This window comes from Hyphococcus lacteus, assembly GCF_041058985.1.
In the GTDB taxonomy this organism is placed as follows: domain Bacteria; phylum Pseudomonadota; class Alphaproteobacteria; order Caulobacterales; family Parvularculaceae; genus Hyphococcus; species Hyphococcus lacteus.
In genome coordinates, this window is the sequence record NZ_JBEHZE010000001.1 from 401,062 (window position 1) to 458,732 (window position 57,671).

The window sequence follows — 57,671 nt, forward strand, 5'->3', positions numbered from 1 at the left end:
GGTTCGAGATCCGGATTACCACCGATCAATGTATTGAACTGACCTGCTGGGTTGTCCTGGATATTACCATACTGAGCCGCAGTTACACCTGTGTTCATGCACTGCTCTAATGTCGCAAATGGAGTTGCGCCTGAACAAGGGTCAAATTTGCCGTTTGGCAATTCTGTCAGGTCTACCTCAAAGCGCTGCTGCGAAGAGAACAACTCAATTACGTTCGGTGCACGAACCGCACGCTGGTAGCTACCACGGAAGCGAACATCACTGACCGGTGCCCAGTTGGCACCCACTTTGTATGTGTGTGTTGTTTGACCGGTGCTGTAGTCAGAGAAACGATAAGCAGATTCGATCGACAGAAGGTCAAAGAATGGCTGACCATCGACGATTGGAATGTTCAACTCACCAAAGAATTCTTTGACATTGACTTCACCGCTGATTGGCAGTTCTGGCGTTACAGCAGACTGATAAATTTCATCAGGCACGTATGACAATGTGTTTCTGCGGTATTCACCACCAACAGCTACAGCAACACCATCAGAGGCCCATGGCATCTGAATACCATATTCGCCAAGGTTACCATTGATCGCAAAGATGATGTTCGTCAGCGATGTGTCACCCGTGATGCCTTTGTCTTCGAGGACATAAGACGTTGCTTCTGCACTTGCGCCATTTGGACCGAAGTAATCAAGCGGCAAGCAGCTTTCGTCGTCATTTGATGCATCTGCATCTGCATTAATTGCACAGACAGCTTGACCGAATGTCGCCGAACCAGGGCGTTGATCAACCACAGCGTTCAATGCATTACCAAGACGAACGCGATTTGCATCACCAGTGAACCGGCTGCGGTATGTCACTTTCGCATATGAAGCAGAGAAATCATATTCGAACGGACCAGCAAGCAGACCGTTCATACCTGCAACCATACGGTAGCTAGTGTGGTTTAGGTCATCTTGGCGTGGACCACCTTCGATATTACGACGACGAACAAGAACGCCGTTTGCGACATCATCAGGTCCAACATAATTACCATCGACGTCATAGGTGCTGCCGGTCGAGAGGCCATTTGATCCGCAAAGGTAATCAGCCTGCTGTGCGCTGAACAACGCGTTGTCGCAGTTCAAGCCACCGGTGGAACCATTGATGCCGCCCGACACCGTACCCGGCGCGATTTGTGCAACAGACCGGTCATCCATGAAGTTCAGCTCAAGGTAAGGACGGAAGTGATCGTTGATGTCGTAATGTGCATATGCACCTAGCGTATAACGCTCATCAGGACGCTGATAATAGTTATAAGGTGCGTAGTTGAATACGCCACTTCCATCAACGAACTCGCCATTGTCAACGCGGAATCCATTTGCAAGGCCAGGAATATTGAGCGAGTTAGATAGATTGGCCGGAAAAGCAAAGCCCGAACCGCCACATTTATACTCGCTACCATTTGGCCCCGCAGTACCAAGCGCACACGAACTATAGTCGCGCTCGCTTTGAACTACCGGGTTAACTTTACGGTATGTCGCATAAGCGGTTACGTTACCGCGGCCATCTTCGGTATTGGTACCGATGATCGCTGAATATTCTTGCGTAAAACCATCGACAACATTGCTTGATGGCTTTTCATATGCCCCAGGCGTAGCCGCATTGTTGAGGTCCAATAGATCCTGAAGCTCATCATTAGAATTGTTATGCTGAGACGCACCGATATTTGCGCTGACACGAAGACCTTCAAAGTCATCGATCATTTTAAAGTTCACAACGCCTGCGATCGCATCAGAGCCATAAACGGCAGATGCGCCACCAGTAAGAACCTCAACGCCGCCAATCAACGCTGTGGGGATTTGGTTAAGGTCAGATGGAACAGATTTTGGTGAGCCATAAGGAAGGCGACGCCCATTGACCAGAACCAGTGTGCGCGATGGATCCAAACCACGAAGGTCGACCTGCGCGGTCCCCGTGGCTTCATTTGATGCCGCAGCACCTTGAGCCGCAAAAACTTGCGGAAGTGCGTTGACGAGGTCTTCAGCACGAACTGTGCCGCGAAGTTCGAATTCAGCCGCATCAACTGAAGTGATTGGGCTTACGCTTTCAGCGTTCGCAGAACGCAAGCGCGTACCCGTCACCACAATTTGATCTGTTCCCGCATCAGCTGCTGCGGATTGCGCGAGCGCGGCCCCCGAGACCCCGACACCGGTTAAAAAAGTTGTTGTTGCCAACATTAGACGTATGGGTAAATTTTTCACAATACTATCCTCTCGTTGCTTTGAAGCAATTCCCCTAGGCGCTAGTTGTAGAGTCTAAGCGGTTCTTTTTATTTATATTTCCAGCTTGTCAGATCCGCGCCTTTTGGTGCCGCAGCATCAATCCGCTTAAGGATCTTTGGCACATAAAAGGTGTTGTATCTCAGCCGAGAAACCGCGTTCGGATTTTGGTGATCACCGTTCCAGCAATGCTCTGCGCGATCACCGTAGTCGACCTCCCCTTGATAAGGCGGATTTGCCTTTTCAAGAAAATCTTCTGTCAAATAGACGGCATTGTTTAGGTAGTAATTATCCATATCGCCTGTGTAGATATGAATTTTTCCCTGAAGCTTCGGACCGATTTCTTTCCAATCCCGCTCCATAATATAACGAAGATCGAAATTCTGGCGCCAATATTCAGCAACCTCCTTGTCGATCACACCGGTCTCTTTATCCCAGATGCGTTTCGGATACCCGTCCTCACCATTCGGCGAGAAAACAGCCTCCCAAACATCCCACTGGGCACCCGAGCGCGTCTTATCACCCAGAACAAGCTCCCAACGGTTTTCGCCTTCCATTGTCCTCGAAATATGACCGAGGTAATTACGGTGCGCTGGACGATCAATCTTGGTGAATGGTCCTTCGCGGTAATAGGCATTTTCATCTTCGTAGAGATTAACAGTCATGAATTGGCGGAAATCGATTGGATCAGGACACGCGGCAAATGCACCATTATACTCATCAGGATATTTAACCTGAACGCCCAAAGCTTCCCAACCACCGGTTGAACCACCATAAAGAAACCGCGACCAACCTTCGCCAATTCCGCGAAGCTCTTTTTCAATCGCCGGGATCAATTCATAAGTAATTGCATCGCCATACGGCCCGATATTCTCAGAGTTCACTGCGTAGCTATCGTCATAATACGGGTTGCTGTGGTCGATTTCCGCGATAAGCATCCGAGGCATATCCTCTGAAATCCACTGCTTATAGAAATCATACGCCTCTTGTTGCTCAACGTGATTATAGCAATCTAAGTCAAAGCGCGCGCTATACACACATTCCGCATCGGGATCAGGTGGCGTCGTTCTGAAACCACCAAAGTCCGCAGGGAAGTGACCATGGAAAATTGCCAACGGAAATTTAGCTTCCGGATGCTCGTCAAAATCTTTTGGCACCAGTACATGCGCACGAAGGAAAACATCCGTACCCCAAAACTCTGATAGCATCTCACTGCGAATTTTGATGTGCCGAATAAATTCTGTGTTTTCGGGCTCATCAATCTCGGGGTTAACCTGATCAAGAGAAACATTAATCCGGCCACGTTTGTTCGGATCAAAGGATACCTTGCGCGGCTCGCTAACAAGGTTGCCCGGCTCTAAACGCCAGTTCTGTCCTGCGCCACGTGCCGCAGGCAACTTCACCGTCTTGCCATTTGAAAGGTTAAACGTGTCGTATTTATGCAAAATGGCCTGAACAAAATACTCGCCCGCCGGGACTTCTTTGAGATCTTTGGCTGGGAAGCCGAGAACATCCGTACCAATATCAGCATATTGCCCGGGCTTTAGACCGTCGACAGTGACACCAAAAACCTGCGCTGCATCAAAATTCGCACTCACTTGATAGCGCGGTTCTTTTTCGCCATCGGGCGTTAGAATCAGAATTATTCGCCCATCATATGCGGCCTCTGGGGCGGAGTTTGGAAGCTTGACTCGAAAACTCTCGGCAGATGCCGCCGCCGAACCTAAAAGCGCGATGCCCCCGATAACGGACCCTAATTTCAAAACTTGTTTTAACGTCATAGCCCCTCTCAACATTCAAACTTCCGCAAAACTAGACACAACCCTGCCGCTCTCGGAAAAGACCCAAGATGCATGACCCAATTGAAAAAATTTCTGCAACCCTCAAAGCCGCCAAGACGGCGACCATGACCTCACCCGTACTATGTACGCATAGGATTGTAAAGTGCGTTATGTAAACTTAATTTACTTTGAACGATTCTGCTAGTATCGCGCGGATGGCCCCATTACACGCCCTCTATACCCTATCGAGCCACTTTTGTAATAGTACCCATGTGTATAATTGTGCGATATGCGCGCATTTGCCTCGACCTCGGCCAAAACACAACCTGACGAGTAAGAACAAGCAGATGTTAGTTCATTGGATGTAGATTATGGGTGCGAATTATTTTTCGTGAGGCGAGAAGAAAGTGGAGTTGCTGAAATTCCATGCGCAAAGATACTCATGATTACCGTCAGCACGACACAGGCGAGCATTTCATCCGCGCCAGGAACCGGGTAATTCTCTACGATGAGAAGCGCAAATAATATTGATGCCAGCCCGCGCGGACCGAACCACCCCAGAAATGCTTTCTCTTCAAAGTTAAGGCCTGCCCCGGTTAAGGATATCCATATAGGGACCATACGGACGATCGTGAGGAACGCGACCGAAAGTACAAATGTTTTCCAAGTTGCATGAGAAAGACCAATCGGAACCATAACTGCCCCGAATATAAGAAAAGTAAGCATCGTCAAAATCTGCCCCTCACTCTCCATAAATTCGGTTATAAATTGCCGCGAGCATTTTAGCGTTGCCCCAAAAACAAGACCGCCGATGAACGCCGCAATCAAACTATTGCCGCCTATCATATTGGCAAAAACGGCGCACAGAAATGCTGCGCACAGGAAGTATATCCCTTGATAGGCTGTTGTTGCAAAACCGTTTGATACCGCAACATCCAACAACCGTGCTGTCACATACCCCACGAACAGCCCGGCAATCGGCCCAAGAACAACCTGCATCAGCGCAAACATCGCGAGATTATCTGGCGCGCCCTCTATCGACTTTCCAGCCAACTGAACAACAGCAATCGCCGCCACCATGACAACAGGTAGCGCCAACCCGTCATTTAAACCACTTTCAACATTGATGCCTTCGCGCAATCGCTCTGGCACACGCTGATTGTTGACCACCGCCTGACCAAGCGCCGCATCCGTCGGCGTTAAAATCGCCGCTACGAGCAACGCAAAAGCCCAGGGCTGATCAGGCGAGACCCAATAGGCGACTATTGTTCCGAACCCAATAGTAAGCGGCATACCGATCAATAACATTCGAATCGGAATGGTGAAGTTCTGTTCTAGGAATTTGAAATTGACCCGGGATGCATCTGAAAACAAAACAAGCGCCAATGTGACCTCTGCGATCACATGGATAATCTCGCGTTCCGCGCCCATGGGCACAAGTTCAATTCCGCTCAGGCCGATCAGCCAACCAAATGTCACAAAGACCATAGGCATGGTGATCACGGACGCTTCGAGACGTCGCGAGAAAGCCGCGAAGACCAAAACAGCAATCAAAATTAGACCAAGATCTATTGGCTGAAGCATGTCACAGACTATAGAGCTGCGCCGTTTATCTTGCGACCCCAATGCGCACAAATATCATGACATCTTTAATCAGTAGCGCGGGGTAATTTCCATTCGGGGCGTGGAAAGTGACACGTATATCCGTTCGGATAGCGTTCAAGATAATCCTGATGCTCTGGCTCGGCTTCCCAGAACTCATCCACCGGCGAGACTTTTGTGACAACTGTATCGGGCCATAGACCGGAAGCGTTCACATCGTGAATCGTATCTAAAGCCTCTTTTTTCTGCTCGTCGCTGACGTAGAAAATTTCCGACCGGTACGATGTGCCCACATCGTTACCTTGGCGGTTCAAGGTCGAGGGATCATGAATCTGAAAAAAGAACTCAAGAAGGTCCCGATAAGTTGTCAACGCTGGGTCAAAAACAATTTCAATCGCCTCGGCGTGGCCTTCGTGGTTGCGGTAAGTCGCATTTTTCACCGAACCACCAGTATAGCCAACCCGTGTTTCCAGAATGCCCGGACGCGCACGAATAAGGTCTTGCATTCCCCAGAAACACCCACCTGCAAGGACAGCACGTTCATTTTTTTCAGGCATAGTTGAATTCCTTATAGACACTAAGTCAGCAATATTTCCGCGTGCCGTTACCTTGGCCGTTACCTTAACTGAGTGCGCCAACCATTGATGCCGCAACCGGATCATGAATGTATGGGAATGATGAGCCCACTATTGAAGTCACCCTTACCTCACATTTAGGCGAGGACATCCCCTTAACGGCAATAATGAACAGACGCTAGCCTAGCCATGTGGCTATGCGCGCGCCTATTAGCGTACCTTAAAGAGTGTCCTCGGTTATTGTGCTGTCGTCGGCTCGGTGATCTTGATGATTTCTAGGGTTCGAACGCGCTTATCCGTCCCGAGCCATTCAAACCGACTTCCCTCAGTAAGGCCGATCAACGAAGCCCCCACCGGAGTTAAAACGGATATACGCGCCATCGCAATATCGGCATCCTGCGGTAAGACCAATTGAATCTTCTTCTGCTGCCCACCTGAAAGATCTGTATACTCCACAACTGAACCGATTTGAACAAAGATATTCTCTGCGCATTGTTCTGCGCGGATCGCGCGATCAATCTCATCACCCAGCAGGGCGACGGTTGGTACGCTGTCATCTCTCGAGTCCACTAGCGCTGACAGCGTTTTGTAATCGGCCTCGGTGATATAGATTTCCGGTTTAACGAAAGTTTGGTTGTTTAAGTTTGACATTTGTCACTCCGTAGCCTGTCTTTTTAAGTGAACGCGCCTATCAAGCGTGCTGTTTTTTACTTGTGAAATCACTTTGGATTGAGCTGCCGACCAATGGCGACAGCCATAAAAAAGCTCTCGGCATTCAAATTGTTATGGTTATTTACCCCCGAACCCTTCCTAAAAAAGGGCGCGGGGCTACAGGCCTGCGATGATGCGGCCTACCAAAAAATCACCTGCGGCAATCCCGCGGCGGACAAATTTTGGTGCTATGAACATAGGAACTAAATTTGGGTCGGCTCGGTCGAAAGTCAACCGCTAACTTTAGGAACCGCTTTGGACGGCGCTGCCGACATGCTCACCCGCCCTCAAACTAACCCGATATACCCCTCATATGCTTCTGCAAATTTTCACATATTGGCTAAAATCCGCTTCCTCGCCCTTGTTTCTATAGAGGCTTCGTCTATTGATTTGTTGCCGGTTTTGAGGCGGGACCGCTTCGCCTTCCCGGTGTTCTAAGTCCTAATTTCTATTACTTTTTTCAACTCCATGACCTCACACCGAGGTAAAACGGCCCATACACAACGGCCATACCACGCTAATATAAAGGAGCGCCCTCAATGTTCGCCGACGCCAAGCCTGTGCCACCTGACGCTATTCTTGGATTGTCCATCGCCTATGCTGCCGACACAAGAAGCGATAAAATTGACCTTGGCGTAGGGGTATATCGAACGATTGAGGGCCAAACGCCCGTGATGGCCGCCGTCAAAAAGGCGGAAGGTTTTGTTCTCGAGAACCAAGATAGCAAACGCTATACCCCTCCCGAAGGGGCTCCCGGATTTACCGACCGCATCTTAAAACTGGTTTTTGACGAAAACAGCCCGACTATTCAAATGGGTCGGGCCGCCGCGGTTCAAGCCCCTGGCGGATGCGGCGCGCTGCGCCTTGCCGCTGACCTTCTTAAACGCTTTGGCGCAAAGACAATTTCGACGGGCGCACCGACCTGGGCGAACCACAAACCGCTGATGGGTGCCGCTGGCTATGAAATTAAGATGCTGCCATATTATGATGCCGCATCATCGTCGATCGATTTTGATGCCTATGTATCAGCAGTCAAAAAACTCGGTCCGGATGATGTGCTGCTAATCCACAATTGCTGCCACAATCCGACGGGCGCTGACCTGACCGAGGCGCAAATCGATATTCTTGCTGATATGGCAAAGGAACAGAAATTCTTTCCTTTGATAGATGCTGCCTATCATGGTTTTGCTAAAAACCTCGATGCAGACGCATACATGATCCGTAAATTTGCTGAGACAGTTCCCGAAACGCTCATCACATACTCTTGTTCAAAGAATTTCGGTCTATACCGCGAACGTGTGGGCGCTTTGATTGTTGTTTCTGAAAATGCAGAGCGAGCAACGGCTATTAAATCTCACGCGTTAAACATTGCACGTGCGAACTATTCCATGCCTCCCGCTCATGGTGGTGCAATCGTATCTGAAATTTTAGGGTCCGACGACCTTACAAAAATGTGGCGCGAAGAACTCGATGCAATGGCGTCTGAAGTTCGCGGCAATCGAAAATTGCTCGTCGCTGAAGCAGAAAAAGCCGGCCTTGGTAACCGTCTTTCCTACATTGCTGATCAGCACGGCATGTTCTCACTGCTTCCGCTGTCTGACGAAGAAGTGCTAAAAATTCGCGTCGATCACGGTGTCTATATTGTCGGCGGAGGTCGCATCAATATGTGCGGCGTCAATCACACCAATGTTGAGCGCCTAGTCGCGGCGTTCAAGGCAGTTTCGCAAGGGTAAATTCTACGCATTCAGGTAGAATTACATCGCCAGCAATAGAATAAAAAAGGGCTCGCTCATTAATGAGCGAGCCCTAATTGTATTAGCTAAGAGACCTTAGAACTTGACGGTCAATCCCGCAGATAAAGATCGCCCACGATCATAAGTCAAAAACTCCGTTCTACCTTCAGGGGTCGCATCGCTTAGCTGAAACTCTTCATGGCGGGTCGCAAGAAGGTTGCGGCCGCTAATACTGATTGAAGCATCAGTCCCGAAGAGCACGATGTCTACACCGTAGACGGCATCCAACTGGATACCAGGCGTTTCAAAGACTGTTGGAATGCCGCCAGCCGGGCTACCGCGTTGAAGTATGCGTTCGTCAACCCAGCCAAGAAGTACAGTAAACCGATCACTTTCGCCCTCCCAACCAAATTGAGAGTTAACGATGTGTTTCGGCGTTCCCTGAAGAGGTTGCCCTTTAAGACCGAACAAAGATGCATCTTCCGCAAAACCAGAAAGCGGATTGATAACAACATCCCCAGCCGCAACTTTAATCTCGGATTCTGTAAACGTATAGTTTACCGAGAAAATCCATTCACGACGTTCGAACCAATCATTCCAGAGAAGATCGAATCGTGTCCGGTACTCGGCCTCCCCCCCAAAAAGCTGTGCTTCTGGCGAGTTGATAAAGGTAGTATCGAAGCTGTCACCAGTTGTCGTGAAGAGGATTTCTTCAATCGGGTTTTCAATCGTTTTATAAAAACCACCGAGAGTGATGAATTGGTTCCGACCAAGGTAGTATTCAAATCGCGCGTCAAAGTTTTTGAATTGGCTATCAACCAGATACCTGTTGCCACGGTAAGATCGGTTGGTTTCTGGATCAAAGAACAAAGATTGCGCAAGTTCACGAAACTGTGGGCGTGCAATCGTTTGCGAATAGCCGCCCCGGATTTGCATGTTATCTGCAAAATTCCAAGTAACCGTCGCTGTCGGAAGCCAATAATCGTTATCCAGCGTAGTCGTTGAACCAATATTGCCGAAGCGATCAGACGTTTCAACAATTTGCTCAGCTGTTTCGTAACGCACACCAACATTGGCGGTCACTGTTGGGATAAGCTCAAAATCTGTCTTCACATACCCTGCATGCGTCGTCATCGTTGCATCGTAAAGATCAGGCGTGAAAGATGCATCCGAAAGGAAGAATCTTGCTGGATCTATATTGTCAGGTGAGAATAGAAAATCAGGTCGCGCACCCTGTACGTCTTCTGGAATTGAGTTACCGCCAGCAAAGCGGAACGAATAAATATCATAGTCCCGTTCATTGTCAGAATGCTCATACCCAACAGAAATGCTAGCAGTGCGTGGTCCTGCAAATGGAATCTCGTAACTAATATCAACGCCGCCGCTAAATACGTCGTCAGTTAGATACGAAAACTTCGTGCTCTGCTTGTTCGCGAATGAATAGAGCGCTGGAGAATCCGGCGTATCGCGAAAGCGCATCAAGTTCCACTCATAGGGGGAATCGCGCGTGGAACGAGCAAACGCGGTACGCCATGTGATATCGATATTTTCTCCAACACGCTGATCACCAGAAAGCTGCGCCATCGAGAGTTGGCGCTGAAGAAAAGTGTTCGATTCAATACTGACAAGCTGAGAACCTGGTTGCGAACGATCAATACCTTCGTCGATCTGCGATTCTTTCAATGTCGAATGGATATAAAGCCCCGTAGCAGAGATCGCGCCCGTATCCCATTCCAGCGTCGCAGCACCAAGGCCGTTTACAGTCGCGTCCATGCTTGTTGATTGTGTCTCAAAATCTGTAAGCAGCGTACCGAGAATAGACTGTCGAAGACCGTTGCGATTCGTCCATTCCTGATCGTAGCCAACGACCCCCACTAAACCGAGGCGAAGTCCGTCGTTTAGATCAATCGTCGTACCAGCATTAATGGAAGCATCGAAATTAGGGCCAAGCGTTCCATTCTGAATTACAGTTAGCGGAGAGTTCACAAGGCTTTCGCCAACTTGCTCGACTTCACTAGAGGTAAGAGAAGAAAGCGGTGTCCCGGCATCAATCACCGCCGCAAGCGGTTCAGGAATGCTCCTTAGACCATCGTCATACCCCAAGAAATCAAGATCACTCCCGTTTACGAAGATCCCGCTTTTACCTGTGGTGACAAGGTTTCCGCTAATGCCGCCTTTGACATTGAGAAAGCTTTCATCGGGTACGCGCAAAGTGTTTAGGTCAATGACGCCCCCACCGAATTCGCCGGAATAGTCTGCGGAATATGTCTTTTGAACAACCGCGCCCGCCAAAACATTGGATGGAAAAAGATCAAGAGGTACCGTTCGACGAAGCGGCTCTGGGCTCGGCAAGACCGATCCGTTTAGACGCGCTGACGAATAACGGTCACCGAGACCGCGAACATACGCGAAGCGACCGCCAACAACGCTGAGGCCACTTAGTCGAGTCAGCGCCAGGGCCGCATTCTCGTCCCCGCTACGCTCAAGGTCGTCGGCTGAAAGGAAGCTCGCAACCTGAGACGTCGCCCGTTGTGGTTCGGGAATATTCCGTCCACGAACAACAATGACGTCTGAAATACTGTCTTGAATTGATGGCGCTTCTTGTGCCTTCGCCGCCTGAATCGTAGCCAGCGACGAGCAACAAAGCAGTCCTATCTTAAGCTGTGTAGTTAATGACATGATGATATCCCCGAAATTCTAAAAACAAGCGAGCGACACTCCAGCCAAAACTGGAGCGCCGCATTTTTCATTATTTAACAAGGCGTACTTGCTTCGAGGCCGCAGCTCCAATCTGCCCACCAACGGTCATTCGCATCTTCAACAGCGCCGATGTAATCAGTGTCGTCAAAGAATGGGTCCCCAAGGGTCGTTAGATCGAACGCTGTCGCCGCTGCTTCATTCGGGCCGTTGATAAAGACGTTAATCAGGCTGTCTGAAACATTCGTGGAGTTATTCGCGTCAGCGTTCACCGAATCCACTGCCGCAGGTGTATCCGGAGACGCATTTGTCAGTGATACACAGTCAAAGAGAACTGAATTGAACGTTGGGTCCGTCAGGCCTGAGTATGACGACGGGTCTGTGTCTCCGGCTGAATCCTGCCAGCGGAAACAGCTTGAGTCGTAAGCCACAACACCGTTCAGGAAGCGACCAATGTGGCCGGTATTGATACGAAACGCATTAGACCGTGCACCGACGACCGTGAAGTTCGCAATCGTTGGGTTTGTCTGTGGCGTTACCGGGTTATCAGAACTATCGAGTGTGCTCGACATTTCGAATGCATTGTCGCCACCTGTCGCACGCTGTGTGATGATCAGATACTGAAGGTTACCAGTCCAGCCGTTATCGGTATCGAGCGAGTCATCATCGTTACCGGTAAGAACAATGTTCTTAAGGTTCGCAGAACCGCCGAACATTTCGATGCCGTCATCCGAATTGTTGTGGACCTGAACATACTCGATTGTCGTACCGGAACCAACACCAGCCATAGTAAGACCGTTCAGTTCGTTACCTTGCTGATTGATCGCGAAGCCAGCGTGCTTGATTTGCGTGTAACGGATTGAACCACTGCTGTCTGTCGTGTCTGAACCACCGTAAGATGCTTCTGGGTTGGTCACACCTTCGACGACGTTCGTGCACTGGTTGGTGCCTGGCGTTGCTGCTGTCTGACAACGGCTGATTGGTGCATCGCCAAGAACAACGATACCGCCCCATTCTGAAATTGCGTTTTCAGGATCAGCTTGTGTGTCTTCAAGGTCAGCTTGTGATGTGAAAACCACAGGGTTCTGACGTGTACCATTTGAGAAGATTTGAGAACCACGGTTCACAACGAGATAGTCCGCACCGCTGTTACCAAAGATAACCGCACCCGGCTCGATCGTTAGAACGGCTGCGTCACCATTTGGCGCAGTTCCGTCAGCACCAATGTCGACACCGATGTCTACACGACCTTCAAGTTCGTAGTAATTGCCGCGTGTAAGAGTTAGATCTTCGGTCTGAACACCAGCAACCGCACAAACATTTTTGCCCTCGATCTCACCCGTGCGCGTTGTGCCCGTTGGGCAGCTTGGCGCAGGGAAGAGAGCGAATGTCCACCCAGCGGCCCAGTTATTTGTCTCTGTTTCCATTGGGCTGAACGCACCGATGTAATCAGTGTCGCCAAAAAAGCCGCCAGGAAGCGTTGTGAGATCAAACGCGGTGACGCCCTGCTCGTTTGGCCCAGGGAACATCATTGATGTCAGTGAGCTTGCACCGATAACATTGTTCGCATCAGCGTTGACCGAATCAACTGCCGCAGGAACGTCTGGGCTCGCGTCTGTTAGCGCCGCACAGTCGAAAAGAACAGAGTTGAATGTTGGGTCTGTCAGACCTGAATAAGAAGATGGGTCTGTGTCACCGGCTGAATCCTGCCAGCGGAAGCAGTTTGTGTCATAAGCAACAACACCGTTCAAGAACCGACCGACGTGGCCGGTATTGATACGGAAACCGTTAGAACGTGCACCAACCAATGTGAAGTTTGCAATCGTAGGGTTAGTTTGCGGTACGACTGGGTTGTCAGCACCATCCAGCGTACTCGACATTTCAAATCCGTTATCGCCACCGTCATCGCGTTGTTTAATGGCGAGGAATTGAACATTACCTGTCCATCCGTTGTCAGTGTCCAATGAGTCATCGTCATTCCCGGTAAGCACGATGTTTTTTAGGTTCACTGTACCGCCGAAAACCTCGACACCGTCATCAGAATTATTATGAACCTGAACATATTCAACAGTAGTACCCGTACCGACGCCAGCGAGTGTCAGGCCATTCAATTCGTTACCTTGCTGATTGATCGCAAAACCCGCGAACCGGATTTGCGCGTAACGGATAGAACCGCTGTCGTCGGCATTGTCCGAACCACCATATGAAGCCTCAGGGCTTGTGACACCCTCGACGACGTTTGTGCACTGATCTGTTCCTGGGGTCGCGGCAGTCTGGCAACGACTGATTGGCGCTTGACCAAGCACCACTAATCCGCCCCATTCAGAAATCGATGAACCGCCTAGGTCAGTTGCATCAACGGCGCGACGCTCTATGTCATTTTTACTCGTGAAAATAATGGGCGCGTCAACGGTTCCATTCGCCAAGAGTCGTGACCCGCGATTTACGACGAGATAATCAGCGCCGCTGGCACCAAACACCTGCACACCAGGCTCAATTGTAAGCGTTCCCGCAGATCCACCCGGTGTCGTGCCATCAGCCCCGACATCGATGCCAACATCAACGCGACCGTCTAATTGGTACGCAACGCCGCTTACGAACGGCAGCGTCAAATTACCAAGAACCGATCCAGAAATGTTGCAAACTGTAAGACCGCCAACGCTGGTTCCTGTTGTAAAACCTGTTGGGCACTCAGCAGTGCCGCCACCATTATCACCACCGCCATTGTCACCACCTGCGGGTGGGGTACCGGGGTTCGATGCTCCGGGAGATTGAATATTTTCGCCCTGCGTACAGGCAGCGAGCGCGAGAACGCCCGCACTAACGAAAAGAGTTTTCTGAAAGTTTTTAAAGATGCGCATTAAATACCCCCGCGAGGTTGTTTTGCAAACGAATGGGATCGTCGCTGCCCCACGCAACGACACAATTTGCGATTAGCGGAAAGGTAAAAAGCTTTTATGACAAACTAGCGGAGAGAAATTATTTTGGCTCCGCGTTAGAAAAAGCGAACCAGAACTGCAGCGCTAAATAGTTTTACGCATTTGAATTTCGACTTCATAACGTCATAAAAACTAAGAAATTTTTTATGACGGTTTTACGAATAACGCATATAGTGCGCCTACTGAATTCCTGATAAAATAAAAAATAAAAAAGCAATTTGCGTCAAAAAATCGCGATTGATCAGGTTCCGCTGTAATCATTTCGGATAAAATTCGTCACCCGGCCCGGCAAAATCATCCCCAAACTTGAACCCGGATGCAGTCAACACATTGGCATCTGTTTTGTTACCTAGATGCCTACAGCCGCGGCCTGACCTCAAGGGTTGGGTAATCAATATTTCATCTACCGTTCGGTCGCTTGTCGGTCTGTATTCAAGCGCCGTCAAAACTGCGGTTATCGTCCGATCATGCCAGTCAGCCCCTACGGAAATTAGTGCCGCTAGGAGACAAGAAAATCCCCGCATGTGCATCAATAGTTTTAGCACCTTTGGACCAAAAGGCGCGGTTCAAAAGCGCGAAAGCTATTCAAACTACATAATAATGCAGGGTTTTGAATGGTGATAATGTCAACAGACTATAGAAATGTCTGATCTCATTTTTTTGGCTGTGTCGCAGAAAAAATCAGCAAAACCAAGCCGGAGATGATAAACAGCGCGAACCCTGAGAGCATCCATGAGTTTAAAAACCATTGCTCCCCCCATTCAAATTCATTCCCCATGATTTTTCTCCACCCTGAAAAATGCTGCGTACTACCGACGGAAAAACCAAAAGCACCGACGACAGCCGCAAGGTATTTTACAATCCAATGGAATGGTCGGGGAAACAGCATAAGTAAGCCAAGAAGCCCAATAACGGTTCTTTGCGTTCGGCAATAAGGGCATTCATAAACAATGCCAGTAATATCAGTCGCCCACGTTATAATAGACAAGGCGATAGCGGCACATGCGATCAGGCGCATGTGATTGTTTAGAAACATAAGCATATGCAAGGTGCCCTTGAAGTAATGCTTCCCCCCAAAAGGAAAACTCCAATGCAACTATAAGCGATGGTTCAGGAAAAGAGCAATATTGCCTTCTTGCCGCACCCCGACAGGCAAGTGAAGAGGAACACCGGATGCGCTACGCCATACTATACGCTTCTTCCAGTATCACCACCTAACGCAAGTGCACCTCGCTAGAAGCAAGATCGCCATGACCCGGGACAAAGCGCCGGGCTGAAAAGCTATGAGGAACAACGGGGCTTCCATCATATAACTCATGGTGCGGGGCTGCTTCAGCGAATGCAGTCGCTAAATTAAATAAGTTTTCGGTCTGCCCATCCATCTCATCGAGGGCATGTTTCGCTAATTCACCGAGAATGGAATCAAGCTTTGGTAAAACTTGTTCATAAAACTCCGCAAAATCTTGGACCGATGCCGTCCAGCGTATTTCATTACGTTCGTGCTCGGTTCCGCGCGCCCACTTCCCTGCAAGGGCTTCTAGGTCTGCAAAGTCTTTTGGTAGTTTAATCATCGTATTTCGTCCTTACGCGTTCAGATATTCGCTGTGTGTCCGCGCAGCATGTCGGATCAAAAACTCCTGATCCATCAGTTGCATTTCATTGATTGCGCCAGAGCGAATTCCGGTAAAAGTGTCTTCCATCGTCGCAGTATCTTCGAGCCAAGCGTTTCGGTGAATTGCATTGACATGTAGCTGCGCCACCCGTTCGGCCGCGTTTCGCGCTGGTCGGAAATAATTGATCCCTTCCCAGAGGGTTCTCCCGTGATCCAATGGCCAGAACTGATGCGTGAAATAAGCCATACCAGGGTATCCACAACCAGATGCGAGGTGAATGATAAAATTCGGAAAAATATTCGGCAATTCGAATTGGAAATCGCTTCGCTCTGTCGGGTTAATGCCGGGTGGTAAAAAATCTCGGCGCGGACCATGATGCTCATCGCTGTGGAGCAAACCAGCAAACTTGGCTGTCGATTCTGCCGTTTCCATCCCTAGTCCGTAAATAGTTGAAGATGCATGCGGACCAATTAACTTGAACTCGCTATGTTCGATCCCTCGAAATCCGGGCAGAGAGCCTGCATGAATGGTGGGCACGTGATAGCCCTCTGAAAAGGCATAAAGGGCCACCTTCCAATTACATTCTAGCACTGTCGAATAACGAAAAGCGGTCGTCGCTTCGTGATAAGGATAGCCAGCGAATAGGTTTCCGAAATCACCGAGATATTCATCAAGCGACTGTTCAGGTTCATCAGCAAAGTTAATATAGATGAAGCCTTGCCACGTATCACAAGAAATTTCTTTTAGGCCCAAACAGGATTTATCCAACGATCCAAAATGATCTTCCAATGGCACTGAACGTAAAGCACCATCGGTCCCAAAAACCCAACCATGAAACCGGCACGATAAAACATTAGCCCGGGCGTTGCCGAATGTTTCGAAATCATTTGTTGGAACAACTTTGTTCCCGCGGTGCGTACACACATTATGAAATGCACGGACTTTCCCGTCTTTTCCGCGAACAATGAGTACAGATGCATCAGCAACCGCAAGTTCTTTTACTTTGTAATCACCCTTCTCCGGAATTTCCCAATTGGTCGCAACCTTTAGCCAACAACGCCCGAATATTTTTTCGCGTTCAAGATCATACACTGTTGGATCCTTGATCGCATCGATCGAAACAGGGTCAACACCTAACTCGGATCGAATAGATTCGATTGATCGGTTTAAATGGCTGAATGCTTCAGATCCATCTCGACGCTTTCCTGCTTCACTTATACTCATGGCTTCCTCTTTTACGCTGAATTCGTTTTTTGACGTTATGCTTTTTCAAGGGCAGCGGGCTTTTCATGCCACCCTTCAGGGTAATGAGAAATTAAATCAGCGATCAACTCGAGCCGAGAAAATTTCCATTTATCGTTATCGGATTTAATTTCAGCTATGTAGCGCCCTCCGATCCAATAGGCTTTATCGCTAGCTGAAGTCGCAATTTCCCACAGATAGAACTCTACCGTTCCGGCGGCAGAGTCAGCATCAAGCTCTACCTTCGGCGAAGCAAGGTAATGCAACGTCCAACTAAAACCGGTCTCTGCATTGCCGGCCACACCATCGGCTATTGACTGCGCACCCTTTAACTCTCCATACTGATCAATGATAAATACGGCGTCATCCGTAAAAAGGGGTAACAGTTCTGTCGCCGATGGTCCGGCATCAAAGGCCCTACCCAAATCGACAATTAGATCGTCGATCGAACGCAAAGCCTCTAGACGCCGAAGTCGGTTTTCCAAGGTTAGTTCAGACACCGCACACCATTTTCAGTTGTTACATTCTCAGCTGAGAACAGCACTACCGCTTTAGTAAGAATATTTCGCAGTCAGATACCATTCGCGTGGTCGGCCATAGACGCCTTCAACCAAACCACCGAAATCATCCACGTAACCAGATCCGAGATAGACTTCTTTGGTCAGATTTTTCACACCAAATGATATTCCCCAGTCACTATCGTCAGCCTCGAAAGCGATTGACGCATTGAGCAAATGATATCCGTCCTGCACCAAGAGCGGCGTGTTAACGGCATCATTGAAAACCTCTGAACGATATGACCAATCTACGCGCGGTCGGAAAGTACCAAACCCTGAAGCTTCGATATCATATGATGCGCTCGCACTGAGTGTCCATTTTGGTGCGTTTTGCAGTTTAGAATCGACGTCAACACCGGCGCTTAATGCACGAATATCAACACTTTTATATTTTGCATCAAGATAACCAATTCCGGCCTCGATGGACAATTCGCCAACCGGACGGGACTGCATCTCAAGCTCAAAACCTCTGATTTGGGCCTTCGCGGCATTTTGAATAATCGGCGCAAAACCCAATGTCGGGTCGTTCACAGTAATCTGAAGATTGTCGTAATCGTTTTGGAATATTGCTCCGTTCACACGCATACGACGGTCAAAAAGATCTGACTTAAAGCCAACTTCATAGGTTGTGCTTGTCTCTGGCGCAAAGGAGGGAATGAAAGCGAAAGGTGGGAAGACACGTTGTGTGAAACCGCCGCCTTTGAACCCTTGCGAATAGGAGACATAGGTCATGACCTCCGGGCTAAACCGATAAGAAAGACTAACCATCGGAGTCCATGCTTCGTCTTTGATGCTCGCTGTCTGTCCCAACGGGCCCATCAACGGATCGCCATCTTGCAGACCCGAACCATCTGGATTGAATGGTGAGCCGGTAAGGAAGCCAGCCTCGACAACATATTGGTTTGCGTTATCAAACGTTTTTTCATCCTGCGTCCAACGCACACCAGCAGTAAGATTTAGGTCAGGTAGAATTTCAACCGTACTCTGACCGAAAAACGCTAAACTCTCACCATCCAACACGGCACCACTGAGAAAAATAGAATCAACAATGTTGACGAGATCTTTGTGATTCCCGCTTTCGTTCGAATAATATCCGCCCAGCACCCAATTTATACGACCATCCATAAAGTCGCCCAAAAGCTGAACCTCTTGAGAGAACTGATCTTGCGTCCAATCGCTGTTTGTCTGAACAATACTCGCAGGGCTATGATCCGAATCGCGTGTCCAGAAACCCGTCACCTGACGGTATGCCGTTATCGACTTGATCGACAACGCGTCAGTCGCTTGCCAATTTACGGTGCCTGAAACGCCCCAGATATTCACATCCGATCCAGAGCGATAAGGTTCTGGATTGCCATTGGTGAACGCGTCAGAAATAGCCGTGAACGTACCGCCGTGTTGATAGGGCGCGAGTGCCCATTGGCTATTGAAGCAACGCTGATCCGAAAGCCGTGCAGCATTTGATGTATCCGTACAAATGCCGGGTGCCCCGGAGAAAGCAGCGTTCCAAGCCTGCGCTGCCGGCGCATTTTCGTTAATTGTCAATGCAACGACCGGGGCAGAATTTTCACGTGATCGCGATCCATCCGCAGAGATATCAATGGTAAGATCCGAAGTCGGCTCAAGGCGAAGCGCAAAACGCCCAGCAAGCTGATCCGTATCCCCTAAATCTGGTGCTTCAGCAAGGACACCTTCTACATGCCCATCACGTGTGTGATAGAACCCGGCAAGGCTGGCGTAAACACCTTCCGCAATCGGAAGATTAATCGAACCTTTAGCCTGAAAACGATCAAATCGGCCAGTTGTGAGCGCTAACGTACCCCCGAGATTTTCATCGGGTGTTTTCGACACCACACTTACAGCACCGCCAATAGTGTTGCGCCCAAAGAGTGTGCCCTGTGGGCCCCGCAGAATTTCAATCCGTTCGACATCAAGAACATCGAGCACGTTGCCAACCCCGCGCGAAATATAAACACCGTCAAGGTAAAGACCGACGCCCGGATCAGCAGAAAGCTGATAGTCGTTTTGACCAATTCCGCGCACGTAAATTGCGGCGGTTGCATTGCTGGCTGAAACCGGGACCGAGCTATTGAACTTCACATTAGGGGTGAAGTCTCCAATCTCTGTCACAGTATCAATGCCCCGGTCTTCAAGGCCCGTCGCTGTTACCGCAGACATCGAGATTGGCGTATCCTGTAAAGACTCTGCGCGGCGACGAGCCGTAACAGTAATAACCTCAATTCCGGCAGTTGATTGCGCGCCGGTAGCCTCATCTTGCGCCACCGCGCTAGAAACCGGCATCATAGCCCCAGAAAAGCACGCACTAAGCAATAGCCCGCCGCGCAAATGCCGCAATCCGGCACCAAAGCGGGACGATAGTAGGTTTTTGGTTTTATTTCCCTCAGTAGTCATCGTTTTCTCTATCCTTCCAAACACCCATTTCCAATTGACGTGCTTCCTTCCCCAGAAGCGGAACTGTCAGTAGGACGATCTGTTCGGGTGCAAAGAGCCCGCCCCTTCTGTACGAGGTTTAATATCTTTCTAATCTAAGAAATCCAGCTAGCCCCACAGTGCTGCATGAAGCATCACAGCGCGATTCAATAAGCTTCCATCGAAGCGATATCCGAAAAGTAGCGCACGGTGGCCTTCTACATCACATTTGGAGTAATGGCGCTTGAAACGGTTTTCAGACGATCACAGCAGTATTTAGCTGGCGCAATTTCGTCCAATTTTTTTGAGTGTTTCCGACGGGCGCTCACCGAAACGCTCGTGATAGTCCCGCGCAAATTTTGACAGATGGGTAAAGCCACACCCAAGCGCCACATCAGTGACCGTTACACCTAGGTCTGCACCGTTCAGCAATTGACGATGCGCGAGAAGCAAGCGGCGGTTTTTTAGGTAGTTCATCGGTGTTGTATCGCGAAAACGTCTGAAACCAGCATGCAGTGACCGCGCCGACACTCCGGATACAGAAACCATCTCGTCCATAGAAATCGGATCGCTAATTCGTTGATTGATGAACGCCTCAACACGCCGAACATAATATGGTGCCGCGACTGATTTCGGAGCATCAAAAAGATCACTGTGATTATGCGGTACAGCCGCCAGCAAGAGACGTTGTAATGTTTCCTCAACCCCTTTTGATGCGCGGGAATGCTCGAATGCCGATGAGCCACTATCCAAATCATCACAAATGGTGCGTACAAGCCTAGCAAAAGCAACAGACCGCCCCTCAAACCGTACCGGCTTTGGCGAGAAATGGAGCTCGTTCGGCTTGAACCCCAGCTCCTGCATTAGCACCGATTCGAGACCTTCCTTAGACATTTTTACGGTGAAATGTTTGTATCCTTCACAAAACACCTGACGAACCTTTTCCTCAGGGTCGAGCACACACATCTCACCAGGGCGCAGCGCAAACGCTGTATCACCTTGCGTAATTTCCGCTACGCCACTCAGCGCTATTTGCACTAAATATAACGCATCCATTGGCGGTATACTGACGACCACACGGCCATAAGGGTTGCCGTAGTCGGTTGCGTTAAAGGTTACTGAATTTAGAGACGCCTGATGATGACGAAATTCAATGGGCGGGCATCCGCCCGTAATTTGAAGCTCGTGAGGGCAAAACATCTGGCACATATGATCGTGCACTTCGTCTATATCCTGACTAACCATTCGCGCCATATGCGAAAGTGGCAGCCCCGTTCCATCCCAATATTGATGATTTTGAGTCTGCATTAACATTGGTTTTTCCCTTCAGTTCTCCGCCTCCATTATGCCCTTGAGAAGACGTCATCAATTATATTATCTGGCGGTACAAAACTCCGCTTACTGTGCGTAGCACCGAGGTTGATCAGCATCGTACACGTTGCAAAACCCACCAGACCCGGATTCAGCACAGGTACCGATAGTCGCTCGGACAAGTAGGCATGCGACTGGTGCATGGTAGTTGAGCCGAGGACCAGAACGTCTGCACCATCCTCTTTCAATGCCGTCTGCGCCGCATCTAACAAGAGTGGGAATACGCTGTCTTCTTTACCCGCTAATAGTTCGGCGGTGTCTGGTCTAACGTCAATTGACTTTATCGATGCCACTCTGTCCGCCAATCCCTGCTCGCGGAGAACCTTGTCGTATAACCACAGCCATCTATCCCACATACTCAGTATAGAAAATTTCTTTCCTAACTGACATGCTAAATGATATGAAGCTTGCGCAGTTCCGACCACAGGAATGGAGAGCCGCGAGCGTAACGCAGTCACCCCAGAATCGCTCATAGAGTTGACACAAACGGCGTCATACCCCTCTTCTTCGGCACGTGCGCCAGCTTCGAGACAATAGGCATCAGCGATCACACCCTCATAAATGGAATCAAGCGTCCCACCGCCTTTAGCCGCGCAAACAAAATCGACTTGTGTATCAGAGGGAATGATAGTGTCTGGTATCTGACTTGCGAACGCCGCAAGCGCAGCATCCGGCACCGGTACAGGGATGATCATTTTTATCTTACGGCCCACTCTAGTCACCCCTTTTTGAAATGGTTACTCAGAAAACAACCGGTCATCACGCCGCGACAACCACGGTGCTTCGCAAAAATTGCGCACTACACCACCGATTGTCCAATACCCAAACGCAAAACCACTAGACCCGCAGGGTATCACGCTACTTCATACGCGCCCTCCAAAGAGCATTTCAGTGCTTTCTGCAAGAAAAGCCGGATATAGCGCTGAGGGGTCATGTCTTGCACCAACCGGATAGCTGGTTGGCCATCTACCTTTCATCCTCCGCATAAATAGAAATGGAGCGGAACATCGTGACAGCTGAGCTTCCCGAGGGTTTTGAAGACCTAATGCCATTTATCGATTGGGCCCGCCCAACAGAGTTGGGCCGCAACGAAAAACGTTGGTCGGTGACTTTGGATGAAAGCCAAAAGTTCTATGATGCAATGCTGGCTCGCGGACCAGCCGCCCTCGAATACTTAAATCAATTTTCTCTTGAAAACATTTCGGGTGCTGATCGCGCATTGCTTGATATGTGTTTGGCTTTAGCAGAAGCGGCAGCAACAATAGAAATGTACGAAGACCCGCAACCCAAATATGTCTTTCCAATTCAGCGTTTTGTTCCGGTGCATGATAAATGGCCGCTAACCGGTAATAGAGGTGAAAAATGAGCGATTCCCCACGCCGCTTCATGAAACAATACCCTGAAGAGAGCCAAGAGCCGGTACCAATTGAGCGCTATACTTCAAAGGATTATTTCGAGCGCGAACGCGAAGCGGTGTTCCGTCGTAAATGGCTAAATGTTGGCAACACGCTGCAAGTCCGAAAACCGGGTGACTATTTCGTTGTCGATCTTGAAATTTTGGATACATCCCTTCTTATTATTCACGGTAAAGACGGAAAAATTCGCGCCTTTCACAATATGTGTTCCCATCGTGGTGCCCCAGTTGCCTGGGATAAACAGGGAAGTTGTAAAGGGTATCTAGCGTGCCGGTTTCATGGATGGGTCTATGACCTGACAGGAAAATTAGTTCAGGTCTCTGATGCTGAGAACTTTCCCTCCGTAAAGGCAGAAGAAAACGGATTAACCGAAGTTCATTGCGATGTCTGGAAGAATTTCATCTTCATCAACATGGCCCAGACACCTGAAGAGACGTTAGCCGAACACCTTGCTCCGATATCTGATGATATTGGTCGATTTGATTTTAACGGGTTCACCCCTGCCTTTTCCTATCGCATAGATGAAAATGTCAATTGGAAAACCTTGCAAGAGGCTCAATTGGAAGGCTGGCATCTACCATATCTCCACGAGAAAACGCTGGCGCGCGCCGTCAAAATTGATGGTCGCCAATATCGTCATGCCGGAATTGAGCTTCATGGCCTGCATGGTGTTTTAGGCTCTCCGCCGCCCGAGTCGCATGAACTTCCGCCAACTGCTGCACTCGCCAGCCAATTTGGTACGGGAACAATGCAAGCGTTTGGGACCAAGGCTGAAAACAACGACGACAGCTATAACTTTCGAGGTTCATTCGATTTCTGGCACATCTTTCCTAACTTTTTTGTCGGCCTACTGGATGGTCTATATTTTACATTCAACATTTGGCCCGTCGCTGTTGATCGCAGCATTTGGGAGATCAATGGTTACTATCCTCCAGTAAAAACCGCAGGTGAGCTATTCGCGCTCGAATATTCAAAAGTAAGCCTGCGCGATCCGATGATGGAAGATTGCTACACACATGAATTGATTAGTTCACGGCTTAAATCGGGCGCAAAAAAACACATCCATTTTCAAGACGAAGAAATTCTCGCCCGCCATTTGGGCAGTGGTGTTGATCAATGCATTAAAAAATACGATTCAAATCATCCGAGGTTGGCTTGACCATCAGCAATCATTATGACGTCGTAATCATTGGTGCTGGCCATGCTGGTGCCGCTATGGCTATTTCTCTTCGGCAGAGAGATTTCGCCGGCTCCATCTTATTGGTTGGAGACGAATTAAGCCTGCCCTATGAGCGTCCGCCACTCTCAAAGGACTATTTGCTTGGCAACCTAGAGACAGCTAAGCTACTCATCCGTCCCGAAGCATATTGGCATGAAAATTCAGTAGACCTTGAATTAGGATCGCCCGTCGCTGCGCTTAATCACAAAGATTCCGAAATTACTTTCTCTGATGGTCGGCGCATTGGTTTTAATTGGTGCGTTTTGGCGACTGGTGGACGCGCGCGCTACCTTAACAGTCCTGGTGCCAATCTTACCGGTATTCATTGCCTACGAAATATCGACGATGTAGAGCGCATTCGCACTGAGCTTGCCTTGGTCGAAGATGTTGCGGTTGTCGGCGCAGGTTTTATAGGTCTTGAATTCGCCGCCGTAGCTCGCACCCTCGGCAAAAATGTAACCGTGATCGAAGCTCAAGAACGCGTGCTTGCGCGGGTCACCTCCCCTACCATTTCTGAATTCATCGAATCTCAACATCGCGATGAAGGCGTGCAGTTCTATCTTAAACATGGGGTCACCGCCTTTGAAGGCGACGGCAACGTTTCATCTGTTCTTCTGGAAGACGGCACGAAAATACCTGCGCAACTTGTTGTGTGTGGCATTGGTATTGACGCTGAAACTACGCTTGCCGAAGGCGCTGGTTTAGAATGTGATCACGGCGTTGTTGTTGATGAAAGCTTCCGTAGCTCTGCCCCGAATGTTCTGGCGATCGGTGATTGCTCACGCCACCCCAATATTTTTGCTGGCGGCCCATGGCGCTTAGAGTCAGTCCAACACGCACAGGATTCGGCGGCCGTCGCAGCGGAATTAATTCTCGGGGAATCAATTCCCTACTCACAAGTCCCCACATTCTGGTCAGATCAATACAATATCCGCTTACAATCAGCAGGGTTGTTAGGGGTCGAGTATGACACGGTCATCCGTGGGCGAATTGAAGATAAAAAGTTTTCAGTTATATACACCCGTGACAATCGCGTCGTTGCGATAGATTGCGTTAACTCTCCGCGCGATTTCATGGCCGCTAGAAAACTGATCCAACAGGGGGCGCAACCTGATCCAATTCAGTTAGCCGATATCGCGGTTCCGCTCAGATCCCTTGTTTGAGTCATGCGCGTCAACAATACTTTCTGCATGCAATTCACGACTGATTTTTATCAGTGCAGTCAATTCACTCGTAACATCGCCAACTCGGTGAATCATCATTATCGGCGATTGCGCTTCGCTATCTGTAATCGGCGCATAAGCAATGTCGTCTCGTCGCAATCGCTGTACCGATTCCGGAACGATGCAAATGCCCTCATAGGCCGCAACCAAACCGATCGCCGTTTGCAATTCTCGAACCTCCACTATCGATTTCGGCTGTTGCCCCACATCACGGAAAACGCCCAGAACTTGATCGGCATAGCTCGGGCGTACCGGACGCGGATAAACGATCAACCGTTCGCTCACCAAATCAGCCAAGCCTATCGGGTTTTTTCCTTCTGCAAGCGGATGATCCGCCGGAAGCACAGCAACCAGCTTTTCATTTGCCAAAACGATACGCCTGATCCCAGGGTCCTCAATTTGCAACCGCCCAAATCCGATATCGATTCTACCGTCCTTCAGGGCAGCGATCTGTTCAACGGTGGAATATTCGAGCAAAGATACATCCACTTGATCGAGGTGCCGACGAAGCCGGCGGATCACCTCTGGCAACAATCCGTAAAGCGTCGACCCCACAAACCCAATCACAAAGCGACGACGCTGCGCACTCGCAGCTTGCCGCATGGTCGCTTGCAACTGGTCCATGCCAGAAAGTACCTGTGCGGCATATTCATAAAGCAAACGCCCCGATTGGGTCAGCTTGATCGGGCGGGCTGCTCGATCAAACAGCGTGCTCCCCACCTCTTCTTCGAGTTGTCGTATTTGTCGGCTAAGCGGCGGTTGCGCGATATTCAACGCCTCAGCCGCGCGGGTAAAGTTTCGCTCATTGGCGACGGCCACGAAGTAACGAAGGTGTCGGATTTCCATAGAATACCTTTCAGGTATTCCATTTTGCCTCATTGGTCTTTGACCGACAAGATCTCCGAACCTATTAAACCCCTATTTTCAATAAATTACATGAGGGTTGGATGGCGATTACAATAGACCGGATTGATACCTGGATCGTTGATGTTCCAACCATCCGTCCACATGTTTTGTCGATGACATCAATCAACAAGCAAGTAATGATGTTTGTTTTTGTTACCTGCTCGGATGGAATTGTTGGGGTTGGAGAAGGCACCACAATCGGCGGCTTAAGCTACGGCGATGAAAGCCCGGAAGGGATGAAGCTCGCTATTGATCTTTATTGTACGCCCCTGCTGCTTGGTCAGAATGCGACAATTCCCGCCGCCGCTATGGCCTTGCTGCGCAGCCAAGTGGTTGGCAATCATTTCGTAAAAAACGCTTTGGAATGCGCGCTTCTCGACGCTGCGGCGCAACGATCAGGCGTGGCTATGTCTGAATTATTGGGCGGTCGGTTGCGCGATAAACTGCCTGTTTTATGGGCGTTAGCGAGTGGTGACACCAATCGCGATATTGACGAAGCCACTCAGATGATTGAGTGCGGGCGTCACAATGTCTTCAAACTTAAAATTGGCAAACGCCCCCTTAAAGAAGATGTTGCCCATGTCGCCGCCATCAAACGCGCATTAGGGGATCGGGCATCCATTCGGGTCGATGTTAATCAAGCGTGGAATCAACACACGGCGACACGCGGCGCAAAAATGCTCGCTGATGCCGGTGTCGATCTGATCGAACAGCCCGTGCATCGGGCTGACCGTGTTGGATTGGAGCAACTAACGCGCAATTCACCAGTGCCAATTATGGCGGATGAGACACTGAACGGGCCTGGCGACGCACTAGACATCGCACGGCATCGCGGGGCGCATGCCTTTTCTATCAAGCCTGCACAGTCAGGCGGGCTTTTCGCAGCCGGGCAAATCGCGGCCATCGCAACAGCAGGGAATATCGGTATTTACGGCGGCACAATGCTTGAGGGCGGGATTGGCACGACCGCTTCAGCACAATTATTTTCCACGTTTGAGAAACTTGATTGGGGAACTGAGCTTTTTGCTCCACTACTTCAAACCGAAGACATTCTCGCGACACCACTAACTTATAGTGACTTTTCTTTGCATGTTCCAACTGGGACTGGTCTCGGCGTGCAGCTTGATATGGATAAAGTCAAAAATTTCCGACGCGATGGGCCAACACGAAGTGTTCACAGCCAAACTAATAGGAGAACTGCCTGATGTTGTTCATGGTACGCATGGATGTAAATGTTCCGCCAGACTTTGATTCTGATACTTTCGAAAAATTGAAACAAACCGAAAAAGCGCGCGCTGAGGATTTGCAACGATCAGGCAAATGGCAGCATTTGTGGCGTATAGCGGGGCAATACGCCAATATCAGTATATTCGACGTCAGCGATGCTGCCGAGTTGCACGACATACTTATAAATCTACCGCTGTTTCCATTCATGTCGACCGAAGTGACGGCGCTTTGCCGCCACCCGTCTGCGATCATCGATGACTGAATAAGAAAATAAGGAGGAAACCATGACTGATATTGTCAATTCTAAACAAGTTCAGGATCTACTCGATACTGCTGCGGGCATCAACCAAAGTGGTGGCAATCCGAGAGTCAAATCGATCATGCGTGATTTGCTGGAAGGGCTGATGACCACCATAGAAAAGCACGATATCAGCGAAGATGAATTCTGGGTCGCCCTGAAATTTCTCCAAGACGGTGTAGGGGAATTTGGCTTGATCGCGCCTGGCGTTGGCATAGAGCATTTCCTGGATTTACACATGGATGCAAAGGACGCCGAAGCTGGCCTGGAGGGTGGCACGCCACGAACTATCGAGGGCCCCCTTTATGTAGCGGGTGCCCCATTAATCGAGGGCGATCTGTCAAAGACAAACGATGTGAACCTAACTGATGACCCCGACGATACCGAAACGATGGTCATGTCCGGACGCATCACCGGCCCCGATGGCGAACAAGTGAAAGATGCAATTATGCATGTTTGGCATGCAAATTCGAAAGGCTTTTATTCACATTTTGATCCCACGGGAACACAAAGCCCTTTCAATAACCGCCGTCGCATCAAGCTCGGTGAAGATGGTCGATACTCCTTCCATTCAAAAATGCCGTGCGGTTATGCGGTTCCGCCTGGAGGGTCCGCAGATCAATTGATGAAGGTGCTTGGGCGACATGGTAATCGTCCTGCCCATGTGCATTTCTTCATTGAAGCACCGGGATATCGCACCCTCACGACACAGATTAATTTTGGCGATGACCCACACGCACATGATGATTTTGCGTTTGGAACACGCGAAGGATTGTTACCCGTCCCTGATCGCAGTAGCGGTAGCTCCGAAATTCATTTTGATTTCAAACTTCAACGTGCAAAATCAGATGGCGACCAGAGCTTTTCTAAACGGGCGCGTGCATCTGCATGAACAAACTATTTGATACACCTGCAGCAGCGCTAGATGGATTGTTGTTTGACGGCATGACGATCATGTCAGGTGGTTTTGGGCTTTCTGGTAATCCAGAAAGCCTAATCCCCGAGATTCGTGCCGCAGGCGTTAAGAATCTCACAGTTATCTCTAACAATGCCGGTGCTGATGGTTTTGGGCTTTGGATGCTGTTAGAGACGCGACAGATCGACAAAATGATCTCTTCCTATGTGGGCGAGAACAAACTTTTTGAACAACAATATTTGTCCGGTGACCTAGAACTTGAACTCACCCCCCAAGGTACACTGGCCGAGCGCATTCGGGCTGGCGGTACCGGAATTCCAGCCTTTTATACAGCCACCGGTGTTGGAACCATCGTGGCCGAAGGTAAGGCCACGGAAACATTCGAGGGCCGCGAGTATATTCGCGAAACGTGGCTTCGTTCTGATCTTTCAATCGTGAAAGCCTGGCGTGCGGATCATGCGGGCAACCTTCAATTTCGTAAAACTGCACGCAATTTCAATCCGAACATGGCAACCGCTGGCAAGGTCACTGTGGCCGAGGTGGAAGAGATCGTTCCTGACGGGACCTTCGATCCTGACCATGTGCACACACCCGGCATTTTTGTAGACCGCGTCGTTCTCTCAACGATCAATGAAAAACGTATCGAAAATCGCACGGTCCGTAAGCGCGAAGAAGTTTGAAATAGTCCACCCAATACCATCAACGTGCGTTTGCATATCAGGAGACAGTTAGGTGACGGAAGTATTCATTTGTGATGGAGTGCGAACGCCGATTGGTAGATTTGGCGGCGCGCTTTCTAAAATCCGTCCTGACGATATGGCTGCGCTCGTGATACGGGAAATTGTTGCTCGAACCCCCCACCTTAATCCGAATGCGATTGATGACGTAATTCTGGGTTGCGCCAATCAAGCGGGTGAAGACAATCGTAATGTAGCCCGTATGGCGAGCCTCCTCGCGGGCCTGCCTGAATCAGTTGGCGGTATGACCGTCAATCGTCTGTGTGCTTCCGGTCTTGATGCGATTGGTTCGGCGGCACGTGCGATCAAAGCCGGCGACGCGGATCTAATGATTGCCGGCGGTGTCGAAAGCATGAGCCGCGCACCCTTTGTCATGGCGAAAAGTGAAAAGCCATTTGATCGCACACAACAACTGGAAGACACAACAATCGGCTGGAGACTGATTAACCCGGAAATGCGCGAGGCATACGGTGTCGATTCAATGCCGGAAACAGCACAAAACCTAGCGGATGATCATAACATTTCCCGCGACGATCAAGACCGCTTTGCCCTGCGCAGCCAACAACGCGTCGCCGCCTCGCGTGATTTTTTTTCCGGCGAAATAATGCCCATCGACATTGGCTCACCCAACAAACCCAACTTGATGCGACTTGATGAACATCCACGAGACACATCATTTGAATCGTTAGGGAAATTACGGCCCATTGCGCGCCCGGACGGTTCAGTGACGGCGGGGAATTCCTCGGGTGTGAATGATGGCGCGGCAGCACTTATATTGGCAAGTGCCGCAGCCGCCGAGAAACAAAACCTTGTGCCTCGCGCTCGTATCTGTGGCTTGGCCTCGGCCGGCGTCGCACCGCGCGTTATGGGTATCGGTCCAGTTCCAGCAACAAAGAAACTACTGGACCGGCTAGGCTGGTCAATCGCGTCGGTCGATATCATTGAATTAAACGAAGCCTTCGCCGCGCAGTCACTTGCGGTTCTTCGCGGACTCGGGCTGCCGGATGACGCAGACCATGTCAACCCACATGGCGGCGCGATTGCTCTCGGACATCCACTCGGCATGTCGGGGGCCCGGCTCGCCCTCACCGCGCTACGCGCCCTTGAGAAATCCGGTGGGAAGCGCGCAATAGTGACCTTGTGTGTCGGGGTCGGCCAAGGTCTTTCATTAGCGATGGAGCGCGTATCATGACCAAAAACATAGCAATCATGAGTGACGGCGCTTCTATCGCGTGGCAAATAGACGGCCCGGATGACGCGCCGACATTGCTTTTATCCAACTCGCTCGGCACTGACCACACAATGTGGGACAATCAGCTTACTGATTTCACGAAGCGTTACCGGGTCCTGCGCTACGACACACGGGGGCATGGTCAATCAGATGCACCACACGGAGCCTACGGCCTTGACCGGCTTGGCCTTGATGTCTTGGAACTCCTCGACGCGCTCAAAATCGACAGGATCTCCTTCTGCGGTGTTTCCCTTGGCGGAATGACCGGCCAATGGCTTGGTGTCCACGCTTCAAACCGAATAGACCGCGTTGTCCTCGCGAATACGGCCGCCTATATGGGGCCCCCTTCTAGCTGGCAAACACGGATTGATACGGTCCTGACGAATGGTATGCGCGCGATCACAGATGGCGTGTTGGATCGCTGGTTTACACCAGAATTCTTGAACACCTTCCCCGATAAAATCCAAGACGTTCGGTATGTCTTTGAAAATTGTAAACCGCAGGGTTATGCGGGGTGTTGCGCAGCTATTCGTGACATGGATCAGCGCCCTGTCGTCGGTCTTATTTCCTGCCCTACACTGATTATTAGTGGCTTGCGTGACCCCGCAACGCCCCCAGCGCAGGGAGAAGCCTTGGCAGCCGCGATTCCGGGCGCGCGTCATATTTTGTTAGACGCCGCACATTTATCGAATATTGAACAATCAGAAGAGTTCAATGAGGCCGTTCTGAATTTTCTCGATTAAGCCTCTCAAACCAAGAGCGTTCAAAAATCAAGATATGTCTCGAACCAAGGAATGCCATAATATATGGCATTCCTACGCTATCGATCAATTAAAAGATTGCCATCCTTTTCGGTCACCACATAGGTCGCGATAGGTTCGGAACATGGTGCCGTGCGCGGAGCGCCGCTCTTTATACAAAATGACCCTAGATGAAAGGGACAGATAATTTCGCCGTCTTCGACATACCCTTCGGCCAATGACGCATCGCCATGCGTGCAAAGATCATCCGTACAATAGAATTTCCCCTCCCAACGATAAACAGCAACAGCGTGACCGTCAGATAACTTCACCTGTAACGGCTCATCTTCGGAGACGTCTTCAACACTACAGAGTATTTGTACCATTACCCAATCACCTCAACTCAAACGGCGGGGTCGCGTCTAAATCAATCGGCGTCTTCCCCGTCCACGGCGTCTGATTTGCGCTCGCAAGACGCGGGTCCAGCTTGACCCAATCAAACAACCATTCACCGTCGTGAATACTCAACCGGCTATCATACCAGCCCCCATACCAAGTATCAGCAACGCCGCCTTCGTGCTTCATTGTGCATAGTTCCCACAAGTACCAACGACATGTTGCTCTTTGCACGTCCTGGTCGATAGTAATTAACGGTGACACCATGTAGTGAAGCGACCAAGTCACGAATTCGCGCGCAAGCCCGGAAAGCCCTTCGGCAATAGCGTCCCGGCCTTTTAATTGCGCAACACCGTCTGCTTCCCAAATCGCGGTCTCACTAAACAATGGCCCCAAAATTGCCGGATCGTTCTTACGATCCGCGCCAACGGCATAAGTGGCGATCAGCTGACGGATCGCCTCAAACGCCTCCATGCGACGCACCCGCAATTCCAGAGTGCTATCACTCATTATCGTGGGCCATTAGGCGGCAATGCCTGCCATGTCTCGTCCGACCCATGAACCGCAATAAAACGCTCTTCTTCAAAAGCAAACGGAACACCCGGATCACCTTTGTAGAACTCTATGTGCGGAGCAATTTCTGCCATTGATAATGCGATATTAAAAATACCGCGATGGCTTTCGGGAAGTTCACCAAGCTCGAACTTGTCACACTCATCGAGCACGGCTTCAATATGCGGTAAGATCGCATCATAAAACTCTTTTAGTTCTTCAGTACTAGCTTCGCGGCGTGCAGCGGTCCGTTCATCGGCTGTCATCAAATTCCACTTGGCAAAGCTTCGTAACGCTTCAAATCCTGCGGGCACGTTCATTTCATTTTCCATCGGACATGATCTCCTGAATCTTAAGAATCAACATAATCGTCAACAACTTTGCAGTTGTGGCGGATCAAAATTTCTTCGTCTTGCAAATGCTGGTATTTCTTCGCACCCGACAACATTGCCCGATAGGTATCTTCCATCGTCGCCGTGTCTTCTAGCCATGCATTGCGTTGCAGAACCATGGCGCGCTCAAAGCCCCACAACTCGCTGTGTGTACGAGGCTTTTTCAGGTAATACTTTCCTTCCCACAAGGTTTTATCATGGGCAATCGGCCAAAATTGGTGCGTAAACCAAATACCTTCAGAAACATGCAAAAGCACACTTGGAAACAAGACACTCAATTCAAAACCCCAATCTTCGTCACGATTTGGGTTTAGCGTTGGCGGCAATGTCGATGCCCCGCCCACGGCGGCCAAAGACCCGCGCGAACGTTCGTTCGCAAGATCACCGATTGGCGTCTGCGGAAGATTCTCGACCTGTAACCTCACAGAACAGGTTCGGTGTGCACCAAATAATTCTACGTCCTCGATCGCGCCCTCAAAGACGTTAGGAAACGAACCGGCATGAATGGTATCTACATGATACGCCTCTGCGAATGCATCCGAAGCCACCTTCCAGTTGCAGTCCAATGTGGTGTGATAGGTAAATCCATGATCACAAGTGTCATAGTCAAATCCGCCAAAGTGATCCGCATACCCACCAAGAAATTCATTGAGCGGCTTTACAGGATTAGGATCAACGTTCACGAAAATGAAACCAGCCCAAGTATCACAGTGAACTTCGGTTAGGCCGTTATCTTTTTTATCAAAACAACTATAAAAGCGGTCTTCTTGCGGTACGCTTACCAAACCGCCTTTTGCGTCATACACCCACCCATGAAAACGACAGGTAACCACACCGGCACGGTTTTTCCCGTAGGTTTCTTGGCCCTTTTCGGTAACCACAGTATTGCCGCGGTGCGAACATGCATTATGGAATGCGCGGATTACATTGTCTTTACCGCGCATAATAATAATCGACGTATCGGCGGCATCAATTCGCCTGACTTTATAGCTACCCGGCGACGGAACTTCACGTTCTAAAGCGACATAGAGCCACTCTTTTTTGAAGATTTTCGCCTTTTCCTTCTCATAGTATTCTGGATCAATATAAGGAGAAACAGGCAGCGGCTCCTGACCTAATTCAGGATATTTACGTGCCCAGCGCCCTGGATCTTTCTCTGTCGAGCTCGTCTGTACAGCCACTTTATAACTCCTCCCGGCATATCGCCGCGTATAAGGTTTGGGTGGGGTCGTTTAGACCCCTTCCCGACTTCAATCATTACGCTTTCAAACGTAGAAATATTTTGCCGGGGCACCCGATAGCGCGCTATCCCGATCCCGCAGAGTGCTAGAAGCGCTCCGCATGATTAGTAAAACCCTAGCCGTACTGCGCCTCAATCAGGTGCAGGATACCCATCTTTTTCAAAATGGAGCGCGGACATAAAAACGTAACGCGCACTACGCCGGGCAAGCGGCTGATTTCAATAGAGCCCGCGATCGTGGCGCGGTTCAGAATTTCGTCATATGGCAGACCGGTCGTGCTGGCCGCGCGTCTAAGGCCGTTCTCAGTGGCATCATTCAGATTAGCACCCGAACCAATAAAGGTAATTGGCGCATTATCTTCGATTTCATGTTGGCCATATTTTTTACCAAGCGCCTGAACCGCACTTCGATCAGCAGCGCTCATGGGTTTTGCGAGGAATGGCAGATCATCAAGGCGTTGCAATAGGATTGGGCCGTCGATCTCTAAGCCTTTGATCACATCGACTTTCAATTCGACTTCGCCAGACACATCCGTCGCGTGCCCCGCGATCTCGCCATTCCCTTGCTGGGCATGCATGTCGCCCATGTAGACGCCAGCGCCCGCTACTTTTACGGGACAAATTAAAATAGCACCCTCGCGAACCGAGTTCGTATCCATGTGGCCATCGGTTTTATGCTGCTCAAGTTCCGCTTGCGTAAAACTATACCCATGCGGAGCATCAATAAGAAACGATCCGAAGTCACCAGCATTATGCGAGTCCGGCAGATCACGAGACGGGATCGTACCGATATTGCCAAGAAATGGTTGCACCTTTGCGGCAAGGCCAGCGATATCAGCTCGTGCAAGCGCAAGGATCGAGTGCTGATCGGAATGCTCAGGAATGGATGCATTAACCTCCGCATCAGCGGCGATTTTCTCTGCCGCTTGCTTATTCACGGTCAATGAAACTTGATTTTTCTCGTCCAGAACAATGACGTATCCATTGCTGAAACGAAACGCATTCACCTCTGCATTGCAGACATCACAATGTACCGCATCATCGCCAATGCCTTCGATATGGCTTGCCGGTGCCGTAGTGCCGCATTCAGGGCACAGCTTTGCAACAAAAGGGTCACCGATATAACGACCGTCAACAAATTCCATAACCCCAGACGAGGTCGCCAGCGATGTTACACGAACTCTATTGAGGTGTATCGCAACAGCATCACCAATCTCAGCACCGTCGATCATGACGGGTTTCGTGACCTCGTGGCCACCTTGAAATTTCGGTGTGATCATCGGCCCCCAACACCCGGGTGGCGTCCCCGACCGTATCAGGCCCCCATCTTTAATCGTCGCGGCTGGGGCGATTCCTGGCCCAACAATCCCTCCGCTATAGTCGAAAACACCTATTTCATCGCGTATTTCGGCCATGGGTAGCTCCTCGTAACAATTACGTTTTAGCATTCGCCCATGGAGTAATTAGCCAAAGCCTAGCCCGCGATCACGAGTGAGTCGCGATGGCGGGACAGCCTATAACGCGCTTACGGCGTTCGATAAGGTTTGGGCAAGTCTGGGCTGACATGCTTCACTAAAGCTACAGCCTATATAATCCCGTTAGTTCGGGAAAACCGCATTTCCGCAGGCAATAGCCAATCAGCGAAGCAAACGCCTCAGCATCAGCCACACGGCCGATAGGGTTGTAAGGAACGGTGACTTCATCGGCGTGTGCCCTATTGGTTGCGCTTACGCATGATCGCCGCGCCGATCGAAGTAGCTCCACCCGTAATGATAGCCACTGTATTTTCTCGGATATATTCTTGTAGATTGTACTCGTTTAAATGGCATTCGAAATATCGCTGAACCTGCTCGCCATTCGGGACAACCACCCGCCATAGGAAAATCGGATAACGCATAGGTCGAATGCGGATTCTGCGTCGTTAACCCCGGACATCGCCGTATCGCAGCCAAATGTTCTACTTTTAAGCCAAATAATTGAGCCTGATCTCAGATCGGCGGTCATACACTTAAGCGCGATTCATCACAGACCTTTACACCACACAAGTGCGACTTTTCGGGAATCACTTAAGCTCGCTACAAGTAACAAGCACCAACTTAACTTACTAAACTTTGTCAGCATCAAGACTCTACTGACCTCTTTCACCGTCGCTTTATGCTTAATGGCGCCGACTCAAATAAATGAAAGAGAACATGCCTCCTCACAACGTACTCAACTGGAAATCTTGATTATTGCAAAAATATGACTGATAATACCGTGGGTTAAGGAGGTAGTGTTATGAAAATGACGGACGCCAATGCGGTTGCAGGTGATACTCACCAACGCGACTTACCTCTTCACCGCTTCAATAAGCTGTGTACAGAAGATATAGATGAAATCCATGCTCATATGAGCAGTGTGTTCTGTGAGCATAGCCTGACACTTACTGGGGGCGTGCCACCCATTGCGTTTCGACACAACAGTAAAACACTCGCCAATATAACATTTAACGCCACTGATTATGGTAACCCATATGGCTGCGTTAACATAAAAATTCCGCCTTCTGGTGGCATCTATCTTTTACAATTCACCTTGGCGGGATCCGCCGAAATTGTTCAAAATGGTAAACGCTTTGTTTTAGGTCCCCGCCAGTTTTGTGTCATTGGGCCTGATGACGAAATGAGCCAAACTTTAGATCATGGCTACAAGCACTTCACCGTGAAAGTATCTAAGCACAGCTTAGAGGCCGCTTTGTTTCAGGAAATTGGACTTGTACGACCTGCGTTAAAATTTGCCCCTGGCCCGATTGAAATGAAAGGTGAAGCCCGATGCCTTTCCAACCTTATACAGACCATATGCGCTGATGTGGATGAGGACCTTGACGCCTACGGCCACGAACGATCATGCAATGCGGTCGAACACGCGATAAAACATTTAATCTTCGCCGCCGCCCCACATAATCATTCAGACCTATATATCGGTAACAAGTCACCTGCGGCACCCTATTACGTTCGCAAAGTCGAGGAATTTATTCGCGCCAATGCCACCACGACAATAAGTCTACAAGATATGACGGCAATTTCTGGCGTTAGCGCACGGTCGCTTCATACAGGCTTTCAGCAGTTCCGAAACACGACGCCTATGCGCTATCTTAAAGAATATCGCTTACAGCTATCGCGAAAACGTCTGAAAGAAGCAACAGACAGAAACGAGTCAGTCACCGATGTTGCTATGGCTTGTGGTTTCACACATTTGAGCAAGTTCGCACGCGACTACAATGAACTGTTTGGTGAACTTCCATCTCAAACTCTTAAAAAATATCAGTAAATAGTCAGTGCACCTGATGCTTTAAGACCCCTCACTCAAACATTGCAAAGTGGTACCAAAGCATGTTGGGATTTGAGCTGGTTTACCATGCTGACGAGGCAGGGTGGTCCGAGATGCAGACAAACACGCCCGGCGTTGTGATCGGTTTTGGGGAACATACCAAACCCGTGCCGGGCAACTGTGTTCCGGTTTTTGGGATCGCCGATTTGGATAGCGCGCGGCAAAAACTGGAACAGGCCGAAGTCAAGTTCGATGGCGACACCGACGTCGTCGAAGGCATGGTCAAAACCGCGACATTTTACGACCCAGACGGTAATGCGCTGATGCTTGCCGAAGACTTGACCGGTGGGGCCGCATAACGCCTTTAAAACGTTGCCTGTCGAGGGCGCGGAATATTTTGAACCGCACCTCCCGGTTAAATCTTTTGTCGGTTTTTTCCCAGCCCTTTTGTAGGCAAACCAACTCGATCTAATCGCGCAATGCCAAGCCTTCTAAATGCTCCCTTAGTTCGCAGACAATGTTCCATGGTCTCGAAGGCGAGCGAGAACATTCTGTGCTCTTTGATTAGGGAGCTGGCGACGATTTCCATGTTCGGAATATTGTCTAGACCAGCAATATCAGAAACGCGAAATTTTCCTGCTCTTGCTACCTTGTCCCGTTAAATAGCGGCCTTATGTAGCAAACGCACCAAGCGCTCTCAGGCATGGGGGCGCTAGGTGAAGGGGCTGGTGTTAGCGCTAGTGTTATGGACGGTGTTTCAGGTCGGGTTGATGTTCTCGAATAGTTTCCGGTCGAGTCCAGATGCGCTCCAAATCTACAGTGGAATGATCATCAAGGCTGGCAAGCCTAGCCTGAATGAATGTTTCTTGATGATGTTCAAGCCCGAAAGAATCTACCCAAGCCATCTTGGCTGTAACCAAAAAGCTTGCGTATTGGTCGGAGCGTTCTTTTTTAAGCTTATCCATAAGGAATTTGCTATATGTTCCATGCCCATTAGTCACAAAATCATCGCTCGGGAAAAGGTCAGTAATCGAAAACCCTATTGTGCTGAAATAAGGCTCGTAACCTTCGCTCAAGATAAAATCGATTCCCCTATATTCCCATCCAAAGTTCACAGTAAATTTGTGAATTGGCGTCTGCCCCCTACACCGAACCTTGTACCGAAAAAAAAATATCCCTTTATCAAGCGTTACGGCTACTGGAATGAATTGAATATATCCGCGCGTTTGCGCCTCACCAATCCGCCGGGTTTCGCGCGTTACGGCGACCGTTTCACGCCAAGTCGAATAGAGCAGAACCACCCCAGCCAGAGTAGCAAAAAACATCAACATCGCCCAGAACGCCATGTCTTTTTGGGCGCGCAAATCCTTTTCCGCGCGATACTCATCCCTCTTGGATTTATCATCGCCGTTGGCGGCGCTTGGATTGCTAGCCACAAGATCGAAAGCCCTGGGGAGCGTCTTGCAATGACGCAGATCGCCGCGCTCACAGGCTTCGTATGTCTCGGTTGGGGAGCCTACTATTTTGTGTAGAGCATAATCTGCAATCAAAACGCCAAGAAATACGCTGAGGAGGACTAGAAGTCCGATACCCGCAGGCTCTCGCAACCTATTGCGCTTAGACTTTGTAATAAAAACACCGCTGAGAATTTGCCCCTAGAGAGCTTATTCTTGATGTTTGCTTCCTTTTCTTCAACTCCTATTTCAGCCAGTTTTTCGACTAGCTGGCTATAGGTAATGCCTTTTCGTTTTAACTCAGCTTTTAGGAGGTTGCTGACCCTGTTTTCCCAGTCTGTTTCGCTCATATAGGTACCATTTATGTTACTTTTTTTATCATAAACGGTACCAAGGGTATTGTAAACAGTACTATTAGGTACTATATACGATGCATAAGGCATCGGAAACAGTACCATGACACAACATTTTTTACTTTCAGCCGCTTCTCGCACCCTCAAGCTCAAGGACATCTACAAAGCTGGGGAAGAAGCCGCTTACCGTAAATTCTGCGAAATCCGCTGGCCAGAAACAGAAGGCGACGCCATTTGCCCACGTTGCGGCTGTGTTGAAACTTACGACATCTCCACCCGTCGCAAGTTCAAATGCAAAGCGTGCTCGCACCAGTTCTCTGTTACTTCTGGCACCATCTTTGCCAGCCGTAAAATGGAGTTCACCGACCTATTGGCCGCGATTTGCATCGTTGCGAACGCCGCGAAGGGTGTTTCATCGGTCCAGTTGAGCCGTGACCTTGGCGTTCAATACAAGACCGCTTTCGTTCTCGCGCATAAGATCCGCGAAGCGCTTTCAGACGAAACCGAAAACACCAAGCTAACCGGCACCGTTGAAATCGACGGTTGCTATGTCGGCGGTCATATCCGCCCTGCTAACCAAGAGATTAACCGCGTGGATCGTCGCCTTGCACGCTACCAAACTGGCAAACGCCGCGTTGTGATTGCGTTGCGTCAGCGCTCAGGCCGCACCCTGACCTTCATTCGGAAGTCGGAAGCGGAAGGCGTCGAGATTGCCCGCAACCGCGTTGCAAACGGCGCTGAAATCCACGCTGACGAGGCATCACACTGGGATACGCTAAACGCCTTTTTCCCAGTTAATCGCATCAATCACAGCGAAGCCTATAGCGCGAACGGTATCTGCACGAACCAAGTTGAAAGCTATTTCTCACGCCTTCGCCGCATGGTTGGTGGTCAGCACCATCACGTTTCGCCTAAATACCTTCACCAGTACGCGGCGCACGCTGCATGGCTGGAAGATCACCGCCGTAAGCCAAACGGCACTCTAGCGGACCGCCTTGCAGCAAATGCAATGGCCGCGCCTGTTAGTCGGAATTGGAAAGGGTATTGGCAGAGGTAATGCTATAAACATGTTGACAGCAGGTACGCCAATGGCGTATACAAAGTCTTAATAAATAATTCTGATTATAACACTAACCCGGGGGATTGCCGGTGTTCGAGGTTTTGAGACCCATTCAGTTCGGAACATCGGTCTATCCGATTGAGGTTTGCGAGTTTGAGGAAGTAGCGGCGGCGCTGGACGCGGAGTTGAGCTTTGATGAAAGTAAAGAGCTGATCGACTACCTCGCATTCAACCCCGAAGCAGGTGAAATTATTCCAGAAACTCGCGGCGTTCGTAAAATTCGGTGGGGATATGGCGAAAAGGGGAACAGAAGGGCGCTTCGGCTTGTTTATTATTTTCATGATTTGAACATGCCGCTCTATGTGCTTGCAGTTTACAAACCGGGGGAAAGTATGAGGCTCACGAAGAATGAGAAAACCGATATTGCTCAAAAAGTCGCCGAGTTAGTAGAGATTCACGCGACAAAAAATTTAGAAAAAATCGAGCGGGTTGGGACGATTGCGTAGTGTACGCACGCGTAAACTATTTTTTTCAAGTAAGCGATGTCGCAGAGGTGACGACTTCGTGTGAGGTGAACCATGTCAGGACGTAGAATCATAAAGGGCTTGGATGAGGCCTTAGCCCATGCAAAAGGCGAAAGGTCTTCGTCACGAAGCCGTACAATAAGAGTTCCAGAGCAAGTAGACGTTAAGGCGATTAGAGAGCGCATGAATATGTCCCAGCGCGAGTTCGCACTTCTTTTTGGGTTCAGCCTAGCGAATATTCGTAACTGGGAGCAGGGTCGTCGATTCCCGGACGGTTCGGCGCGGGTGCTTCTCAAAGTTATAGACAGGTATCCAGAAGAGGTGGAGAATGCGCTCACTCCCAGTGATAACCTTGCAATGTGCAATTAAAAGGCCCGCATGTTAGGGGTGCGCAGAAACCCGCCACACCCCGATAGCTTCATTACCTGTTCGCTCGACAACGCCTTTAAGGCGCTGCCTGTCGAGTGAGCGGGATATTTTCAGCCTCAACTCCCGGTTAAATCTCTTGTCGGTTTTCTCCCAGCCCTTTTGATCGCAAATTAGCTCAACAAGGTGGCGTAGTCCTAGCCCGTCAGGGTGCTTTCGTAATTGAGTGAGGATAATGCGCGGCAGTTCGCCCTTGTAAAAGAGCCCTGCCGCCATCGACTTCTTGGGTGCTTCTTGCCCGTCTGGGTAATAGCCCAAATGGTACAGTGTGGCGTCGATGTGGCTTACTGTTGTGCGCAGGTCGTAGACAATATTTTCGTGGTCGCGAAGGCGGGAAACCACGTTCCGGCGCTCATTAATCAGGCTTTTGACGACTGTTTCCATAAAAAGGAAATTAGGATTCTCAGGCGCTTAGTTCCATGTTATTTTTGGTGCGCTTGCTACATAAGGCCGTTAAATAGATTGCTGGCGGACAGAGAGGGATTCGAACCCTCGAGACGGTTACCCGCCTACACGCTTTCCAAGCGTGCGCCTTCAGCCACTCGGCCACCTGTCCGTCGAAGCGCCGGACTATAGCCATGCCCTTGGTTGGCGCAAGGTCATTTCCTTGATTTTTGCGCCGGAACGCTCGGTGGAATGCGCCATCCGTATTTCTTTGCCATGACGGTTTGCAGGCCGGGCAAAGGCGGGTTATCCTGATTTTAGTAAGGTTGCGTTAACCATTTGAGGGGGCTTTATGGCTGCGTTTCGTTTAATCGCTTGGGTTTTAGTGGCGATTGCCATTGCATTATTGGGGGCTGATGGGATCGCTTCGCTTGAGGCAGGAGAGCCCGTTATGCGCAGCACCGAATATGTGGTCGGGCTTATTGGCATCAATGGCGAGGCATTGGCCGCAAATTCGCCGGCCGGTTTAAGCCAAGCCATCGGCACAATTATGGGCCTACCGCTTTGGGGCGTCTTAGGCATTATCGGTGTCGTGTTGACCCTTGTTTTCCGGCCCATGGATTAATCCAAAACCGTAGATGAATGGGGGTACCTGCCCGCCCTTCAGGTCGACGGCGCGGGATGGGCTGTGTCGTGTTCGATTGCCCGTTGTTTCTCAAGTTTATTTCGATATCGGGTTTGAACAACCGAGACCACAACCATAACAAAGATCACGAAGTAGAAGCTGGTTTTTGACATGGCGATCACTTCAAAACCGAACAGCTTCATATGGGCGAGATGCCCACCCTCGGTCAGCAACAATATTCCGACGATAAACAGGATAAAAAGTCCAATCACCTCAAACATACGGTTCTTTTTGAGGAATGCTGATACTTGATCAGCAAGCAGAACCATCATCAACCCACTAATAATAATCGCTGTCGCAATTACCCAGATAACATGTGTTAGCGCAATCGCGGACAACAATGAATCAAACGAAAAGATCAGATTCATAAAGACAATGGTTGCAATCACGACGGGTACTGATTTCTTTTTATCGCCTTCAATTCCTTCGATGTGTTCAACCGCCAATAGGTGCATGATCTCTTTCGTTGCCGTGTACATAATGAAACCACCACCAAACAAAGAAATGATGGAATGAAATGTGAATGACGCTTCAAAAATGCCGCCTTGCTGAACCGAAAACAAAGGCTGCGTGAGCGAATTGATCAAGCCAAGAAGAATGAACATCAACACCAGACGGAACACAATCGCCAACAAAATCCCCGTGCGCCGGACGAATTTCTGCCGGTGTTCAGGCGTCCGCCCCGCCTCAATTGATATGTAGAGAAGATTATCAAACCCCAACACGGCCTGTAGCAATATTAGCATGAGCAGTGTGAAAATGTTCTCGAGAGAAAATACCGCTTCCATGTCGGGTCCCCTTTAATTGAATCGCGCTAATGGGCCATGTTTCGGCACCGCCATGCAAGCCCCACCAGCCGCTGGCTATCCTAACGCTTGCGCCGAATAGCTGTTCCGCCGCGACAGAACGTTTTGGCCTATTTGGTCTTTCGACGGAATGAAATTCTGCTGCGACGAGTAGCACGAACGCAGACTAGGCATGTCGATTATTCAACCCTATCTCCATGACGCAACGATAAATGGAGAAAAACCCATGACCCGCATCTTCAAACTAATCACAACAATAAGCGTTATTGCTGCTGCGGTTTATCCGGCGTTATACGCCTATTCATCCCTTGCATGAACCGTATCGGTAGAAGGCGTCGCCGACCTGTCACCCCCCCCAAGCCCGACAGTCAGGTGACGCCTTCACTCCACCTCGTGACGAAAGCATCATAATCGGCTGGCGTATCGATACCCGGTACAGCCGCCGGAATTTCCGCAACGGCAATGGCCTCACCCATTTCTAAAATGCGCAACTGCTCAAGGCGTTCTACTTTTTCGAGCGCACCCATCGGAGCACCGGCAAACGTCATGAGGTTTTCTTTGAAAAACGCATAAATTCCTACGTGGAGAAAATAGTCCGATGGCGTCTTAATGGCACCTAAAGTATCACGCGGGACAGGAAACAGATAACGCGTGAAATATCGCGCCCAATAAGTTTTCTCGCCGATCGCATCGCCCAAAATTGCTTTTACGGCAGCGGTATCATCAGGAGAGCCGGCTCCACTCACAGCATTGTGCGAAAAACGACATGCCAATGTCGATGCAAATGCATTCGAGTTCGTATGCAAATGAATGAGGCGTTCAATATGGGCTGGGTCGATTTCAGGCTCATCCCCCTGAAGGTTGACGATGATTTCCGCGTCCAGAGACCCCGCCGCTTCGGCCACGCGGCCACTACCGGTTTCATGTTCACCGCTGGTCATGACGACCTCGCCACCAAAACCCGCCACACAATCAAATATCCGTCTGTCGTCAGTTGCGACAACCACTTGATTCGAATTTTTTACCTGCTGTGCCTGTTCGTAAACATGCTGGATCAGCGGCTTGCCGGTTCGATCAAGGAGTGGCTTTCCCGGCAAGCGGGTTGAGCCAAAACGCGCGGGAATGACAATCGCAGTTTTCATTTTGTGCGCGCTTTCAATGCCATAGCGAGCCCCAACGCAAAGGCAAAGCCGCAAACAGCCCCCAACCCATTCGCAACCCCGTCGGCAAGTTCGGGCGAACGCACACCGCCAAGCCCCTGCAATCCCTCTAGGGCGATCCCATAAATCGGCAACACCACAACAATGACCCACCGCTTTGCGAATAAAACAATTTGCGCCCAAAATGCACTCGCGCCCAATGATCCATAAGCAAGAAAATGAGCAATTTTATCGGCCAACGCAGCATCACCAAAAAGAGCGTTTGCCAAGATACGCGTAAAGGCAAATCCGGCTTCCGTATCGTCAGGGTTTGGGGTTAACGTCAAAAAAGTGACAATCACCAACAGCGTAACAAACAAAATCCGCGCCCAGCGCCGCGCAGAATTCATGCGGCTGTCCCTTGTTTCTTGGCCACATGCCGTTCCCAATCCATTGCTGTTTGTACGATGAAATCAATATCATCATAACGCGGGCGCCAATCGAGAATTGTTCGGATTGCCGCGTTATCGGCGATAAGTTGCGCCGGGTCACCCGCGCGCCGTGGCGCAATTTCATACTCAAGCGCTTCGCCAGTTACGCGCCGAAATGCCTCTATTACTTCGTAGACAGATGACCCGCGACCATAACCACAGTTCAGCGTGATCGAGCTACCGTCACCACGCAGGCGTCCAAGTGCGGCCAGATGGGCCTGCGCCAAATCACTCACATGAACATAGTCGCGAATGGCTGTGCCGTCTGGGGTTTGATAGTCATTGCCATAGATTTTTAATTTTTCTTTGCGGTGTCCCAGTGCGATCTGGGCCGCAGCTTTGATCAAATGGGTTGGTTTTCCGATTTCACCGGCGCGGCCTTTTGGATCGGCACCCGCAACGTTGAAATAGCGCAACGTCACATAAGAAATATCGTGGGCAGCGGCTGCATCTTGCAAAATTCGCTCGCTCATGGACATCGACGCCCCATAGGGCGAGATGGAACGAATCGGCGCTTGCTCTGAAATCGGCACGCGTTCCGGCGTTCCATAAACAGAAGCGGTCGATGAGAAAATGAACCGCTTTACGCCCGCCGCAACGCACGCTCGTAATAGCGTCATCGTCTTGGCGGTGTTATTCTCGTAATAATCGAGTGGGTGGCGGATTGATTCAGAAACCACAATCGACCCTGCGAAGTGTATGACTTCGCCGATATTATGATCCCGGAAAACTTTTGCGAGCGCCGCCTCATCGCCGACATCCGCCTCGATAAAGGGTACATCACTCGGCGCGAGCCACTGCGCGCCAGTCGAAAGGTTATCGAGTGCAACGGCATCCTCGCCAGCGTCTTTTAGCGCCAGAAGCATGTGGGCACCGATATATCCCGCCCCGCCCGTCACCAAAACACTCATAGAACACCCGGCCTTCCAATCTTTTAATCTTGAATCCTAGGGATTCATTGTCAGTTTTCTTATAGCCTGTTCATATGACTGTTTGTACCGCTTCTGAAATAAACTCTTAGGCCACGGACATGCTCGGTAAAATTTTTAAGCGCGAGAAGAGCGATGCTGCGGCCCCAGAGGGCAAGCGGATCTATGCCATTGGCGATATTCATGGTTGCGCGGATATGTTGGCGACGCTTCTCGATAGTATTTCCGAAGATGTTGCCGAAAATACGAACGACTTCGCAGATGCAACCTTGGTGTTTTTGGGCGATTACATTGATCGAGGACCCGATAGCCGCGCGGTCATTGATCGCTTGCTTGAGCTTAAAAAATCCGATGCAGAAGCGATTTTCCTGAAAGGTAATCACGAAGCCAGCATGCTCGATTTCCTTGATGCGCCGGAGGATCTTTACCAATGGCTGGAATGGGGTGGCGAAGAAACGCTCGAAAGCTATGGCATTGATCCGATCGGCAAAACCCCAACGGCCCTCGCCGCAGAATTACGCGAGCAAATGCCGGTTGACCATTTAAGGTTCTTCAAATCGTTGTCACTATCGCACATCGAGGGCGCGTATCTTTTCGTTCATGCAGGGTTGCGACCGGGGGTTCCCCTAAAAGAACAAGACCCGATGGATCTAATGTGGATACGAAAACGCTTTCACAACACACCGCCCGCAGAACGCCCCGATCATGTGGTCGTTCACGGCCACCACCCCGAAGACAAACCAATTGATGCGGGTTGGCGGATCGCCGTCGATACTGGCGCTTGTTATGGTGGCATGTTGACCGCCGTGGTTCTCGAAGGAACGACACGGCGGTTCATTACAATTAAAGCCGATTAGCCGTTAGCGACTTTCACGTGATCGGGATTATCCGATATCAGGCGAGGACCGCCCGCAGCCGCGAGGATCGTCCGCAAGGTTTGCGTACCCGCCGGGCCATCACCATTATTGATGACCTTGCCATACTCGCTAGAGAAATTCATCGCGGTTACGATATGCGGTGACGGCGATGCAAAAATCAGTTGCGCACCAAGCATCACGGCTTCACGCCACGTCTCCATGACTTCGCGTTTATACCGGGATGGCGCGATCAAATAATCTGGTTCGGAAGCGCGACAATCAGCTTCGGAAATAATGCGGGGGCCATTCTCGCCCAACACATCATGATCGCGCGCAATACCCGTATCAACAGCGGCTGTAATTGTTTTTGCTGATGATCCTGTCCAGCGCAAAAATGCTTCTGTCTGGGCATCAGCCCCAAGAATATGAACGCACTCACCGCGATTTGCGATGTCTTCTAGCATCTCGACAAAATCAAGACGCATTTCATTCGCGCGTTGTTCAAATGATTGATATGGCTGCACAGCGCGCATCGCAAGTGCATTTTCTTCGTCCCATAGCCGGGCCAGGCGCTCATACCACGGATCAAAATCATATTGCTCATAGGTGTCATGGGTCACAAAAAGTCGAATTGAACCGCCCTCTTTAGAGGTCAAAGCACCTTTGAAAACTTTCAGCCCGGCCTCGCGCAACAGGCATTCAAGAACTGACAGCGAATATACTGCGCGCACTTGTGTCTGTAATGTTTCAACGCAATTCCGCGTCAAAATGATCGGCGCATAAAGCGTCTCTAGCGCAAAAACACCGTCATCGCTCAGCAATGATTTGACCCGTTTCAACATCTCACGCGGATCATTCACATGCTCAAGCAAAGAGACTGCGGTGATGATATCAAATTTCTTATCGCCAAAAGCAGCATCAATTTCTTTTGACGGAAACGCTTCTTTTCCGGTCCACGCCCATTCGCCAATTTCGTCGATATGGTCAGATGGGTCTACGCCATAACGATCCACCCAGCGCGGATAAAACGATAGTAACGTGCCATCGTTACAGCCCAAATCAAGCGCAGCACAATCACGCCCGGAAATCATTTCCAACGCTTCGGTGGCGATAGATCGCAAATGATCGCGATTTGATGAATGTCGGCCAGAGGCGGAAACGGGTGCTACCTCGTCGGCCTGTGCGGCCTGAAGCAAGCCACATGCGCGTGCATCGCGCGATGGATCGCACAAGAGGTATTCCGATAAAGCAGCGCGCTTGCGCATAATCGTTTTTGTTGCACCGCCCACCGACATAGAAAATGCCGGGGTCAGGGCTTTTGATCCGCATGCGCGGCAATGCGTAATTGTTTTCACGGAAAGCGCTGCCTTTCTTGAAAGCGTTATTGCTTTTCTGAAAGCTCGCAGGACACCGTAAACAGAATGTAAAATTAGCGAAAAAGCCTATGATTTTTATAGGCTTAGAGAGGTTCCGGTTACACAGATGAACAAAGCATTAAACCGAAAATGCCAATACTCACTATGCGTAACCGTTCGTCTTTAGAATATTGCGAAGTAGATCAACGAGCAACCAGTGATCAGTAACGTGAACATGGTTCCAACTGTTCCGAACAATCGGCCTTTGCCCCAAACGCCCATGCCGAGCCCTAATAAATGAAAAACCCGGGACAAAAAGAATAATGCACCTAATCCGTGAACCAATACGATCGGTGCATTCAACAATGCGAGCAGCACCAAACCACCCAATGCCGCCGGTGCATATTCTATATAATTACCTTGGGTACGGATTGCTTTAAGCATATCCGGATTATCACCGTCACCTAAGTTTACTCGGTTTTTCCACCTCGCTCGACCGACACGCGCGCTCAAAACAATTAAAAGCAAAGCATTCAATCCAACCCAAAATGCAGCAGCTTCAAGTGACGTCATGTGGCATCCTCCCCATTATGGTCTTATTTGCTCTATGCGCTTAAACGTTCGATCAGCCGGCGCATGAATTTCGTACCCTCTTTCACTTGATCAAGGGTAATATACTCGTTTGCTTGATGGGCCTGGTCAATCGATCCCGGACCACAGATTACCACTGAAAAGCCGGCTTCTTGAAACTGTCCCGCTTCGGCGGCGTAGCCGACGACGTCGGTGCTGTTATGGCCCGTAATCGCTTTTACAATATCTGCGGCCATGTTGTCGGGTGTCGGCGCGAGCGAAGGTGCATTAGTCATTTGCTCAATTTCCACACGACAGCCCGGTGCCTTTGCGCGCATTTCAGCCTCTACACCGCGCGCATATTCAGTAAATTCTTCAATGATATCCTCACGGGAGTCACCTGGCACAACCCGTAAATCCCATTCGAAAAAAGCCTCACCCGCCATGATATTCAGCTGTGTTCCGCCGTGCACCACGTTGACAGTCATGGTTGAATAAGGCGGATCGAATGGTGAGTTCTCATCGGCACGCGCCGCCCGAACAGCCCGCATTTCCGCAATTTTGTTGATAAGTTTCGCCGCTGCTTCCACCGCAGAAACACCGCGATCAGTTTGGCTGGAATGGGTTGTAAAGCCAGTTACATGAACCCGGAACGACGCAATCCCTTTATGACCGTCAATAACCTTCATATTGGTGGGCTCACCGACAATCACTGCATCTGGCTTGGGCAGCTTGTCGGCAATTTCTGCAATCATGCTCGGTGCCCCGAGACAGCCGACCTCTTCATCATAAGAGAGCGCAAAAATAATTGGCCGCTTTAGATTGGCCGAAAGCATTTCTGGCACTAGCGACAGACCGATTGCCGAAAAGCTTTTCATATCGGCAACGCCGCGACCATAAAGCCGGTCATCTTTTTCGATCACCGTAAAAGGTGCGGTCGCCCAATCTTGTCCGGCCACGGGTACAACATCAGTATGCCCAGACAAAACCACACCGCCCGGTACCTTGGGGCCGACCAGCGCATAAAGATTTGCTTTAGTGCCGTCGTCATTGGCAACACGAAACGTCTCGACCTTCTGTTCGTGAAGATAGCTTTCGATGTCTTCGATAAGAGCAAGGTTTGAAACCGACGACGTGGTGTCGAAGGCTACAAGGCGGGATATCCATTCAAGCTGGTTTGTAATGTCATTCATACAAATAACACTGCGCAGGAAACCGCCTCAAGGCAAGGCGTCATGCGGTAGCATGGCAATTTTCATACGAATTTAATGAGGAATTTCGCGGGGATAGCGCCATTACCGCGTTTGGCCGGAATGCGTGGATGCCCCGACACAATGGCCGGGACATCAACAATAGGCGATACGAATTAAGCGGCTCTCCGGCGCTTAATTGTTCTGCGTTTTGCGACAGTTTTCTTGGCTGTCTTTTTCGCAGCAGTCTTTTTTGCAGTGGTTTTTTTCGCCGCTTTTTTAGCAGCAGGTTTTTTGACGACTTTAAGTTTCGTCTTTGCAGCAGCTTTACGCTTAGCGGGTGCTTTACGTTTTGCCGGCGCTTTTTTCGCAGCGGTTTTTTTCGCTGTTGTTTTCTTTACAGCTTTTTTCTTCGCCGCAGGCTTAGCTTTGGCTTTTACTGCTTTTTTCTTCGCCGCTGGTTTCGCTTTCGCTTTTACGGCGCGTTTTTTAGCGGCTGGTTTAGCTTTTGCCGCTTTCTTTTTTGCGGCAGGTTTCGCCGTCTTTTTCTTTGCTTTTAGCATCGTAGGTAGTCCCCTAAAACGCTGACCAAACGTCAGCACTATTTCCCCATATCTTGATGCGCGTAAACGAACAATAAAAAAACATAAAATTTCTTGACACTAAAATCGCTCATCTCGCTACGGAATGTCCGCATCCGCATCGCGCACAAACATAAAAAAACCCTCGCGAGTAACTCGCGAGGGTTCGAGAAATTTGTAATTTGGTGTCGTGTTATTTGACCGCGATCAATTCAACTTCAAACACCAATGCTTCGTTTGGTCCAATTGGTCCACCTGGTGTTCCCATCTCGCCATAAGCAAGCGCAGGCGGAATAAAGAAGCGGTATTTGTCACCTTCACTCATCAACTGAACGCCTTCTGTCCAGCCTGGAATGACGCGATTAAGCGGAAATTCAATGGTTTCACCACGCGCATAAGACGAGTCAAACTCTGTGCCGTTGAGCAATGTACCTTGGTAATGTACCTCTACCGTGTCGGCTGCCTCGGGGCTTTTACCGCCTTGGTCACTCTCTGTGATGATTTGATATTGCAATCCGGAATCCGTCGATTGGATACCATCTTTTTTCAAATTCTCTGCGAGGAATTGATTAGCTGTTTCTAGATTACGTTCTGCACTTTGCACTTTAATAAGCTCCACATCAAAAATAAGGACTTCGTTTGGACCGATATCACCGTCCGGGGTTCCATTTTCGCCATAGCCAAGCGCAGGCGGAACAAAAAACCGGAATAGATCACCCTCGCTCATCAACTGAACACCTTCGGTCCATCCGGGGATCACTCGATTGAGAGGGAATTGCGCAGCAGCACCGCGCGCGCGCGAGGAATCAAACTCTTTGCCGTCTTTCAGCGTGCCCACATAATGAACGACCACAAGATCAGTTGAATCTGGCGAATAGCCATCCTCTGGCCCTTCTTCAAGAACCATATATTGCAGACCACTATCGGTGACGGTTACACCATCGCGGCTTGCATTCTCTTTTAGAAACTCGTTTGACGCCGCAAGATTTTCAGTCGCAGCTTTGTTATGATCGGCTTTCAGTTCCGCGCCGGTTTTGGCGTCGTCAGAAAGTTCTATTGTATCGTCAGCGGGTTTTGTCTCTTCGTCCGACTGACCGCAGGATGCGATCGTCAAGACCGCCGCACTTGCAACCATCATCCAAATTTTGCTCACACAGCTACTCCTTTATGAAAGTGTGAATCCCAGTTTGCGCGCACCCTAGCCCAAGGCAGCCATGCGAGAAAACCGTCAGGCAAAAGATCAAGCTCTTTTGGATGTTAAATTCAGGACATTCAAGCGGATAGCCGCACAAACCCATAGATGCCGTAGATCGTGATCCATACTAATGCGAGCCCAATCGGCACCAACCTGCTCAACCCTAATCGGCGCGCCAGCGAAACACCAAGCGCCGTCAACGCAATCGCAATCCCAAACCTTAGCATTCGCGCGCCAAATCCAACCGTTGCAAAAACTGCTGGGTGAATACCCAGATTACCGGCCTCGACCGCATATATTTTGAACGGTGCACCAGTCAGCGCGCCCAAAGATAAATTCACAGGCCAATGCGCAGCATTCATTTCAGCAGCAACCCGCGCAAGAAGATCATCGGCAATCAGCGGCACACTACGAAGCAGTCCTAGTGCGGCTGCGATGTCATGGGCACCCCACCAATACATTAGCAATCCGCCAATCACAGCACCAATGGCAGCAAAGATCGCAAAGCGAAAAGCCCGCGTAAATCCAAACGCGATCACTGATGCGGTAAGCAATAAATCTGGCACAATGAAAAAGAAGGTTGCTTCAGCAAAACCCCACACAAACGCAGCAACAATCCACCATCGCATCATTCCCACGACGGAACATGCCCTTGATCGGCAAGTGCATTCATCTGTGTCTCTAGGCCAGTCATCAAATCCGCTGTGGATCCGGGCCAGTGCATCGCCGGCCCTGCAATCACATCACAGTTAAACGGCACCAAAAGCCAACTCCCCTTTGGCAAGGCTTTGCCAAGGCCGTGCATGAACACAGGATGAATGGGCACCTCGGGCCGCGATTTCGAAAGATAGGCAACCCCGCGTTTAAATTGAATGCGTTGTTCCGGCGCGCCGCGCGACCCTTCGGGAAACAAGATCAAAATCTCGCCGCGATCCAATGTTGCTTCCAAATCCGCTAGCGGGTTTTTCTTCATGCCAGCGCGCTCAAGCGGAATGATACGGATGATATTGCGCGCAAACCACGCAAGCCATCTGTTCGACAGAAAATAATCCGCCGCCGCCGCTGGCCGCAACAAGTGAAGATCACGAAGCGGAAACAGCGCCATCAATGTCAGCGTATCAAGATGAGAGTTATGGTTGGCGGCAATAATAGCCGGACCTTTTTTCGGTAAATGTTCGCGCCCACGCACATTCATCCCAAGAATGAGCAACAACACCGGCCTGACCAAAAGCGCAAAGAAGATAATCTGAAGAAACCGGCTCATTAGATGCGCCCGCTAAAAACGAAAAAATGCATCGCGTGATAAAAAACCGGGGCCGCATAAGTAAGGCTATCGACACGGTCCAAGATACCGCCATGGCCCGGTATTAATCCGCCTGAATCTTTGACGCCCAAATCACGCTTAAACGCAGAAATCGTCACATCGCCCAAAAAGCCTGCTATGGCGATCATGCCGCCCGCAAGTGCAGCGTAATAAAATGGCATCGGCGTAAGGAATGGTCCGGCCAGTGCGGCCACGACCATGGTCGACCCCAATCCACCCAAAAAACCTTCCCATGTTTTGTTCGGGCTGACTTTCGGAACGATCTTGTGGCGACCAAACAACTTGCCCCACGTGAATTGCGCAACATCGTTGAACTGGGTCAACGCCACTAAGAACAACAACAGACCCGCGCCGCCCGCTGGCCCCGCACTCGGCCCCGCCGCCAGCAACATCGCCGTATGGCTGAGCGCAAAGACCGTGATCATCATGCCCCAGCTTAATGTACCCACCGCGCGCAAAAATCCTTCGGTTTTGCCGACCAATGTCATGACCATCGGGAAGAACAAAAACATCCAGACCGGAATGAACACCAGAAACAAGCCATAGCTATTGAGATGTGCGAATGTGAATTGCACCGGGATCGCGAGGTAAGCGAAGAATAAAATGATCCGGTCTACGGGCCGCGTCGGTATCAACGAGATATATTCTTTGAATGCCAGATAGGTCATGAGTCCCAAAAACACGGTCGAGACAATTCGATTGGTCACAATCGCAACGGTGAATATGGTAATCATGAACCACCATGACGTGACCCGTCGCGATAGTTCAGTGGTGGCCTTGCCCGGCGATCGCCATTTCAAAATGCCAACAATGACACTTGCAACGATAAGCAGCCCATAGATAACACCAAGCGCCCAAATGACATTTTGCGATAGCGCCTCAGGCATGACTAGACTCCTGTGTGCGAACATCGCGCAATGCGTTTCTTCCGCGATGAACAATCGTCGCAAAGCTCAGTGCCATAGCGAAGGCAAGCAACACCGTGCTCCACTGCCCCGGCTCAACCTCGAACGCTAGAACCAATGAAAGCGCGCCAAAGAAAAATGCGCGATCGCTTTTACCAAAGGGCCCATCATAACGCCGCACAGAGCCAATCTGTATGCCGATTATTCCCGCCATTTCGGCGACAGCACCAAAGAACACAATCAACACGATCAGCCCCGGCTGTAATCCCGCGAGGAACGCAAAAGGAAGGTATAAAGCGGCATCGGAAAGAACATCCGTCAGTTCATTCAACAGCGCCCCTAGCCGCGTTTCTTGGCCATGTTCGCGCGCCAACATGCCGTCTATGGCATTAAGCGCCATACGCAAAAACAAAATAACCGGCAGCGTAAACAACACCCACCGTGCACCATGGGTCGCAATATTCGCCGCGCCATGGGCAAAGCTAAGGCCGAACGCGATCAGCGTTACCTGATTGGCCGTAATCCCTGCCCGTGCGGCGCGCTTGCACAAGGGCCGCAACAGATTTTGGAATTTCGGCTTTAGATCGTAAATACTCGCCAAGAGGGTGCCCCGCTTTTTGCTGGCACCTGTTTAAACATATTTGTGTTTCAACACGACCTTAATTAAGCGCGAAAGCACCCACAGACCGAAGTTCAGAAGCGGTTATCAGCTTTTGACTGGCCAGCCGCACCGAATGAAGTGGGCCTTCCAATTCATGCGACCAGAAATCCAGAAACTTTTTTAACACCGGATATTGCGGGGCAATGTCATAGTCCTGCCAGATATATGTCTGGAGCAGGTCAGGATGGTCGGGCAAATGATAAAAGATCTCTGCCGTCGCGAGACGATAACCTGCCAGTTGTTTTTCAAATGCTGAATCTGTGCTCATTATTCACTCCTGAATAGACTTCAGGCCTATACTGAACATTGATCCCGGTAATATTTTCAATCTTGACAGGGGGTAAATTTTACAAATTTTCTGAATAAATACAATTCACTAGCAGCATGGTAATGTGGCTGCTAACAGGCTTTTTGAAAAAACGCCCTTATGGCCCCATTTTTTTCTTTACATAGAGTTCTTTCGTTCCTATTTGGCGATTTCGCCAATCCCATGGAACCTCTCCGCAAGATTGGCGCTTGGTTGAAGCAACAATTGCGAGGTTCCATGAGATGGAAAGGCACACATCAGCGCTTGCGTTGGTTCTAGCGGACCAACCGGATCTTCCCGTCCATTGCGTTCGTCCGAACGCGGCTACCAAGGCCGCGGACTGGTTCGTGCGTCGTTTTCCGGGCGATGTCCTTTATGCCGTCAAAGCTAATCCGCACCCTACTGTCCTGGATGCTGTGTATCAGGCCGGGGTACGTTGGTTTGACGTTGCGTCAATCGCGGAAATTGAATTGATCGCATTGCGTTTTGACGACGCGACGCTTGCGTTTATGCATCCAGTTAAAGCGCGATCAGCGATCCGCCGCGCCTATTTCGATTTCGGCATTCGCATTTTTGCGGTCGACTCTACCGAAGAGCTAGCGAAAATCATTACTGAAACCGGCGGCGCAAAAGATCTGCACTTGATCGTGCGCGTGGCGGTGTCATCCGATTACGCTCAACACAAACTCTCAGGCAAATTTGGCGCGACGGGCACAGAAGCCGTTTTGCTACTTCGCGAAGCGCGGGCTGTTGCTGACGAACTTGGTGTATCATTCCATGTCGGTTCGCAGTGCATGCGTCCCGAAGCATGGCGCATTGCGATGGATGCGGTGAGCGATGTTATTCGCGAAGCCGGGGTTACCATTGATATCGTTGATGTGGGTGGCGGTTTCCCGGTTGCCTATCCCGGCCTAACACCACCGCCACTCGAAGACTATATCGCTGAGATCGAAAACGCATTCGAGCAAATGCCCGTTCTCGAAAATGCAGACCTTTGGTGTGAACCCGGCCGCGCACTTTGCGCCGAAGCCGGCAGTCATATCGTCCGTGTAGAGCTTCGCAAAGGCGATGCGCTTTACCTCAATGATGGGGCCTATGGCGCATTGTTCGATGCGGCGCATGACGGTCTTGTTTATCCGGTAAAGCTCCTGCGCGAGACAGGTTCGCCGCGGCGGCCTTTACGACCATTCCGGCTTTATGGTCCCACATGCGATTCTATCGATGTCTTGCAGAGCACATTCATGCTGCCTGCGGATATTAGCGAGGGCGATTACATCGAGTTCGGCATGACCGGCGCTTATGGCGCTGCGCTCGCAACAAAATTCAACGGCTTTGGCGAATATATTGAGGCCTATGTCGATGATGCTCCAATGATGTCGGTATTTGGCAACGCGCCGAAAATGCCGGTACGCCCCCGCAGAACCGCGCAAATCATCAACCTTGCCTAACCTGCCCTAGCAAGCGTGGCGTTGATCGTTTAGACCAGCGCCACGGCATTTTCGGGAGTGATATTCCGAATTCACCTCGGCCCTCCGCGCGTTCAACCAATGGACGCGGCCCGGATCCGGTTTTTTGAAAACCTGGCCCAACCCGGCCAATCCAAAAGGACCGCAATCATGACCGATGCACCTCAAGACAACCGCAAAGCAGAGTTGCTTTCTAAACCTGTTGAGCATTTCGACATCACCACCTTCGACGCTCGACCTGTTATTGATGCGTGGGAAAAAATGTCATTCACCTCACGTGATGCTGCACGCGCTGCGCGCATTCTCAACATGTCACTCGAAGACAAAGACTGCACGATCTTTTTGACGCTTGCAGGGTCAACATCTGCTGGCGGCTGCATGCATGTTTGGCGCGACATGGTCAAAAACAACATGGTCGATACAATCGTTTCTACCGGCGCTTCGATCGTGGACATGGATTTTTTCGAAGCGCTCGGTTTCAAACACTATCAGGCCAATGACATCCCTGATGATCGGGTGCTACGCGATCTCTATATCGACCGCATCTATGACACCTATATCGACGAAGAAGAGCTTCAGGCGTGTGACCATGCAATTTACGAAATTGCAGAAAGCCTACCCGCACGACCAATGTCATCGCGCGAATTCATTCACGCCATGGGCAAATGGCTGGCTGATGGCAACGCCAAAAAAGAAGGCTCCCTGATCGAAGAAGCCTATAAAGCGGGCGTGCCGATTTTCTGCCCGGCGTTCACGGACTCGTCTGCGGGCTTTGGCTTGGTGAAACATCAGGTCGAGCGCATGAAAGCGGGTAAGCCCTATCTTTCTATTGATGCAATCGCAGACTTCCGAGAGCTGACAGACATCAAAATTCAGGGCGGCACGTCTGGCCTATTCATGGTTGGCGGTGGCGTACCTAAGAACTTTGTTCAAGACACTGTCGTTTGCGCTGAAATTCTCGGCCATGACGATGTTGAAATGCACAAATACGCTGTTCAGATCACTGTTGCTGACGTTCGCGATGGTGCGTGTTCATCTTCGACCCTCAAAGAAGCCTGCTCTTGGGGCAAAGTTGATGTGGCGTGGGAACAAATGGTTTTCGCCGAAGCAACAACCGTCGCGCCGTTGATCGCATCTGACGCATATCACCGGGGCGCTTGGAAATCACGCCCTAAACGAGCATGGGCGAAACTGTTCGCGGAATAAGTGCGCACAGCAATATTTCGTTAATCAACCTTACTAAGTTTTTGTCGGTGCGAGGCCTTTTTCGCACCGACGAAGGCCATTTGACGACACTCTAACGTTTTATTTTAACCAGATATTTTCTGCATCGCGACACACTCCCCACAAATAAGACGCGCAATAGGCGTTCCTTATGGGGTGAGAGATGGCGTTGACTGCGCGACGGCTTGGTAAAGCAATGAGTGAGACTGCACGACAACGAATTCATTCGTTGCGCGCATACCCAACTTTGGAAACCTGGATGAACCCACTGACGCGCAGCTTAGCGCGTCATTTCGCAAATCAGGATTGGCTTAAAACCCACGATGATATCGATTTCGAATATACGATCACTGATACCGAAATCGGTGATCGGGAATGTGTTTCCTATGAAACAGAAAATACGATCAACACCGATCAATTGATCCTGTACATCCATGGTGGCGGCATGGTCAGCGGCTCGCCAAGGGTCAACGGCTCAATGGTA

The 57,671-nt window shown here is 50.1% G+C and carries 56 protein-coding genes, 1 tRNA gene and 1 pseudogene (2 of these 58 only partly in view); 22 read left to right on the top strand and 36 right to left on the bottom strand.

Annotated features, from left to right (window positions below; genetic code table 11):
• The 5 genes from ABFZ84_RS01890 to ABFZ84_RS01910 all read right to left on the bottom strand — a co-directional run.
• Positions 1-2,234: the 5' portion of a TonB-dependent receptor domain-containing protein gene (locus ABFZ84_RS01890; RefSeq protein WP_369312215.1), read on the bottom strand. Its footprint begins 799 nt before the window's first position; the window shows 2,234 of its 3,033 coding nt (coding positions 1-2,234); its start codon is at positions 2,232-2,234; its stop codon lies beyond the left edge, outside the window.
• 68 nt (positions 2,235-2,302) lie between these two features.
• Positions 2,303-4,033 (bottom strand): hypothetical protein, encoded by a 1,731-nt coding sequence (locus ABFZ84_RS01895; protein ID WP_369312216.1) that lies wholly within the window; start codon positions 4,031-4,033, stop codon positions 2,303-2,305.
• A 369-nt stretch (positions 4,034-4,402) separates the two neighbouring features.
• Complete coding sequence (locus tag ABFZ84_RS01900; protein WP_369312217.1) at positions 4,403-5,617, bottom strand: cation:proton antiporter; 1,215 nt, start codon at positions 5,615-5,617, stop codon at positions 4,403-4,405.
• 65 nt (positions 5,618-5,682) lie between these two features.
• Positions 5,683-6,192, bottom strand: a complete 510-nt coding sequence (gene msrA, locus ABFZ84_RS01905; protein ID WP_369312218.1) for a peptide-methionine (S)-S-oxide reductase MsrA — start codon at positions 6,190-6,192, stop codon at positions 5,683-5,685.
• Between the two features lie 255 nt (positions 6,193-6,447).
• On the bottom strand, positions 6,448-6,861 hold the full coding sequence (locus ABFZ84_RS01910) for a GreA/GreB family elongation factor (RefSeq protein WP_369312219.1): 414 nt from the start codon (positions 6,859-6,861) through the stop codon (positions 6,448-6,450).
• 599 nt (positions 6,862-7,460) lie between these two features.
• Between ABFZ84_RS01910 and ABFZ84_RS01915 the strand changes: the two genes are divergently transcribed.
• Positions 7,461-8,654 carry an amino acid aminotransferase gene (locus tag ABFZ84_RS01915; protein ID WP_369312220.1) on the top strand — a complete coding sequence of 398 codons (1,194 nt, stop codon included), beginning with the start codon at positions 7,461-7,463 and terminating at the stop codon, positions 8,652-8,654.
• A 96-nt stretch (positions 8,655-8,750) separates the two neighbouring features.
• On the opposite strand, the gene ABFZ84_RS01920 is transcribed toward ABFZ84_RS01915, so the two are convergent.
• From ABFZ84_RS01920 to ABFZ84_RS01960, 9 genes are all read right to left on the bottom strand, one after another.
• Positions 8,751-11,333 carry a TonB-dependent receptor domain-containing protein gene (locus ABFZ84_RS01920; RefSeq protein WP_369312221.1) on the bottom strand — a complete coding sequence of 861 codons (2,583 nt, stop codon included), beginning with the start codon at positions 11,331-11,333 and terminating at the stop codon, positions 8,751-8,753.
• Between the two features lie 74 nt (positions 11,334-11,407).
• Positions 11,408-14,212: a hypothetical protein gene (locus tag ABFZ84_RS01925; protein ID WP_369312222.1), complete on the bottom strand. Its 2,805-nt coding sequence runs from the start codon at positions 14,210-14,212 to the stop codon at positions 11,408-11,410.
• Positions 14,213-14,942: 730 nt separating this feature from the next.
• Positions 14,943-15,332 carry a hypothetical protein gene (locus ABFZ84_RS01930; protein WP_369312223.1) on the bottom strand — a complete coding sequence of 130 codons (390 nt, stop codon included), beginning with the start codon at positions 15,330-15,332 and terminating at the stop codon, positions 14,943-14,945.
• Positions 15,333-15,504: 172 nt separating this feature from the next.
• Positions 15,505-15,861, bottom strand: coding sequence for a hypothetical protein (locus ABFZ84_RS01935; RefSeq protein WP_369312224.1), 357 nt, complete (start codon positions 15,859-15,861; stop codon positions 15,505-15,507).
• Between the two features lie 12 nt (positions 15,862-15,873).
• Positions 15,874-17,127 carry an aromatic ring-hydroxylating oxygenase subunit alpha gene (locus tag ABFZ84_RS01940; RefSeq protein ID WP_369312225.1) on the bottom strand — a complete coding sequence of 418 codons (1,254 nt, stop codon included), beginning with the start codon at positions 17,125-17,127 and terminating at the stop codon, positions 15,874-15,876.
• Between the two features lie 35 nt (positions 17,128-17,162).
• Positions 17,163-17,645 (bottom strand): nuclear transport factor 2 family protein, encoded by a 483-nt coding sequence (locus ABFZ84_RS01945; protein WP_369312226.1) that lies wholly within the window; start codon positions 17,643-17,645, stop codon positions 17,163-17,165.
• Positions 17,646-17,696: 51 nt separating this feature from the next.
• Positions 17,697-20,114 (bottom strand): TonB-dependent receptor, encoded by a 2,418-nt coding sequence (locus ABFZ84_RS01950; protein ID WP_369312227.1) that lies wholly within the window; start codon positions 20,112-20,114, stop codon positions 17,697-17,699.
• Between the two features lie 294 nt (positions 20,115-20,408).
• Positions 20,409-21,446 (bottom strand): AraC family transcriptional regulator, encoded by a 1,038-nt coding sequence (locus ABFZ84_RS01955; RefSeq protein WP_369312228.1) that lies wholly within the window; start codon positions 21,444-21,446, stop codon positions 20,409-20,411.
• Positions 21,447-21,475: 29 nt separating this feature from the next.
• On the bottom strand, positions 21,476-22,216 hold the full coding sequence (locus ABFZ84_RS01960; RefSeq protein ID WP_369312229.1) for an aspartate/glutamate racemase family protein: 741 nt from the start codon (positions 22,214-22,216) through the stop codon (positions 21,476-21,478).
• A gap of 296 nt (positions 22,217-22,512) precedes the next feature.
• Between ABFZ84_RS01960 and ABFZ84_RS01965 the strand changes: the two genes are divergently transcribed.
• Genes ABFZ84_RS01965 through ABFZ84_RS01975 form a run of 3 tightly spaced genes read left to right on the top strand, consistent with a single transcriptional unit; the run spans position 22,513 to position 25,300 of the window.
• A complete protein-coding gene (locus ABFZ84_RS01965; protein ID WP_369312230.1) occupies positions 22,513-22,869 on the top strand; it encodes a hypothetical protein in 357 nt (118 codons plus the stop codon).
• A complete protein-coding gene (locus ABFZ84_RS01970) occupies positions 22,866-24,077 on the top strand; it encodes an SRPBCC family protein (protein WP_369312231.1) in 1,212 nt (403 codons plus the stop codon). Before ABFZ84_RS01965 ends, ABFZ84_RS01970 begins: the two co-directional genes overlap by 4 nt.
• Positions 24,074-25,300, top strand: coding sequence for an NAD(P)/FAD-dependent oxidoreductase (locus tag ABFZ84_RS01975; protein WP_369312232.1), 1,227 nt, complete (start codon positions 24,074-24,076; stop codon positions 25,298-25,300). The genes ABFZ84_RS01970 and ABFZ84_RS01975 overlap by 4 nt, the downstream gene beginning before the upstream one ends.
• On the opposite strand, the gene ABFZ84_RS01980 is transcribed toward ABFZ84_RS01975, so the two are convergent.
• Positions 25,262-26,206: a LysR family transcriptional regulator gene (locus ABFZ84_RS01980; RefSeq protein WP_369312233.1), complete on the bottom strand. Its 945-nt coding sequence runs from the start codon at positions 26,204-26,206 to the stop codon at positions 25,262-25,264. The two genes, ABFZ84_RS01975 and ABFZ84_RS01980, sit on opposite strands and share 39 nt — an antisense overlap.
• A 101-nt stretch (positions 26,207-26,307) precedes the next feature.
• On the opposite strand from ABFZ84_RS01980, the gene ABFZ84_RS01985 reads away from it, so the two are divergent.
• Genes ABFZ84_RS01985 through pcaD form a run of 6 tightly spaced genes read left to right on the top strand, consistent with a single transcriptional unit; the run spans position 26,308 to position 31,418 of the window.
• Complete coding sequence (locus ABFZ84_RS01985; protein ID WP_369312234.1) at positions 26,308-27,471, top strand: muconate/chloromuconate family cycloisomerase; 1,164 nt, start codon at positions 26,308-26,310, stop codon at positions 27,469-27,471.
• Complete coding sequence (catC, locus tag ABFZ84_RS01990) at positions 27,471-27,755, top strand: muconolactone Delta-isomerase (RefSeq protein ID WP_369312235.1); 285 nt, start codon at positions 27,471-27,473, stop codon at positions 27,753-27,755. The genes ABFZ84_RS01985 and catC overlap by 1 nt, the downstream gene beginning before the upstream one ends.
• Before the next feature lie 22 nt (positions 27,756-27,777).
• The gene (locus ABFZ84_RS01995; protein WP_369312236.1) at positions 27,778-28,683 is read left to right on the top strand and encodes a dioxygenase family protein; all 906 of its coding nucleotides are present in this window, start codon (positions 27,778-27,780) and stop codon (positions 28,681-28,683) included.
• Positions 28,680-29,387: a CoA transferase subunit A gene (locus ABFZ84_RS02000; protein ID WP_369312237.1), complete on the top strand. Its 708-nt coding sequence runs from the start codon at positions 28,680-28,682 to the stop codon at positions 29,385-29,387. Before ABFZ84_RS01995 ends, ABFZ84_RS02000 begins: the two co-directional genes overlap by 4 nt.
• A gap of 52 nt (positions 29,388-29,439) precedes the next feature.
• Entirely contained in the window at positions 29,440-30,636 is a 1,197-nt protein-coding gene (gene pcaF / locus ABFZ84_RS02005; protein ID WP_369312238.1) for a 3-oxoadipyl-CoA thiolase, read from the top strand.
• On the top strand, positions 30,633-31,418 hold the full coding sequence (pcaD, locus tag ABFZ84_RS02010; protein ID WP_369312239.1) for a 3-oxoadipate enol-lactonase: 786 nt from the start codon (positions 30,633-30,635) through the stop codon (positions 31,416-31,418). Before pcaF ends, pcaD begins: the two co-directional genes overlap by 4 nt.
• A gap of 77 nt (positions 31,419-31,495) precedes the next feature.
• Here the strand turns inward: pcaD and ABFZ84_RS02015 are convergent, their stop codons facing one another.
• The 5 genes from ABFZ84_RS02015 to ABFZ84_RS02035 all read right to left on the bottom strand — a co-directional run bounded on the left by ABFZ84_RS02015 (position 31,496) and on the right by ABFZ84_RS02035 (position 35,410).
• Positions 31,496-31,801: a non-heme iron oxygenase ferredoxin subunit gene (locus ABFZ84_RS02015; protein WP_369312240.1), complete on the bottom strand. Its 306-nt coding sequence runs from the start codon at positions 31,799-31,801 to the stop codon at positions 31,496-31,498.
• A gap of 7 nt (positions 31,802-31,808) precedes the next feature.
• The gene (locus ABFZ84_RS02020) at positions 31,809-32,321 is read right to left on the bottom strand and encodes a nuclear transport factor 2 family protein (RefSeq protein WP_369312241.1); all 513 of its coding nucleotides are present in this window, start codon (positions 32,319-32,321) and stop codon (positions 31,809-31,811) included.
• Positions 32,321-32,695: a hypothetical protein gene (locus tag ABFZ84_RS02025; protein WP_369312242.1), complete on the bottom strand. Its 375-nt coding sequence runs from the start codon at positions 32,693-32,695 to the stop codon at positions 32,321-32,323. The genes ABFZ84_RS02020 and ABFZ84_RS02025 overlap by 1 nt, the downstream gene beginning before the upstream one ends.
• 20 nt (positions 32,696-32,715) lie before the next feature.
• Positions 32,716-33,936 (bottom strand): aromatic ring-hydroxylating oxygenase subunit alpha, encoded by a 1,221-nt coding sequence (locus ABFZ84_RS02030; protein ID WP_369312243.1) that lies wholly within the window; start codon positions 33,934-33,936, stop codon positions 32,716-32,718.
• 175 nt (positions 33,937-34,111) lie between these two features.
• Positions 34,112-35,410 carry an acetamidase/formamidase family protein gene (locus ABFZ84_RS02035; protein ID WP_369312244.1) on the bottom strand — a complete coding sequence of 433 codons (1,299 nt, stop codon included), beginning with the start codon at positions 35,408-35,410 and terminating at the stop codon, positions 34,112-34,114.
• 862 nt (positions 35,411-36,272) lie between these two features.
• Here ABFZ84_RS02035 and ABFZ84_RS02040 point away from each other — a divergent pair.
• The 3 genes and pseudogenes from ABFZ84_RS02040 (at position 36,273) to ABFZ84_RS02050 (ending at position 38,833) form a co-directional block, all read left to right on the top strand.
• Positions 36,273-37,301, top strand: a complete 1,029-nt coding sequence (locus tag ABFZ84_RS02040) for an AraC family transcriptional regulator (RefSeq protein WP_369312245.1) — start codon at positions 36,273-36,275, stop codon at positions 37,299-37,301.
• Positions 37,302-37,345: 44 nt separating this feature from the next.
• Positions 37,346-37,660 (top strand): annotated as a pseudogene (locus tag ABFZ84_RS02045) (VOC family protein); the annotation flags it as partial.
• Positions 37,661-38,017: 357 nt separating this feature from the next.
• Positions 38,018-38,833 carry a hypothetical protein gene (locus tag ABFZ84_RS02050; protein ID WP_369312246.1) on the top strand — a complete coding sequence of 272 codons (816 nt, stop codon included), beginning with the start codon at positions 38,018-38,020 and terminating at the stop codon, positions 38,831-38,833.
• A gap of 44 nt (positions 38,834-38,877) precedes the next feature.
• On the opposite strand, the gene ABFZ84_RS02055 is transcribed toward ABFZ84_RS02050, so the two are convergent.
• Positions 38,878-39,105 (bottom strand): DUF6471 domain-containing protein, encoded by a 228-nt coding sequence (locus tag ABFZ84_RS02055; protein ID WP_369312247.1) that lies wholly within the window; start codon positions 39,103-39,105, stop codon positions 38,878-38,880.
• Between the two features lie 106 nt (positions 39,106-39,211).
• On the opposite strand from ABFZ84_RS02055, the gene ABFZ84_RS02060 reads away from it, so the two are divergent.
• The 3 genes from ABFZ84_RS02060 to ABFZ84_RS02070 all read left to right on the top strand — a co-directional run bounded on the left by ABFZ84_RS02060 (position 39,212) and on the right by ABFZ84_RS02070 (position 41,061).
• Entirely contained in the window at positions 39,212-40,165 is a 954-nt protein-coding gene (locus ABFZ84_RS02060; protein WP_369312248.1) for an IS1595 family transposase, read from the top strand.
• Positions 40,166-40,257: 92 nt separating this feature from the next.
• Entirely contained in the window at positions 40,258-40,674 is a 417-nt protein-coding gene (locus tag ABFZ84_RS02065) for an addiction module toxin RelE (RefSeq protein WP_369312249.1), read from the top strand.
• A gap of 72 nt (positions 40,675-40,746) precedes the next feature.
• A complete protein-coding gene (locus tag ABFZ84_RS02070) occupies positions 40,747-41,061 on the top strand; it encodes a helix-turn-helix domain-containing protein (RefSeq protein ID WP_369312250.1) in 315 nt (104 codons plus the stop codon).
• Positions 41,062-41,073: 12 nt separating this feature from the next.
• Here ABFZ84_RS02070 and ABFZ84_RS02075 read toward each other — a convergent pair whose 3' ends face one another.
• Together ABFZ84_RS02075 and ABFZ84_RS02080 are read right to left on the bottom strand one after the other, a co-directional pair.
• The gene (locus tag ABFZ84_RS02075) at positions 41,074-41,502 is read right to left on the bottom strand and encodes a hypothetical protein (RefSeq protein ID WP_369312251.1); all 429 of its coding nucleotides are present in this window, start codon (positions 41,500-41,502) and stop codon (positions 41,074-41,076) included.
• Positions 41,503-41,584: 82 nt separating this feature from the next.
• Positions 41,585-41,674: transfer RNA gene (locus ABFZ84_RS02080), tRNA-Ser, on the bottom strand.
• Positions 41,675-41,854: 180 nt separating this feature from the next.
• Between ABFZ84_RS02080 and ABFZ84_RS02085 the strand changes: the two genes are divergently transcribed.
• On the top strand, positions 41,855-42,127 hold the full coding sequence (locus ABFZ84_RS02085; protein ID WP_369312252.1) for a hypothetical protein: 273 nt from the start codon (positions 41,855-41,857) through the stop codon (positions 42,125-42,127).
• Between the two features lie 38 nt (positions 42,128-42,165).
• On the opposite strand, the gene ABFZ84_RS02090 is transcribed toward ABFZ84_RS02085, so the two are convergent.
• The 4 genes from ABFZ84_RS02090 to galE form a co-directional block, all read right to left on the bottom strand.
• Entirely contained in the window at positions 42,166-42,975 is an 810-nt protein-coding gene (locus ABFZ84_RS02090; protein WP_369312253.1) for a TerC family protein, read from the bottom strand.
• A gap of 386 nt (positions 42,976-43,361) precedes the next feature.
• On the bottom strand, positions 43,362-44,135 hold the full coding sequence (gene kdsB, locus ABFZ84_RS02095; protein ID WP_369312254.1) for a 3-deoxy-manno-octulosonate cytidylyltransferase: 774 nt from the start codon (positions 44,133-44,135) through the stop codon (positions 43,362-43,364).
• Positions 44,132-44,542, bottom strand: coding sequence for a VanZ family protein (locus ABFZ84_RS02100; RefSeq protein ID WP_369312255.1), 411 nt, complete (start codon positions 44,540-44,542; stop codon positions 44,132-44,134). Before ABFZ84_RS02100 ends, kdsB begins: the two co-directional genes overlap by 4 nt.
• Positions 44,539-45,534 (bottom strand): UDP-glucose 4-epimerase GalE, encoded by a 996-nt coding sequence (gene galE, locus ABFZ84_RS02105; RefSeq protein ID WP_369312256.1) that lies wholly within the window; start codon positions 45,532-45,534, stop codon positions 44,539-44,541. Before galE ends, ABFZ84_RS02100 begins: the two co-directional genes overlap by 4 nt.
• A 119-nt stretch (positions 45,535-45,653) precedes the next feature.
• On the opposite strand from galE, the gene ABFZ84_RS02110 reads away from it, so the two are divergent.
• On the top strand, positions 45,654-46,409 hold the full coding sequence (locus ABFZ84_RS02110; RefSeq protein WP_369312257.1) for a metallophosphoesterase family protein: 756 nt from the start codon (positions 45,654-45,656) through the stop codon (positions 46,407-46,409).
• Here ABFZ84_RS02110 and ABFZ84_RS02115 read toward each other — a convergent pair.
• The 3 genes from ABFZ84_RS02115 to argE form a co-directional block, all read right to left on the bottom strand.
• Positions 46,406-47,764 (bottom strand): class I SAM-dependent methyltransferase, encoded by a 1,359-nt coding sequence (locus ABFZ84_RS02115; protein ID WP_369312258.1) that lies wholly within the window; start codon positions 47,762-47,764, stop codon positions 46,406-46,408. The genes ABFZ84_RS02110 and ABFZ84_RS02115 overlap by 4 nt on opposite strands.
• Before the next feature lie 183 nt (positions 47,765-47,947).
• Entirely contained in the window at positions 47,948-48,337 is a 390-nt protein-coding gene (locus ABFZ84_RS02120; RefSeq protein ID WP_369312259.1) for an MAPEG family protein, read from the bottom strand.
• Between the two features lie 32 nt (positions 48,338-48,369).
• Complete coding sequence (argE, locus tag ABFZ84_RS02125) at positions 48,370-49,527, bottom strand: acetylornithine deacetylase (RefSeq protein ID WP_369312260.1); 1,158 nt, start codon at positions 49,525-49,527, stop codon at positions 48,370-48,372.
• Between the two features lie 222 nt (positions 49,528-49,749).
• Here argE and ABFZ84_RS02130 point away from each other — a divergent pair, with 222 nt between their 5' ends.
• Positions 49,750-50,112, top strand: a complete 363-nt coding sequence (locus tag ABFZ84_RS02130; RefSeq protein ID WP_369312261.1) for a hypothetical protein — start codon at positions 49,750-49,752, stop codon at positions 50,110-50,112.
• A gap of 186 nt (positions 50,113-50,298) precedes the next feature.
• Here the strand turns inward: ABFZ84_RS02130 and ABFZ84_RS02135 are convergent, their stop codons facing one another.
• The 6 genes from ABFZ84_RS02135 to ABFZ84_RS02160 all read right to left on the bottom strand — a co-directional run bounded on the left by ABFZ84_RS02135 (position 50,299) and on the right by ABFZ84_RS02160 (position 54,458).
• On the bottom strand, positions 50,299-51,258 hold the full coding sequence (locus ABFZ84_RS02135) for an FKBP-type peptidyl-prolyl cis-trans isomerase (RefSeq protein ID WP_369312262.1): 960 nt from the start codon (positions 51,256-51,258) through the stop codon (positions 50,299-50,301).
• A gap of 119 nt (positions 51,259-51,377) precedes the next feature.
• The gene (locus ABFZ84_RS02140) at positions 51,378-51,938 is read right to left on the bottom strand and encodes a hypothetical protein (RefSeq protein ID WP_369312263.1); all 561 of its coding nucleotides are present in this window, start codon (positions 51,936-51,938) and stop codon (positions 51,378-51,380) included.
• Positions 51,929-52,564, bottom strand: a complete 636-nt coding sequence (locus ABFZ84_RS02145; protein WP_369312264.1) for a lysophospholipid acyltransferase family protein — start codon at positions 52,562-52,564, stop codon at positions 51,929-51,931. Before ABFZ84_RS02145 ends, ABFZ84_RS02140 begins: the two co-directional genes overlap by 10 nt.
• Positions 52,564-53,511, bottom strand: coding sequence for a phosphatidate cytidylyltransferase (locus tag ABFZ84_RS02150; RefSeq protein ID WP_369312265.1), 948 nt, complete (start codon positions 53,509-53,511; stop codon positions 52,564-52,566). Before ABFZ84_RS02150 ends, ABFZ84_RS02145 begins: the two co-directional genes overlap by 1 nt.
• Positions 53,504-54,130 (bottom strand): CDP-alcohol phosphatidyltransferase family protein, encoded by a 627-nt coding sequence (locus ABFZ84_RS02155; RefSeq protein ID WP_369312266.1) that lies wholly within the window; start codon positions 54,128-54,130, stop codon positions 53,504-53,506. Before ABFZ84_RS02155 ends, ABFZ84_RS02150 begins: the two co-directional genes overlap by 8 nt.
• Positions 54,131-54,188: 58 nt before the next feature.
• On the bottom strand, positions 54,189-54,458 hold the full coding sequence (locus ABFZ84_RS02160; protein WP_369312267.1) for an usg protein: 270 nt from the start codon (positions 54,456-54,458) through the stop codon (positions 54,189-54,191).
• Between the two features lie 281 nt (positions 54,459-54,739).
• Between ABFZ84_RS02160 and ABFZ84_RS02165 the strand changes: the two genes are divergently transcribed.
• The 3 genes from ABFZ84_RS02165 to ABFZ84_RS02175 all read left to right on the top strand — a co-directional run.
• Positions 54,740-55,945 (top strand): type III PLP-dependent enzyme, encoded by a 1,206-nt coding sequence (locus ABFZ84_RS02165; RefSeq protein ID WP_369312268.1) that lies wholly within the window; start codon positions 54,740-54,742, stop codon positions 55,943-55,945.
• Positions 55,946-56,113: 168 nt separating this feature from the next.
• The gene (locus ABFZ84_RS02170; RefSeq protein WP_369312269.1) at positions 56,114-57,169 is read left to right on the top strand and encodes a 1,9-bis(guanidino)-5-aza-nonane synthase; all 1,056 of its coding nucleotides are present in this window, start codon (positions 56,114-56,116) and stop codon (positions 57,167-57,169) included.
• A gap of 181 nt (positions 57,170-57,350) precedes the next feature.
• On the top strand, positions 57,351-57,671 hold the start of the coding sequence (locus ABFZ84_RS02175) for an alpha/beta hydrolase (RefSeq protein ID WP_369312270.1). It continues 621 nt past the right edge of the window; the window shows 321 of its 942 coding nt (coding positions 1-321); the start codon lies at positions 57,351-57,353; its stop codon lies beyond the right edge, outside the window.

Coding starts and splice junctions, on each gene's coding strand:
- ABFZ84_RS01895 (WP_369312216.1), bottom strand. CDS start 4,033: ATGACGTTAAAACAAGTTTTGAAATTAGGGTCCGTTATCGGGGGCATC.
- ABFZ84_RS01900 (WP_369312217.1), bottom strand. CDS start 5,617: ATGCTTCAGCCAATAGATCTTGGTCTAATTTTGATTGCTGTTTTGGTC.
- msrA (WP_369312218.1), bottom strand. CDS start 6,192: ATGCCTGAAAAAAATGAACGTGCTGTCCTTGCAGGTGGGTGTTTCTGG.
- ABFZ84_RS01910 (WP_369312219.1), bottom strand. CDS start 6,861: ATGTCAAACTTAAACAACCAAACTTTCGTTAAACCGGAAATCTATATC.
- ABFZ84_RS01915 (WP_369312220.1), top strand. CDS start 7,461: ATGTTCGCCGACGCCAAGCCTGTGCCACCTGACGCTATTCTTGGATTG.
- ABFZ84_RS01920 (WP_369312221.1), bottom strand. CDS start 11,333: ATGTCATTAACTACACAGCTTAAGATAGGACTGCTTTGTTGCTCGTCG.
- ABFZ84_RS01925 (WP_369312222.1), bottom strand. CDS start 14,212: ATGCGCATCTTTAAAAACTTTCAGAAAACTCTTTTCGTTAGTGCGGGC.
- ABFZ84_RS01930 (WP_369312223.1), bottom strand. CDS start 15,332: ATGCTTATGTTTCTAAACAATCACATGCGCCTGATCGCATGTGCCGCT.
- ABFZ84_RS01935 (WP_369312224.1), bottom strand. CDS start 15,861: ATGATTAAACTACCAAAAGACTTTGCAGACCTAGAAGCCCTTGCAGGG.
- ABFZ84_RS01940 (WP_369312225.1), bottom strand. CDS start 17,127: ATGAGTATAAGTGAAGCAGGAAAGCGTCGAGATGGATCTGAAGCATTC.
- ABFZ84_RS01950 (WP_369312227.1), bottom strand. CDS start 20,114: ATGACTACTGAGGGAAATAAAACCAAAAACCTACTATCGTCCCGCTTT.
- ABFZ84_RS01955 (WP_369312228.1), bottom strand. CDS start 21,446: ATGTTAATGCAGACTCAAAATCATCAATATTGGGATGGAACGGGGCTG.
- ABFZ84_RS01970 (WP_369312231.1), top strand. CDS start 22,866: ATGAGCGATTCCCCACGCCGCTTCATGAAACAATACCCTGAAGAGAGC.
- ABFZ84_RS01980 (WP_369312233.1), bottom strand. CDS start 26,206: ATGGAAATCCGACACCTTCGTTACTTCGTGGCCGTCGCCAATGAGCGA.
- ABFZ84_RS01985 (WP_369312234.1), top strand. CDS start 26,308: ATGGCGATTACAATAGACCGGATTGATACCTGGATCGTTGATGTTCCA.
- catC (WP_369312235.1), top strand. CDS start 27,471: ATGTTGTTCATGGTACGCATGGATGTAAATGTTCCGCCAGACTTTGAT.
- ABFZ84_RS01995 (WP_369312236.1), top strand. CDS start 27,778: ATGACTGATATTGTCAATTCTAAACAAGTTCAGGATCTACTCGATACT.
- ABFZ84_RS02000 (WP_369312237.1), top strand. CDS start 28,680: ATGAACAAACTATTTGATACACCTGCAGCAGCGCTAGATGGATTGTTG.
- pcaD (WP_369312239.1), top strand. CDS start 30,633: ATGACCAAAAACATAGCAATCATGAGTGACGGCGCTTCTATCGCGTGG.
- ABFZ84_RS02015 (WP_369312240.1), bottom strand. CDS start 31,801: ATGGTACAAATACTCTGTAGTGTTGAAGACGTCTCCGAAGATGAGCCG.
- ABFZ84_RS02020 (WP_369312241.1), bottom strand. CDS start 32,321: ATGAGTGATAGCACTCTGGAATTGCGGGTGCGTCGCATGGAGGCGTTT.
- ABFZ84_RS02025 (WP_369312242.1), bottom strand. CDS start 32,695: ATGGAAAATGAAATGAACGTGCCCGCAGGATTTGAAGCGTTACGAAGC.
- ABFZ84_RS02035 (WP_369312244.1), bottom strand. CDS start 35,410: ATGGCCGAAATACGCGATGAAATAGGTGTTTTCGACTATAGCGGAGGG.
- ABFZ84_RS02040 (WP_369312245.1), top strand. CDS start 36,273: ATGAAAATGACGGACGCCAATGCGGTTGCAGGTGATACTCACCAACGC.
- ABFZ84_RS02055 (WP_369312247.1), bottom strand. CDS start 39,105: ATGAGCGAAACAGACTGGGAAAACAGGGTCAGCAACCTCCTAAAAGCT.
- ABFZ84_RS02060 (WP_369312248.1), top strand. CDS start 39,212: ATGACACAACATTTTTTACTTTCAGCCGCTTCTCGCACCCTCAAGCTC.
- ABFZ84_RS02070 (WP_369312250.1), top strand. CDS start 40,747: ATGTCAGGACGTAGAATCATAAAGGGCTTGGATGAGGCCTTAGCCCAT.
- ABFZ84_RS02075 (WP_369312251.1), bottom strand. CDS start 41,502: ATGGAAACAGTCGTCAAAAGCCTGATTAATGAGCGCCGGAACGTGGTT.
- ABFZ84_RS02085 (WP_369312252.1), top strand. CDS start 41,855: ATGGCTGCGTTTCGTTTAATCGCTTGGGTTTTAGTGGCGATTGCCATT.
- ABFZ84_RS02090 (WP_369312253.1), bottom strand. CDS start 42,975: ATGGAAGCGGTATTTTCTCTCGAGAACATTTTCACACTGCTCATGCTA.
- kdsB (WP_369312254.1), bottom strand. CDS start 44,135: ATGAAAACTGCGATTGTCATTCCCGCGCGTTTTGGCTCAACCCGCTTG.
- ABFZ84_RS02100 (WP_369312255.1), bottom strand. CDS start 44,542: ATGAATTCTGCGCGGCGCTGGGCGCGGATTTTGTTTGTTACGCTGTTG.
- galE (WP_369312256.1), bottom strand. CDS start 45,534: ATGAGTGTTTTGGTGACGGGCGGGGCGGGATATATCGGTGCCCACATG.
- ABFZ84_RS02110 (WP_369312257.1), top strand. CDS start 45,654: ATGCTCGGTAAAATTTTTAAGCGCGAGAAGAGCGATGCTGCGGCCCCA.
- ABFZ84_RS02120 (WP_369312259.1), bottom strand. CDS start 48,337: ATGACGTCACTTGAAGCTGCTGCATTTTGGGTTGGATTGAATGCTTTG.
- argE (WP_369312260.1), bottom strand. CDS start 49,527: ATGAATGACATTACAAACCAGCTTGAATGGATATCCCGCCTTGTAGCC.
- ABFZ84_RS02145 (WP_369312264.1), bottom strand. CDS start 52,564: ATGAGCCGGTTTCTTCAGATTATCTTCTTTGCGCTTTTGGTCAGGCCG.
- ABFZ84_RS02150 (WP_369312265.1), bottom strand. CDS start 53,511: ATGCCTGAGGCGCTATCGCAAAATGTCATTTGGGCGCTTGGTGTTATC.
- ABFZ84_RS02160 (WP_369312267.1), bottom strand. CDS start 54,458: ATGAGCACAGATTCAGCATTTGAAAAACAACTGGCAGGTTATCGTCTC.
- ABFZ84_RS02165 (WP_369312268.1), top strand. CDS start 54,740: ATGGAAAGGCACACATCAGCGCTTGCGTTGGTTCTAGCGGACCAACCG.
- ABFZ84_RS02170 (WP_369312269.1), top strand. CDS start 56,114: ATGACCGATGCACCTCAAGACAACCGCAAAGCAGAGTTGCTTTCTAAA.